The following is a 57,671-nucleotide window of genomic DNA, read 5'->3' as shown; positions in this document are numbered from 1 at the left end:
TACCACCCCAGAATTACGACAAAGTTACAGTGTCGAATTTTTACGTCAGTTAATGTTTGTGGCACTGATTATTTCAGGCAGTTTAGGACTGTTGAACTTTGTCCGTAATACCAATAAACGACTGGGGGCAACTGCTTGGGTATTAATAACGGTGGCGATTGCGTTTGGTGGTCCTAACGTTGAAGTGGGCGACTTTAGGGATAACACGCCGTATTTAGGGCTTGATTGGTTTATTCTTGATTTACTTGGCTCTACGCTTATTTTTATCCTTATTGAAAAATTATTACCGCATCGCAAAGAGCAAAAGATTTTACGTTCTGAGTGGCAAGGGGATTTAAATCATTTCTTTATTAATCATTTAATTATTGGCTTTGTACTGCTTGCAACGAACCAGTTTGTTCACCATGCATTTGGGTGGGCAGTGTCTGAGACTGTACAAGGCTTTATTGTGCAAATGCCGTTTGTTCTACAACTGTTTTTGATTATTTTAGTGGCTGATTTAATGCAGTATTTTGTTCATAAAGCTTATCATGAAGTGCCATTGCTTTGGCGTTTTCATGCTGTGCATCACAGTGCAAAAGAAATGGATTGGTTAGCGGGATCTCGTCAGCATATTTTAGAAATTTTAGTGACTCGCAGCTTAGTGCTTACGCCTATTTTCGTGCTTGGTTTTCCTTCTGATGTCATTAGTCTTTACGTGATCATTGTTGGTTTTCAGGCGGTATTTAATCACGCCAATGTGAGGGTTAAATTTGGGTGGTTGAGATATATCATTGTGACACCACAATTTCACCATTGGCATCATTCATCAGATAAAGCCGCTATTGATAGAAATTATGCCGCGCACTTCTCGTTTTTAGATTACGTACTTGGCACGGCGGTAAAAGGCCAAGCCGAGTGGCCTGATAAATACGGTGTGGTGGGTGATTACATGCCAGAAGGTATGCTCAAACAGCAGTTGTTTCCGTTTAAAAAGCAAAAATAAAGCCACAACGAGGCCTTATTTTTATAACCGGTTTAATACTTCGCTAAAGCTGGGTCGCTCTATAGCTTCTACGCGTAAGCAATCTGTAGCGATGGCGGCAAGTTGTTCGGTAATGGCGTTCTCGTTGCTGACGACTGTGAGTAAGTCTTCAATAAAATAACCAAGCGCACGTATTTCTATGCCGTGCATGCATTGCTGCTGATACGGCACTAACTTTGACAAGTCGGTTGCTGCGCCAAAGTCGCCAAAAAGTAAGTCAGCGTTGTCGTTTATCATGCTGTTATGCGCATAGATGTCACCATGGCTGACATGGTTTTTGTGCAAATGCGCCAGTGTGCTGCTCATTTGTTTCACAACCTTTAGCACAAACTCAGGGCTATATTGGCAGCCATTTTCAAAGGTATCGCGAGTACAAGTGTCAAATGACGGTGGTAAACCGAGATTCCTGAAGCCTTCACCAATCAGCTCCATAACTAAACCTAATTGTGATGGCTCATTTATATAGCCAAGTGCTTTGATGAGGTTAGGGTGCTCGTTTGCTTGTAAGCAACAATTTAACTCATCTAGCGGGTAGCCATCGCTGGTTATATTGCCTTTAAATAACTTAAGGGCAATAGGGCGCTGCTGCCATTGTGCTAAATGAATAAACCCCGAGGCACCTTGGCCAATTTGCTGTTTTACATCTAGTTCATCTAAGCCAATTTCAGAAAATTGCTCAGACTCTAGAGAATCTGAACGATTAAAATCATTGCCCGAAAATGCAAGCCACGCAAGTTTGGGCAGTTCAAGCAACCAATTATCAATGTGAGAAAGCCTATTGGCACTTAAGCGAACCAATTCAAGCTCGTGGCAAGCACTCATTGACTCTGGTAGGGCCGTTAACTGATTACCGGCTAACGCTAATTTTTTTAGTTTACTGTACTCACCAAATGATTCAGGCAACGCTTTGATTTGGTTATCGGTTAAAATTAGCCATTCGATATTGCGTGGTAAACTGTGCTCGGCAAACTCGCAAATCTGATTCCCTTTAAACGCCACCATGATTAAATTTGGGCATTGCTTTAGTACTTTCGGAATGTGCTTAAACTGATTAAATGATAAAAACAAACGCTTTAAGTTTTTTAGCGTGTGGAAATCATCAGGTAGGTTGCTTAATTGATTATTCGATAAATCGAGAATTTCTAATGTGTTGGCGAGGGTGTAAATTTCTTTTGGAAAATCAGTCAGTGCTTCTACGAGTTGCAGGCGAGTACAGCCTTGTAAAGCGCCTGATTTTAACTCTTCGAGGGTATTCAAAATTAAGTCCATGCGTTCAGGCCAACATAGTTGGCCTTGTTAATTAAAACTGTGCGTTGTGGTAAACGTTTTGTACGTCGTCGCACTCTTCTAGCATTGATAAAAAACGTTCCATTACTTCAACGTCTTCGCCTTCAATTGGTGCTTCAACTTGTGGTACGAAAGCGATGAGATCTTCATCGAAGTCGCTAATGCCCATTTCTTCAAGTGCTGTGCGCGTATTGTTGTATTCTGTGTGCGGTGCAAATACAGTGATTTTACCGTTTTCAAGTTCAACATCCGTCACATCGACATCGGCCATCATCAGTGCTTCTAATACGGCTTCATCATCGTCGCCATCGAATACAAAAATAGCGAGGTGGTCAAACATATGCGATACCGAGTTTTGTGCGCCAATTTTGGCGTTTGCTTTGGTAAAGCACACACGTACGTCGGCAAAAGTACGTTTGTTATTGTCTGTTAAACAGTCAACTATGATCATGCAGTTGCCTGGGCCATACCCTTCATAGCGGGTCGCAACATAATCTTCGCCACCACCCCCTTTGGCTTTATCGATTGCACGCTCGATTACATGACTTGGAACTTGGTCTTTCTTTGCGCGCTCGATTAAACGGCGCAGCGCTAAGTTGCCATCAGGGTCTACACCGCCATTCTTAGCGCAGATATAAATTTCTTTACCGTACTTAGAATAAACTTTGGTTTTAGCACCCGCAGTTTTAGCCATTGAATCTTTTTTATTTTGGTAAGCTCTTCCCATCTGCGTGTTGCCTTTTTGTTTTAGTGAAAATTAAAGCGGCTATTCTAATCATTTAGCGCGCTAGTTAACAGTTTTTATTCTTCACTCTGTTGTAATTGCCACATTCGGGCATACTCGCCATTCGCTGCGAGGAGCTGCTGATGTTGACCCTGCTCAACCACTTTACCATCTTGCATTACAATGATTTTATCGGCATCTGTAATGGTTGATAAGCGGTGCGCAATAACAAGACTGGTGTGTTTTTTAGCCACTTCACGCATGGCGCTCAGAATAGCTTGTTCTGAATGTGAATCGAGAGCCGAGGTTGCTTCATCAAACACTAAAATCGGTGAGCCTTTCAAAATTGCGCGAGCAATAGCTATGCGTTGTTTTTCGCCTCCCGATACTTTTAAACCACGCTCACCAACGAGTGTTTGATCGCCCTTATCAAGACTTGCAATAAAACTATCAAGGTGCGCAAGTGAGATCGCGTGATCAATCTCAGCCTCGCTTGTTTGGGGGTTACCGTAAGCTATGTTATCGCGAATTGTGGTGTTAAATAACACGGTGTCTTGCGGCACAATAGCAATTGCTTGTCGTAAACTTTCTAGAGTAACCGTATTAATTGCTTGGTCATCAATATAAATGTTTCCTGCATCGACATCATAAAACCGATAAAGCAGGCGGCTTAAGGTACTTTTACCAGCTCCACTGGCACCCACAATGGCGACTTTACTGCCAGCTGCTACCTCAAAGCTTAATTGCTTTAAGATAGGGCGTTGCTTGTCGTAACTAAATGACACATTGTCGAAGCGAATAGCTGCGTTGTGTAATTTCAGCGGTGTGGCATGTGTATCATCGCTTATTGCTGCTTTTCTATTTAAAAGCCCGAGCATGTTTTCGAGGTCGGTGAGTGCACGGCGGATTTCTCGGTACACAAAGCCTAAAAAGTTGAGCGGTAAAAATAACTGAATCATGTAGGCATTAATCATGACCAGCTCACCAATACTCAACTTTTTATTGACAACATCGCTGGCGCCCAGCCACATTAGTGCCGTTATGGCCGCAGCAATAATAAGTGCTTGTCCTGAATTAAGCGCAAGCAACGACATGCGGTTTTTAAGTCGCGCTTGTTCCCATTTAGCGAGAAAACTGTCGTAGGTGTTTGCTTCAAACTGTTCATTATTAAAATATTTTACTGTTTCGTAATTAAGTAAACTGTCGATTGCACGGGTATTCGAATTATTATCAGCAGCATTTGCTTCACGAATAAATCGGTTGCGCCACTGAGTGACAACAACAGTAAAGACAATATAAGTTGCAACGGCCACGAGGGTCACTAAAGCAAACCACGCAGAGAATAGGGTGGCAAAAATAATCGCCACAGTCATAATTTCAAATAAAGTGGGCACAATATTAAACATTAAAAAGCGCATTAAAAAGCTAAGTCCATTGGTGCCTCGCTCAATGTCGCGACTAATACCGCCGGTTTGTCTGTCTAAATGAAAAGCCAATTCGAGGTTATGTAAATGTTTAAACACTTTTAGACCGATATGACGCATTGCGTGTTCTGTTACGCGTCCAAAAAGGGCATCACGTATTTCGCCAAAAAACACACTCGCAAAACGAAGTAAACCATAGGCCACTAATAGGGCAACAGGCACACTTAAAATAGGGTGAATATTGGCATCAACGGCGTCGATAATTTCTTTTAGAGCCCAAGGCATCAATAATGTCGCGCCTTTAGCAGCAATCAGTGCTAATACTGCTAAAGTAACTCTTCCTTTAAACGTCATTAAATAGGGCCACAGTGTTTTAATGCTTTGTGACAAATTCATAGCATCAGGGGATTTTGTAACCTGTTCTCGACGGCTCATTCCACGCATGGGGGTCTCTTAGAATTAATTTAATAAAAATAGGCAAACATATCGGTATTTTAGGAAAGTGAAAATGCAGCTTTACCTCTATACTGGTGACAGTATACATGAGAGCATTAACATGTAGTTAAATACAAACGTAAACACGAAGAAAGTAAAGGAGTAATCATGAAAACCATTGGTTATGCAGCACATGCCTCAGAAAAACCTTTAGAGCCGTATCATTTTGAACGTCGTGCACTTCGTGACGAAGATGTCTCGATTGAAATCCTTTATTGTGGTGTGTGTCATTCAGATTTACACACTGCAGAAAATGATTGGGGATGGACTCAGTACCCCGTTGTGCCAGGTCATGAAATTGTAGGCCGTGTTCTTGAAGTAGGCAGCGGCGTTACTAAGTACAAAGTAGGCGATCATGTTGCGGTAGGTTGCATGGTTGATAGTTGCCTGAGTTGTGACCAATGTCATCAGGGTGAAGAGCAGTTTTGCCGTGAAGGCATGGTTGGCACTTATTCTGGTCAAGACCGAATTAGCGGTGAATTAACCCAAGGCGGCTATTCAAAACACATCGTGGTGCGTGAAGAGTTTGTATTACGTGTACCAAAAGGTTTAGATTTAGCTAAATGCGCACCTATTTTATGTGCAGGTATCACAACCTATTCACCACTTCGTACTTGGAATGTGGGTCCGGGCAGTCGTGTGGCTGTAATCGGCTTAGGTGGTTTAGGCCACATGGCAATTAAAATTGCAGCGGCAATGGGCGCACATGTGACGGCTATTAGCCGTAGCGATAAGAAAAAACAGCAGGTGCTATCGTATGGCGCAAAAGAGTTATTAGTCTCAAGTGACGAAGCGGTGATGCAAGCACATGCTAATCAATTTGATCTCATTATAAATACCATACCTGTAAAGCATGACTTTACACCTTACATGCCATTACTTGATATTGATGGTACGCAAGTCTTGGTTGGTCAAGTGGGTGAGCTTGCTGAGTCAAACTCAGTTCCAATGTTATTGGGGCGCCGTCGTGTTGCCGGTTCATTGATTGGAGGAATTGCGCAAACACAAGAGATCTTAGATTTCTGTGCCTTACATAATATTCTTCCGGAAGTTGAAATGATCAAAATGGACGAAATTAATGATGCCTTCGATAAATTAAAACAAGGTGATATGGCCTCACGTTTTGTCATTGATATGTCATCATTAGACGTGTGATAACAACGCAGTAAGTTAACACTAAAACGCGAGTCTCTTTAGGCTCGCTTTTATGTGTTTAATGACTTGTTTTTTATTTTTTAACCCTCATTATAGAGGGGTTATCCGCTTAATTTATTGGTTTCTCTTTGTTACGGTTTTTTTCAGTCATTATATTGCTATTTACTGTGCTCTTTAGTGCACAGAGCTTAGCTGCGCCTTCGACTGATTCGCCACTGGTTGCCACTAAATTTTATCAGCTTGAATTAACTAAACCCCCTATCATTGCCCATAAACAGGTTATTGTTCATCCAAAGCCTTTAGAAAAGTCGGGTTTTGATACTTTATTACCCCGACTTACAGCCAGTAATTCATCCTTATTTCTTTACCATAGTCAGGTAGATCCTGATTATGAGTTATTGATTGAGTTTTTCGCTGAAAACTGGGGTAAAGCACATTTCTTAGCACCACCTAAAAGAGCACAGACTGTTCCTTGGTTTGCTATTACGAGTGCGCGAAAATCACGTATTAGTGGCTGGAAAGACGCTAATCTTATTTATAAAGCCCGCGCTACATACCACAGCTAAACGACTTCCTTCGTCATTTTTTTATTTTAGGAATTAATTTTACCGGCTTAATAGAGTCGGAAGGAAGTCTTGTATGTCAAAGAAAAAAAAGCCGACGTTTTGGCGTCGACTAAAAATGAGCTATGCCGCTATGATAGCTGCCTGCATTTTATTAGCTATCAGTGCGCTACCTAATTTATACCCAAATAAATCGTGGTTACACATCGAGCAACCTGAACAGGTTGTATCACTGCAAATGGTGACTAATTCGCTAAATCAACAGGGTTTTAAGGTAGACAAAGCGAATGATTCAGCTAATCAGTTGGCTATTTTATTAAATGAGCCAACACAAAGTGCCAATGCTCTGAGCTTTATTAAAACAGCGTACCCCACCTTAAATAGCAAAATTGTTGAGCATGCCACAAGCCCTCAATGGTTACAGCAGTTAGGCTTATCGCCAATAAAGCTCGGGCTAGATTTAAACGGTGGCGTGCTATTCGTGCTTGATGTTGATTTAGATAAAGCGATGCAAGAGCACCTAAGTAGTGTCTATCAGCAAACTAAGTTAGTACTTCGCAAAGAGAAAGTACGCGGCATTCGTGCCAGTGAAGTGAAAGGCGGCATTGAACTGCACGTTTTACCCAGTGCTGAAAATAATCTTGCTGGCTTAGTCGCCACATTACAAGCGCAATTTAAAGGCCTCGTGCAAACTAAATCAACCAGTAATAATTTAACCACGGCGTTTTTGCATTTTGATGAGCAAAGCCGCAGTGAGTTTGATAAACAAGTGATGGCGCAGAGCTTAACAACATTGCGAGGACGTATTGAAGAGCTCGGCATTACTGAAGCGGTAACACAGAGACAAGGCAAGCAGCGTATCCGCATAGAGTTACCCGGTGTGCAAGACCCCGCAGAGGCAAAGCGGATCATTGGTGCGACAGCAACCCTTGATTTTTATCAGGTTGTTGAAGTAGGTGGCAAAGCCTTTAATGTACAAGGTGGCGGAGTTGTTAACCTTAACCCTGTCGCTATTTTTTCGGGGGACCATATTAATAACGCTAATGTGGGCAAAGATGAGTGGGGGAAACCGCTTGTTCAGTTGAGTTTAGATTCGCAAGGTGGCGATGCGATGTCTGCTTTTTCAAAACGCAACATTGGTAAACCCATGGCCACTGTTTACTCAGAGTATTCGCGAAACGCCAATGGCGAAGTGATTAAAAAAAGTGAAGTGATTAATATCGCCAATATTGCTCAACATTTAAGTTCACGCTTTAGTATCACCAATATGAAAAGCCCACAAGCGGCCTACGATTTAGCATTGTTATTGCGTGCAGGTTCGCTCACAGCACCCGTTACAATAGTTCAAGAGCAAACGATAGGGCCAAGCTTAGGTGCTGAGAATATTGAGCATGGCCTTGCTGCATTAATGCTGGGTATAGGCATTACTCTTGCTTTTATGGCGCTGTGGTATCGCCGCTTAGGGCTTATTGCCAATATTGCTTTATTACTTAATTTAACGGCACTAGTGGGGTTAATGTCATTATTACCGGGCGTTGTACTCACGCTACCTGGCATTGCGGGCTTAGTGTTGACCATAGGTATGGCCGTTGATACTAATGTGATTATTTTCGAGCGTATTAAAGAAGAAAAACGCAAAGGTAGACCCACCTATCAAGCCATTGAGCAGGGTTATAATCAAGCATTTTCCACCATTTTTGACGCAAACGTAACAACCATGATTACGGCGATTATTTTGTATGCAGTCGGGTATGGCCCCGTCAAAGGATTTGCCATTACGTTAGCACTTGGCTTACTCACCAGTGTGTTCACCGGTGTGTATATTTCAAAAGCACTTAGCCAAACACTGTATATTAAATTAACGAATTTAGCGGGGGCAAAAGCATGAGCTGGTCTACATTAACAGCAGCAAGTAAAGCGCGCGTTTTAGGATTACTTCTAAGCTGTGCGCTAGTGATAAGTAGCCTTGGGGTGTTATCGGTTAAAGGGTTAAACTTTGGACTTGATTTTACAGGGGGCTATATCACAGATATTAGCACCGAATCGGTTACCTCGATTGCAGACTTAACAGCAAAGCTAAGCCCTGAGGTCGTCGATAAACTAATAATAAGCAAAGCAGGCGATCATCACTTTGTTTTAAGACAAGCCCCAGACCTTAATACAACGGCTAATTGGCAGGCAGAGCTTAGCCAGCAAGGCATTGACTTTAAAGTGCTTTCAACTTCATTTTTAGGGTCTCAAGTGGGTGATGAGTTATTTGAGCAAGGTTGTTTAGCACTTTTTGCCGCACTTATCGCAATTATGGTGTATTTAGCCGTGCGTTTTGAATGGCGACTGGCTGTGGGCTCAGTGGTCGCACTATTACATGACTTAATTTTGGTGCTAGGTTTGTTTTCGTTATTAGGGCTTGAGTTTAATTTAACCGTGCTGGCGAGTTTATTAGCTATCATTGGTTACTCATTAAATGACTCAATCATTGTTGGCGACAGGGTCAGGGAGCTTTTACGTATTCAATCAGGTAGTCAGCGCATTGATACTCATGTGGTGATCAACGATGCAATAGGCTCCACACTCACTCGCACATTAATTACCTCAGGTACAACTCTTGCGACCATCGCATGTATATGGCTGTTAGCCGGTGCTGCATTAACCGGGTTCGCGATTGCCTTATTTGTCGGCATTGTGGTGGGAACATTTTCATCAATTTGTATTGCTGCCACGTTACCGCAGTTATTGGGTCTGAGTAGCGATAATTACACGCAAACTTTAGATGATAAAACCCAAGCTTACATTGATATGCCTTAACCACACTTGCGCAGGGTTAATCATGATTAACCCTGCGCTTTTTTAAACTTAGCACGCGCAATATAAAGCACCAATCAGATAAGCTAATGAGCTATTGCTAACATATTCAAACCATATCAGTTCAGTTACAAAAATCGTAAAACAGGGTAGAATGCGCATTTTACGTTTTAGCTGCTTTGATATGAATAAAACACACGTTATAGAACACCTTCGTTTCGCCTTAGAATCGCAATTATACCGTGCTAAAGAAGCGGCAAAAGCGGCTCATGATGCTGCCACCCATGAAGAAAGTGTGGCCGAAACTCAATACGACACCCTAGGATTAGAGGCGGCCTATTTAGCTCAAGGTCAAGCTGAACGAGTGAATGAATGTTACCGTGATATTCAAGCGTTTAATACGGTATTCAAAGAAACAGAATTTCCGAAAGTTCGCGAAGGGGCATTGGTCTCTCTTATTGATGATCAAGACCAGCAAAAATGGTTCTTTATTGGTCCAAGTTCTGGTGGCTTATCAGTCACAGTTAAAGAGCACACGATTTATGTTGTGACTCGCGAAGCACCTTTAGGTAAAAAATTGCTTGGTAAAAAAGTGGATGACGAAGTCGAACTTGTCATAGGCGACAAAAAGCAGTTTTATACCATTGATAAGTTAATTTAAACACACTGATTTTTAATTAGTAAATTTCATCTTTAAGTGAAAAATATCTCGTTGGTAACTCCTCGCAAAACACTCTATAAATCACATCAAGCTTAGCGCTTATACCCACACGCTTAATCAATCTACATGATTTTGCATTATTGCGGGTTGGTATCATAAGCACCCATCTAGTTGAGTGAATTTTAGCCTCATGCATTCACTTAATTGGTTGGGTGTTTTTTCATTATTAAAGACTTATTATAGGAAAAGTCGTGTTTAAAACCTTGATTGTGGTTGATAACAACGAGCAGCGTATTGCTCAAAACTTTGAAAATGTGATCACTTTTGATACTTACCTACGTGATTACCCAAAACATAACGAACCCAAAACACGTATTTTAAATCTGTGCGATACAGGACAGTATTTAAGTAAGGGTTACTATTGTTCTTTACTTGCAGAAGCAAGACAGCACCAAGTATTACCCAGCGTAAAAACCATTAATGCATTACGTTCAGATGAGCACAGCTCTCGCCACATGCAATTACAAGGTCGCACCGTATTTTTTGGGCAAACACATTGCGAAGACGATATTAAAGCAACTAAAGCATTGTTTTCACAATACCCTGCGCCAATACTGGTGTGTGACGAGCAAGGTGTAGTGAAACAAGGTGCTATTGCGGCGCTTGATGACGACGCGTTTGCCGAATTTGTAAAACAGTTAAGCAGCTTCACAGAATCTGTCTGGCGTATTCACGATAAAAAACGCCGTTACCGCTGGGATATGGCGATTTTGGTTGATCACCAAGAAAAAGTACCACCCAGTGATAAAGACGCCATTGCAAAATTTATTAAAGCGGCAGCTAAGCATGGCATTTATGCACAAGCACTGACTTTTGATGAAATTACCAGTATTGCGCAATACGACGCGCTATTTATTCGTCAAACAACGGCGATTGACCACCCAACTTATCGATTAGCAAGTAAAGCACAAAGCTTAGGGCTTGTGGTAATTGATGACGCAGAGTCAATTTTACGCTGCTGTAATAAAGTGTACTTACACGATGCCTTTAATTATCAAAAAGTGCCAAGCTTAAAAACACATGTGGTAGCTGATACATCAACAGACACCATTGAAAACTTAGAAACAAACTTTACGTACCCATTGGTGCTAAAGATGCCAGAGGGGTCATTCTCTAAAGGGGTGTTTAAAGTTCAGAACCGTGAAGAGCTGATTGCAAAACTCACGGAGCTTTTTGAGTTCAGTGCGCTAGTGCTAGCACAAGAGTATATGTACACAGAGTATGACTGGCGTGTAGGGGTGTTAAATGGTCGCGCGATTTATGCATGCCGTTATTTAATGGCGCGTAATCATTGGCAAATTTACAACCATGATGCAAAACGCTTTTTTTCAGGTGGATTTGAAACTCTCCCGACTTTTGAGTTACCGAAAGTGGTATTAGATGCGGCATTAAAAGCCTGTAAAACTGTGGGTAAAGGTTTGTATGGCGTTGATGTAAAAGAACATCAAGGGCGCGCGTACGTACTTGAAGTCAACGATAACCCAAGCATTGATCACAAAGTAGAAGATGCCTACCTTGGCGATGAGCTTTATATGATCATTATGGACGAATTTAAGCAACGCCTTGAAGCACGAGGCCGAGGTTAAATGAAGACATCACATTGCCAAATCCGGTTTGCGAAAGTATCGGATTTGGCGGCACTTGTTGCCATTGAAGAGCAAAGCTTTAGTCAAGATAGATTAAGCAGTCGCAGCTTAAAGCGCTGGCTTTCAGCAAGCCATGGTTTGTTAATGGTTGCTGAAGTTAACGGTGAATTGGTCGGTTATGGCCTTGTGTGGTGTCATAAAGGCACGCGGTTAGCGCGGTTGTACTCATTGGCCGTCCTTGCGAGCCAACAAGGTAAAGGGGTGGCTTCGCAGCTGCTAATTGCTCTTGAAAACGAGACTGTAAAACGAGGTCGTAGTTTTATGCGACTAGAGGTTGCAGTCAATAATCAGGCCGCAATTCGTTTATACGAAAAGCATGGTTATCATGTGTTTGGTCATTACAGTGATTATTATGATGATCACAGTGATGCGCTACGAATGCAAAAAACGATTCGTCGTAATACCGCCTTTAATGCTGATAAACACACACCGTGGTATCAACAAACCACTGAATTTACCTGTGGTCCCGCGGCATTACTAATGGCTATGTCGTCGCTTAATAATACGCCAATGAGCCAATTAAAAGAACTTGATATTTGGCGTGAGGCAACCACCATTTTTATGACCTCGGGTCACGGTGGCTGCCATCCGCTGGGTTTAGCACTTGCAGCGATGAAACGTGGATTTAAGGCTGATGTTGTTTTAAATACCCGTGAATCATTGTTTATCGATGGTGTGAGAAGTGAAAAGAAAAAAGCAATTTTACACACAGTGCATAACCAATTTGTTGCTGAAGCTATCGTTGCGAAAATGCCTGTACGCTATCAAGAACTAACCCTCAACGATATTGAAACATGGCTAGCGGCGGGTAAAGCGGTAGTTTTACTCATTAGTACATATCGCTTTGATGGTAAAAAATCACCACATTGGGTGTGCGTAACGCATGTGGATGAGCATTGCTTATATGTTCATGACCCATTTTGTGAAGACAAAAAGCAACTCGCCATTGATTGCCAACATGTGCCAATAGCAAAAGCCGATTTTAGTAAAATGGCCAGCTTTGGATCATTGCGGTTAAGCACCGCGATGGCGTTTTCTTTATAATTATTAATTCAAATATTTGGAAGTACAGTGACACTGAATAGTCTATTTGATATTGCCCCTTACTCTTGGTCTGCAATTGGTAGTGCTGCATTTTGTGGTGCGATCATTGGTATGGAGCGCCAATTGCGCGGAAAGCCAGTGGGTATTCGCACCTCGGCGCTTATTGTTCTAGGGACCTATTTATTCTTAGCCACCGCGTTTATGTTACATGGTGATGTAATTGACCACTCTCGTGTAGTTGGGCAAATAATTACAGGTATTGGCTTTTTGGGTGCCGGCGTCATGCTGGCAAAAGATGGCGCAGTGGTGGGTGTTACTTCAGCTGCAACCATTTGGGTATTAGCGTCTATCGGTGTCGTAATTGCCACTGATAACCTTATGGCCGCTATTAAGCTTTCGGTATTGGTTGTGGTTATTTTATACGGTGTTGATGTACTGGAAGCGAAGTTTAAAAGTTTAGGCCGGGGTGTTCACGCACAAGTAAAACGCTATTCAAAATTGTATTATCGCAAAGAAAAATAGTTTTAGAAATTAGAAATCAAACATTAGATATTTGATCTGACTCCGATAAAGTAGGATCCTTTTTGGAGTCAGATCAATTTGAATTTAGATTTTGAGTAGGAAAAATGTAATGACAACTTGTTACTCAATAAAATCAGCTAATTTACAAGATTTATTACTTGTAGATAGCCAAATTCCTGAGTTTGATGGCAGAAATACGCTAAGTAAATTACACGCAAAGTTGGCTGGTCGTGAGCATCTTGTTTTAGTCGCGTATATTGATAATGAGCCTGTCGCGTATAAGCTCGGTTATGGGTTAGATAATAATACCTTTTATAGTTGGCTTGGTGCCGTGTTGCCAAAGTGCCGAGGGATGGGAATTGCTCAAGCTTTATTAGCAGCACAAGAAATGTGGGTGAAAGAGCATAATTACGATGCAATTAATGTGAAATCAATGAATCGTTTTCCTGCGATGCTAAGTCTGTTGATAAAAAATGGTTATACCATAGCGGGTTATGAAGACAGGGGTAACCCGCACAAGAGCAAAATTATATTCAGCAAAGAGCTTGCACCCAATTAAGTTAGTTTGTCTCAATAATTTAAAAAGCGTCGCTTACACTAACTATTCCCATTTGCAATAATATTAAATCCTTTCGAGTGATTAAACTGGTCGTTACCTACGTTAAAAATGTCTGATTTACGACTGCGTGGATGCAGGAGGTGGATGCAGGAGGTAGAGCAATGCAGGAGCAATTGCCGAGAATAACTAAATAACTAAATTTTTGCCTTGTTATCAAACGAAGTTTTATTCGCTCAAAAATTATTCACTTAATTAAGCAAAATGGTATGAGTTGGCTTTTGAAGCGTTGTCTTATGGTATCGAATAGCGTTAACCAAATAGCTTACGTCTTACCACTGTTCTATATTCACTGGGTGTTTGCGACAGTACTTTCTTAAATACACGGGTTAAATGTCCTTGGTCATTATAGCCAACTTCAAGTGCCACTTCTTGGATTGATAAATTAGAAGAGGCGAGTAATTCTTTCGCGCTTTGTACACGTAACTGCTGCCAATATTCAATCGGAGTTTGGCTGGTGGCTTGGCGAAAACGTCGGGTAAACGTTCGATAGCTTAAACTAAATTGGGCTGCAATTTCCTGTAAGGTGAGCTCAGATGTTAGATTGTTTTTAAGCCAAAACTGGATCTGTGCAATTAATTCGTCTGGGTGTTTATCAACAGCACCTTCTAAATAACGCTGATCTTCGTAAGGTTTTCGAATTTCATGGGAGAAGTTACGCTCTACATGTTGTGCGGCTTCTCGGCCATAATACTGGCTAATTATATGCACAATGACATCGGCTAAGGCATTCAAACTGGCAACGGTATACATACGCTCAGACTGGGTAATAAAGAAGTCAGGCTTTAACTGTACATTAGGGTAATCTCGTTTAAATTGTTCAGCATAATGCCAATGCGTTGTGGCTGGGTGACCGTTTAATAAACCTGCTTCTGCTACTAAGCAATTACCTGTGCCTACGCCCACTATATGGCTCCCTTGCAGCCACGAATCAGCGAGCCAATTAACAAGGCGAGGATGTTTACTCACCACAGGTCGAGGGTTACGCCAAATACCTGGAACAATAATTAAATCGCTATATGGCGCTGTGTCGGGGTCGCTGTCGGGCATAATGGCAAGCCCCGTTCTGTTTGCAATCGGTTTTACTGTGCTGGCAACTAAATTGATATTAAGCGGGGTAAATTCATCGTACCGGTGATGACTTTTCGCAAAAGCTTCACCCGCCCTAAGCATTTCTATAGGTAGAGTAAGACTTGTAATGAGTAGGTGAGGGTACACTAAAATACTAATTTCGATGGCGTTTGCATGTTTACCGTGTGTCACTTTTATTGCTCCGACCAGTTGGTTTTGGCCTATTATGCATGTTATTTGGCTATTAAAGCACAAGGCTACCTAGTTAATCCATTTAAACTTAAGTAATTCTCGTAACACGTTTCTCAAGGTTATTTATGACAGCATTACCCGTTATTGTTGGTATGGGTGGTATTAATGCCGCTGGCCGCACTTCTTTTCATCAAGGTTATCGTCGTATCGTGTTAGACAGCTTAGATGCAACAGCCCGTCAGGAGACATTTTTAGGCTTAGCGACGTTAATGAATTTAGTAACACTGACCGACGGCGTTTTAAAAGATGCTGAAGGCAACGTTATTAACGAAGCTGATATTGAAGCACAATTCGGCGAACAAGTATTAGCAGGTACGCTAATCCGTAAAATTGAAAAAAATCACTTTGACGTTGATGCAACTCCGTGGCAACAAAAAATGACGCTGACAGCGTCTGACGAGCAGCAAATTGTGTTTGAAACTCGTCGTCGTGATTTACCAACGCCAGTACCTGCAAGTTGGCAGGTTGAAGATCTCAGCGATAAAAAAGTAAAAGTAACCATTAGTGCCGACCTTGCTATTAAGCACGACAGCACCCGTGACAACCCGATTAAAGCCGCGGGTCAATTACCTACAGGTTTTGATCCAGCGACCATGTATAACAGTCGTTACCAACCACGAGGCCTACAAGCGACCATTTTTGCGGCAACCGATGCCATTCGCTCTACAGGGCTTGCATGGCAGCATGTTATGAATAGTGTTGAGCCTGATCAAATTGGTACATATTCGGCCTCGGTAGCAGGGCAAGTGGATGACGAAGGGTTTGGTGGCTTAATTCGTGCGAGACAACAGGGCGACCGCGTAAGCACCAAACAATTAGCACTTGGCTTAAATACCATGTCGACTGATTTCATTAATGCGTATGTGACCGGTAATGTTGGAACAACGTTCACCACATCGGGCGCATGTGCCACCTTTTTATACAACCTACGCGCTGCTGTTAACGATATTCAAGCTGGTCGCACCCGCGTTGCGATTGTTGCATCTGTTGAATGCGCCATTACGCCTGAAATTGTCGAAGGCTTTGGTAATATGAGCGCACTTGCTAACGAAGAAGGCCTAAAACGTCTTGATAATACCGATGTGGTAGATCATCGACGTACCAGTCGTCCATTTGGTGAAAACTGCGGTTTTACTATTGGTGAAGGCGCACAGGTGGCAATTTTAATGGATGATGCGCTTGCACTCGAACTCGGTGCTGATATTCAAGGCTCTGTTGCCGATGTATTTGTAAATGCCGACGGTATTAAAAAGTCAATTACAGCACCGGGCCCAGGTAACTATATTACAATGGCTAAATCGGTCGCGCTTGCCAGCAGTATTGTTGGTCAAGAAGCCGTACAAAAACGCAGCTTTATTTTAGCGCATGGTTCTAGCACACCTCAAAATCGTGTAACAGAGTCTCTTATTTATCATAAAGTAGCTGAAACATTTGCGATTGATAGTTGGAAAGTGGCTGCGCCAAAAGCGTATGTTGGCCACACAATTGCACCGGCAAGTGGTGATCAACTTGCCATGGCGTTAGGCGTGTTTAGTCATAATATTATGCCGGGTATTACCACTATTGATAAAGTGGCCGATGATGTTTACAGCCAGCATTTAGATATTCGCACAGCGCACTATCAATGTGATGCAATGGATATCGCTTTTATAAACTCAAAAGGGTTTGGTGGTAATAATGCAACCGCCACAGTGCTGTCGCCAAACGTGACAATGCAAATGCTGACAAAGCGTCATGGCGATGCAAAAATGGCTCAGTACCAAGACCGCAATACCCATGTTGCACAAGCACAAAATGAATATAAGCAACAAGCCGACTTAGGCCATTATGAGCTTATTTATCGTTTTGGTGATGGTTTAATTGATGAAAACGACATTGTTATTAATGAAGAATCGATGACTATCCCAGGTTTTGACAAAGCGATAGCGTTCAACAAATCGAATCCTTATAAGGATATGTATTAAGATCAAGACATGTTTAAGCACATTCTTGACAGCAAGGCGCTTTTAAAGCGCCTTTTTTCGTTTTCCCCAAAAAATACACCTTATTTTTAGCTCCTAAATCGTGTAAGAAAATTTAGTTTAAAAGAGCGTATTTAACTCTATAACTCTACTTATAAATACATTTTAAGGGACATGTAGCCGCGTTGTAGTGATTCAGTATTGGTATAATTTACGCGTTAAAGGTAATAATTCACACTTTTGCCTGTTTGTATCAACGCCGTGCTGACAGTATTCTTAATGCGCTCACTTTTTAGGCTTAATCTTGAAACACTCTATCTCTTCACTTGAAAAAACGGCACTGGCTATTTGCTTGACTGTTGCACTGATCGCTGTTGTTTTACCTAATTTAATGACAGAACAAGTTCAGCCGATGATTTCTAAAGCATTGGCACACATAGGCAGCGGCTTCTTTTTGTTAATTAACTTTTTATTATTTGCAGTAATAATACTTGCGTTTAGTCCATTGGGAACTCGTAAAATAGGGGGTGAGAATGCACGCATTGAATATTCAAATTTTGGGTGGTTTGCCATGCTTTTTGCTGCGGGAATGGGCTCTGGATTGGTTTTTTGGGGAGTCGCTGAGCCTGCGCTGCATTCATTGAGCCCACCCTTAAAGCAAAGTTTATACCCCGATAGATTAGCAAGTAGTCTTGCATTAACGCTGGTCAATTGGGGCGCACATGCGTGGGCATTATATGCGGTGTTTGCCATCGTGTTAGGTGGTTTAACTCAATACAGCGGTAAATCCGGTGACATGTGCGCGCCTGTAATGAGTGCAATTGGCAATAAGGTAGATAAACAGGGGCAACTTACTCTCTGTTTTGTGGTTAAGTTGATTGCCGTATTTGCCATTTTTTTTGGTGTGGTTGGTACCATTGCTAATTCTACATTACTGATCAGCAAAGGAGTTGAGCTTGAGTTAAACATAACTTCGCCGGCTTTAATTGGCTCTCTAATAGTGGGGGTGCTCTTCATTATCTATACCGTATCGGCAAAGTTTGGTATTAGGCGCGGTGTGCAATCGTTAAGTATATTTAATGTAATTTTGGCGTTTACTCTATTAATTTGGCTTTTGTGTGTCGTGCCTATAGCGCCAATTATACAGATAGCCTTAGATGGTACAGGTTATTACATACAACTGCTTGTAACGGGTACTTGGCAGTTTGATAGCCAGTTAAATAACTCAGATTGGGCGAATCGATGGACCTACAATTACTACTTTTGGTGGTTAGCATGGGGGCCCTTCGTGGGTGTTTTTTTAGCGAGAATTAGCCAAGGACGAGCTGTTTGGCAGTTTGTTTTAGCTGTTGTCTGCATTCCCACGGTTGTAACAATTATTTGGTTTTCTGCATTTTCTGGTGCAGCAATTGAATGGGATAAACTGAATCAATCGGGTATTTTATTGGCTATAAAAGATGATTATAGCCAAGGGCTGTTTGTTTTTTTTCATCAATTAGGTTGGCAAGGTACGGTATTTATTTGGGCTAGTTTGCTGCTGTTACTTGTGTTTGTTGCGACATCAGCAGACTCTGCAATTTTAGTCATTAAGCAGCTAGTGGAGCGTGAAAACTCGCAGGGGATTACTTTATATGCTTGGTGCTTAGCTTTGTTTCTATGTAGTTATGTATTGTTGCTTCAACACGATGAGCTACTAAATAGAAGTGTAGCGATTCTTGGGGCACTGCCTTTTTTGATAATTTTTATTTTACAGCTTGTTGGGTTTTTAAAAGAATTTGTTCGTGACTTGTGTAAGTAAGCTATTCAACATTTTTTACAGTCGTCATTGATTGTTAGTTATTTGTAAGAGGTGGTTAAAGAAGAGTCGCAGTGAGTGTGCCGCAAAATTTTGTCACGGTGAAAGCGTGTGAGGAAATCCCGTCTTGCTGGCTGACTCTTTAAAGTAAATAGTGAGTGCCGGCTTCTAAGTGATCTAATAGGCTAGCTATCTACGCTGCAACCGCATTGATTCTTACACTCTGCATCCATGCCCTGTGCTGCGAAGGTAAAGTTACAGCACGCTTGTAATTTAGTTTTAAGTTGTTCGCGACCGCGTTTGATGCGTGATTTAACCGCTGGCAGGCTCAATTTATATTTGTCGGCAATTTGTTGTTGTTTGAGTTGCTGCAACTCGCTGTCGATAAGTATGTTGCTAACATGGGCGGGTAAATCTTGAATTAACGTGTTAATACAGCGGTTGAGTTGCTGCTCACTGTAAGCCGCTGCCCAGTCTACCTCAGGCGCATGCAGTTGCTCTAGTTCGTCGCTACTACTATTGGGACGTTTACTGCGGTAGTAATCAATTATGGCGTGACGGCAGATTTGATAAAGCCAGGGCTGTAGCTTGTCGGCGGCACTAAGGCTGTCGATATTGTTAAGCACTTTAATAAAGACATCTTGCAGTATGTCTTCAGCCATCGCTTGGTCGTTCACTTTGCTGGCGATAAATCCCAGCAGTTGCTGGTGGAATTGCTTCCAGATATTTTCAATCATAATTAGGCTTCGTCCATACTAAGGCATCAGCACCTAAGTGCTGTTGCCTTGATATTTATGACAGCTTAACAGCAGCTGTTTTTTGTATTTGGGTTACAGCTCTTACAATGGCAGGGCTGTAAGGTTTGGCACTCATTGTTAGCACAGTTGCAGTTACAATTACAGCTACTGTCACAGTCATTGTTACAGTTACTTTCATTGTTACAGACACAGGGCTCGTCGCAGTTACTGCTAGTATCGGGGTTACTGGTGTTGTTAGTTGTACTCATTATCTTGCTTCCTTATTTTGTGATTAAACATTCACTTCACTACTAGAGACGCAAGCGAGAGAAAAAGGATGCACGTATTTATCGCAGGGCGCTCACATTAGATTTTGCTTGCGCTTTAAATTAGGTGATTTCGTGAGGGGGTGAGGTGAAAATAGCTTTATTTACAATGGTTTGTTGTTGAATAAGTCTTAAAAATATAACTGCCATGTTGCAATAAAATCGACTTATAATTTTTGAGGATATACTGTAAAAGTTGTGGGTGAATATTATCAGCTACTTTATTCTCAGGTAAGTAAGATAGTAACAAAAAGCAAGGCTCCAACCGTTAGCGCCCATCTGTTTGCTTTGTTGAAAGCGTGTGAGGAAGTTATGTCCTCACACTAAGTACACTACAGGTGACGGTGATGAAACTCTAAATGTTCATCAATAAAGCTACTAATAAAATAGTAACTGTGATCATAGCCAGCATGCATATTTATTTCAGCGGGGTAATCTTTTTCATTGACGACCAAAAACAAGTTTTCTGTTTTTAGTTGTTCAACTAAAAAGTTGTCAGCTTCGCCTTGATCAATACGCAGCGGTAAATAATCTTCTGGGCTTGCTTGTTTCATGAGCTCGCAGCTATCGTAATTGCGCCACGCCGCTTTGTCAGTCCCTAAGTAATGACTAAATGCCTTTTCACCCCATGGGCAATTAATAGGGTTGACGATAGGGCTAAATGCGCTTGCGCTGACAAACTGTTTTGGATTTTTAAGCGCAATCATTAGGGCGCCGTGCCCTCCCATTGAGTGACCTGCAATCGCTTTTTTATCAGTAACAGGGAAGTGCGCTTCAATTAACGCTGGCAACTCAGTCACAACATAATCATACATATTGTAATGTACATTGTAGGGGGCTTGTGTTGCGTTAACATAAAAGCCTGCACCTTGACCAAAATCGTAGCTTTCGTCGTCAGGTACGGTGTCGCCACGCGGGCTTGTATCAGGTGCGACAATAGCAATACCCAGTTCGGCGGCTTTTTTAAAGGCACCAGCTTTTTGCATAAAGTTTTCATCAGTACAAGTAAGACCTGACAACCAATACATCACAGGTACTTTATTGGTTTCACTTGCACCCGGTGGTAAAAATATAGCAAAACGCATTGTGCAGTGTGTACTGCTCGCTTGATGCGTGTATTGCTTATGCCAACCACCGCTGACTTTTGTTGAGCTTATATTTTCGAGCATATCAGCATCCTTGAAAATGAAAGCGCCTTTTAAATCAAGGCGCTTATTAATGATTAGTAATGAATAACAGAGCGGATACTCTTACCTTCGTGCATTAAGTCAAAGGCTTCATTAATATCTTCAAGTTTCATTGTGTGTGTGATGAAGTCATTAAGTGCAAACTCACCTTTCATATATCGTTCTACGATTTCAGGTAATTCAGAACGGCCTTTTACTCCACCAAATGCGCTACCACGCCATACGCGGCCTGTTACAAGTTGGAATGGGCGTGTTGAAATTTCTTGGCCTGCGCCTGCAACACCAATAATAACTGATTCACCCCAGCCTTTATGACAACACTCAAGTGCAGAGCGCATTACGTTTACGTTACCAATACACTCAAATGAGAAATCGACACCGCCGTCGGTCATTTCAACAATCACTTCTTGAATTGGTTTATCGAAATCATTTGGGTTGATTAAATCTGTGGCGCCAAGCTTAGTAGCCAGTTCAAATTTGCTGGTATTAATATCAATACCGATAATACGACTAGCGCCTGCCATTTTTGCACCGATAATGGCAGATAAACCAATGCCGCCAAGACCAAATATAGCAACCGTGTCACCTTGTTGTACTTTAGCAGTTTTAGTAACTGCACCCATACCTGTTGTTACGCCACAACCAAGTAGGCAAATTTCTTCAAGCGGGGCTTCTTTACTTACTTTTGCGAGTGAAATTTCAGGAAGTACAGTGTATTCAGAAAACGTTGAGCAACCCATATAATGATAAATCGGTTGACCGTCTTTATAAAAACGAGTGGTGCCATCTGGCATTAAACCTTTACCTTGTGTTTCACGAACAGCTGAACACAGGTTTGTTTTACCCGATTTACACATTTTACACTCGCCACATTCAGCGGTGTAAAGAGGAATGACGTGGTCGCCGACTTCAACGTGAGTTACACCTTCACCTACAGCCTCTACAATACCGCCGCCTTCATGGCCGAGAATAGCAGGGAAAATACCTTCAGGATCTTCACCAGATAAAGTGAATGCGTCTGTGTGACAAACACCGGTTGCTACAATTTTTACAAGCACTTCGCCTTTTTTAGGCATCATCACATCGACTTCTTCAATCGATAGAGGTTGGTTTGGTCCCCAAGCAATTGCTGCTTTTGATTTAATAAAATCAGTCATAACGTTCCCTTATTTGTAGGTAGTAGATAATTAACATAGACTATTTTATTTATTTCTCAATGGATGATAATCTTCGATTTATTAAAACACTTTTACAGTATGGTAATAATGAATCGTTGGCATGGAATTGATGAGTTTTTAGCCGTCGCTGAAACAGGCAGCTTTACTAAAGCAAGTCGATTATTAGGGATGTCAGTGGCGCATGTCAGTCGCTATGTGAGCCAATTAGAAGAGCGTTTAAATACGCAATTGCTTACTCGGACAACACGCAAGGTGGTACTTACCCAAGAAGGTGAAGTGTTTGCTCATCAAACTAAACAATTGCAAAATGCGATGGACGACGCCACGGCACTTTTGGCTGAACAGCAACTGACGCCAAAAGGGACAATTAAATTAACTGCACCAGTGATGTATGGCGAAAGCTACATTATGCCTGCTGTCCATACATTTATGCAGAAACATCCTGATATTGAAGTCATTAGCTATTTGAGCAATGAACAAGTCAATTTATTAGATGAGGGATTTGATCTGGCGATTCGGTTAGGGCATTTAAAGGATTCATCATTAAAAGCCAGACGGATAAGTCAGCGACGTTTAGTGATTTGTTGTAGCCCAGACTATATCAATAACTATGGTCAGCCTCATAGTGTGAGTGAACTTCATCAGCACCACTGTTTAATTGGAAATAACAGTTACTGGCGTGTGAAAGATCAACTTCAAGATAAACATATTAAAGTGGCGGGTCGATTACAGTGTAATAGTGGCTGGGCTTTGGTTGATGCTGCTATTAAAGGTTTAGGCATTGTGCAGCTACCAGATTATTACGTGGATAAATATTTGCAGTCAGGTCAATTAGTCGCGGTGCTTTCCAATGTTGCCCCCGCACCTGAAGGCGTTTGGGGGGTATATCCGCCAAGGCAATTTATTGCAACGAATGTAAAAGCATTATTAGACCACTTAATAGAGACTGTTCAAGTATCAGATTTATAATTATTTTTTACAAATTCGATAATCCCATCATGGCTAAATATATGCTAACATGAGCGCATATTTAGCCCTTATAAAACCTATAATTACTTATGTTTCAACCTGTTAGCCTTTTTATAGGGCTGAGATATAGCCGCTCCTCAAAGGGCAACGCCTTTATCTCTTTTATTTCGTTTTTTTCTATTGCGGGCATTGCTATCGGTTTAATGGCTCTTTTTACCGTAAGCTCTGTAATGAATGGTTTTGAAAATAACCTCAAGACTAATATGTTAGGCTTGATCCCGCATATTGAAGTGGACGCTAAGTCACAGTCTAAAGAAGCCATGTCGCGTATTAAGTCACAGCTGTCGGAGTCTCCTGCTGTAAAACAAGTCAATTTGTATCGTCATGGAGAGGCTATTTTACAAACTAATCAAGACCTTCATGGTGTGCTCTTACAAGGCTTATATGACGATGGGAGCTCGTTATATAACATTAAAGAAAAAATAGTGGCAGGTAATTGGTCACTAGTCATGGATGAAAATTATCACATAGCAATAAGCCGTTATTTAAGTCGTAAACTGGGTATTTCGTTGGGTGATAAAGTACGAGTGATCATGCCAAATGCAAGCACCTATACTCCGCTTGGTCGAGTACCTAGCCAGCGTTTATTTACGGTTGCAGCGCTGTACGAAACACAATCTGAAATCGATATGTCACTTGCATTTACTAGCGGCTATTCATTGCAGCGTGTTTTAAAGCTCTCACAATCAGTTGCCCCGAATTTGAGTGTTTCTTTGCATGAACCATTTGCCGTTGAGCAGGTGCTTAAAAGTCATGCGTCTATATTTAAAGACGTTGAACACACAGACTGGCGCGATAGCCAAGGCACCTTATTCGCTGCGGTGGCCATGGAAAAGCGCATCATGTCTATGTTACTAGGATTAATAGTATTAGTTGCGGTGTTTAATATCGTCTCGGCTTTGACCATGATGGTGAGTGAAAAGCAAAGTGAGGTCGCTATTTTACAAACCTTAGGGCTAACACCAGCACAAGTACAAAATGTATTTATGATCCAAGGTCTGTATAACGGTTTAATTGGCACCAGCATTGGTGCATTACTGGGTGTGTTGTTTAGTCAGTACATTAATGAATTATTGAATATGTTTGGCATCAATTTACTCGCAGGCATGCGTTTACCTGTTAAATTTGATGTAGCCAGTTTAAGCCTAATTGCCGCCGGTAGTATTGCAATGAGCTTTTTAGCAACGTTGTATCCTGCCCGTAAAGCTGCAAAAGTGAACCCAGCAGAGGTATTACGTTATGAGTGAGTTAGTAATCAAGTGTCAGCAGCTTAATAAAGTGTATCAAGATGGCGAAAACCAAGTTGCAGTATTAAAAGGGGTCAACTTGAGCTTAGAGCAAGGTGAAATGCTCGCTGTTGTTGGCAGCTCGGGTTCAGGAAAAAGCACGTTACTACATATTTTAGGTACGCTTGATGGTGCCACAGACGGTAAAGTTGAAATTAAAGGTAAACAAGTCGGTAAACTAAATCGTAAGCAACAAGCTAATTTCCGTAATGAGAATTTAGGGTTTATTTATCAATTTCATCATTTATTAATGGAGTTTACGGCAGTTGAAAACGTTGCAATGCCGTTACTCATAAAGGGATTAAGTGCCAAGGACGCGACTGAAAAAGCACGGGTTATGCTTGATAAAGTAGGGTTGTCGCATCGTAGTGAACATAAACCATCGGCTTTGTCTGGTGGTGAGCGTCAGCGTGTCGCAATTGCGCGTGCATTGGTGACAGAGCCCGCTTTAGTGCTTGCCGATGAGCCTACCGGCAACTTAGATAAGCAAAATGCGATTAAAATATACGACCTCATTAAAGAGTTAAACAGCAGCTTAAAAACCAGCTTTGTGGTGGTAACACACGATTTAGAACTTGCTGATAAGCTTGGCAAGATTGCTTATCTTGACGATGGAAAATTAGCGATTAAAGAGTCTCAGCATGTTGCTTAGTGCGTTTATTTCGAAGCGTTTTAGAGCGCACTCAGGACACAAAGATGGGCAAAACGGTTTTGTTAGCTTTATAGCTAAAGCATCGACAATTGGTATTTTATTGGGCGTGGCGGTTTTAATCGTTGCCCTTTCGGTTATTAATGGTTTTGAGCAACAGCTTGTTCATCGTTTACTGTCTGTCGTGCCTCAGGTTGAATATGTTGCGCCGAATAAACCGATTAATAATTGGCAGTCAAAAGTAAGCCTACTTAACTCGCAATCTGGTGTAGTGGGAGCGGCGCCTTTTATTAGCGTGAATGGCATGGCGCAATTTAAAAGTGATTTAAAAGCTGTTGAGGTACGTGGAGTTGCTAGCGAATTTGAAAACCAAGTATCAGCGATTAATCAATTTACTCAAGGCCGACTGGTTAGCCAGCTGCAACAAGAAGATATTCTCTTAGGTCAGCAAGTTGTTAATAAACTAGGGCTGAAAATAGGGGATCCTGTTACTTTGTTAATCCCGCAAATTAACCAGCAAAGTAACACCTTGCTTGCGCCAAAACGGGTTAGTTTAAACTTGGCTGGCATTATTAACATGGGTGGACCTATTGATGAAACGGCTGCTTTTATTCGTTTAGATAAAGCACAATCAGTATTGGGTTTTAGTGAAGATCAGGTTACAGGTTTACGTTTAAAAGTGGATGATGTTTTTAATGCTCATCAAATCGCGATGCGTGTTGGCCAAGTTATCCCTGATTATGTGTATGTCTCGAGTTGGTTTAGAACGCAGGGCAGCTTGTATCAAGACATTCAAATGGTGCGCACCATTGTTTATATTGTGGTGTTTTTAATCATTGCTGTGGCGAGCTTTAATATCGTGTCATCTTTGGTGATGGAGGTACGCGAAAAACAAGCAAATATTGCCATTCTAAAAACCATGGGCGCACAAGACAGTACTATTTTAGCAACGTTTGTGATGCAGGGATTTACACAGGCGCTAATAGGGGTTGTACTTGGCACTATTATCGGTGTGATGGTGGCGTTAAATATCAGCGAATTATTTACTTGGCTGAGTAACCTTTTGGGCGACAACCCTTTACAAGGTGTTTATTTTATTGAGTTTTTACCCAGTAAATTAGTCTGGCAAGATATTGTGATCACCGTTATTGTGACCTTTGTGTTAGCGATACTGGCCACTTTATATCCTGCATGGCAAGCCACCCGTGTAGACCCAGCAAAAGTGCTAGGCAATTAAATGTAGGAGACGAGTGCATGGATAAGCAATCAGTTATTGATTTTTGGTTTAATGATTTAGGGCCTTCGGCTTGGTATCAGCAGTCCGATGAATTAGATAGGTTAATTACTGATAAATACGCACCGTTACTTTTGCAGGTAATAGCAGGAGAGTGCGCTAATTGGCGAGTCGATGCGATAGGCTCTTTAGCAGAAATCATTGTTTTAGATCAGTTCTCACGTAATATTTATCGCAATTCACCGCGTGCTTTTAGCCAAGATGCCCAAGCGCTAACTCTTGCTCAGCGTGCAATCGAATTAGGCTTTGACAAGGCACTACCGACTGAACAAGCAGCCTTTATTTATATGCCTTTTATGCACAGTGAATCAAAAGCGATTCATCAGCAGGCCTTACAATTATTTAGGGGCCTGCCTAATTATGAATTTGAACTAAAACACAAGTTGATCATTGATAGATTTGGTCGTTATCCCCACCGAAATGCCATTTTAGGGCGAGAATCAACGCAAGAAGAGCTGCAATTTTTAACGGAACCGGGCTCTTCCTTTTAACTTGGGTGAATAATATCCAAATGCACTTCGTTTACCCCTAAACACTTGCACAGCTCAATATTAAGCCTTAAAGTGTCTGAAATGTTGTAAAAGAGTAACCATCATGGAACAAAAACAAGCGAGACCATTAACACCTGAAGAACAAGCAGAAGCACAAAAGCAAAGTGTTATTTGGCAAAGAGAATGTTTCCAAAATGCACAAAAGCACTTAGCTGAAAAAGGTGTTATACCGCAAACTGTTGTTGAAAAAGAAAGCCGTTTTATTGCACCGCTAGTCGCAATTTGGAAGTTCAAAGCGCAAAATGGTAAAAGTTATTGGGTGATTACGGGTCGATTGCCTACCGATCATGCTGAAGCGGGCGCGGCTGCAAACCCACGCGAAGTCTTACGTTATTTCTCAATGCAGTGGCAATTAAAAGCAGATCAGTTGATGGAATCTGGTGCAACAGATAAAACGAAAGTTGATTTTGCTAACCTACTGATTAATCGCGCTCATGGTTTGTATGAGTTATTCGAAAAAGATGAAATGTGGCAGAATGAGCCCGCGTAATCGCATTTTAATTATAAAAAAAAGCTGAATAATTTTATTCAGCTTTTTTATGAAAATGACAAAAGTCACTAATGAACCATCGTGAATGGTCGCGTATCAAACTGTTTTATAGGGCAAAGCATTCGCTGTCTAGGAATACCCGCTTCCATAAATACTAAGCCATCAGCAGCAAAACCATTTCGTTTAAATCGTTCAACTTCATTTAAAATACAATTAATACTGACGCAATCACAGCCTTGCTTTTCAGCCATATTAACTAAGTAGGTTAGCAGTGATTTATAGACCGAACGGTTGCGATGCTCTGGTAAGACGGCAATGCGCCCAATCAAGCCATCATTACACAAACGCCCAGTGGCAACTGGGCATTTTCCATCGTCTGTAACGAGCACGTGATGGGCTGTTTTATCTAAATGATCAAATTCAACGTGTTTTGGTATATGAAGCTCATATACAAATACACGTTCTCTGATCCGTTGTAAGAGTTCCTTGTCGATACTCCATTCAACTTCGTCAATATGATACCCCATAAGCACACGCTCCTAACAAAACCAAATACCCTCATTTAAAAGTGTAGTAAATGTTTTTAAAAAGTCGTGGTTATTTTTTGAACTATTTATATCGTCTGCTGTCAGCCAGCTTTGGTCTGTAAGCCTTTTGATATCGGCAAGTGCACTCATTTCATGCAGGTAGTTTATACCGTTAACACTTAAAAGAACTTTATCATCAATAATTTGATAAATAGCGCGTGTACCACCTAAACGTTCAAAAACCAGCGTTTCATCAGTGAGCAGCTCACGTACTTGATCAACCGTGTAGGGCTCTTCTAAAGGCGCTAAGTCCATATCGTGTTTTGGTTGACTTAAACTGTTACCAAGCCAGGTTTTAAACACTGTATTATCATCGATGGCTGCGATCATGAGCTGTTTAATTTGCTCGGCTTCTAGGTTGTTTAGCTCACCTTTAGAATCGCGCAGTGTCAGCTTGCTATCGCCATAGCGTGTATTGCCAAGTTCAGTATCAATTAGGTGATCGGCAAATTGTGAGAGTAAGTCTCGTTGATTAGGTGCTCTAAAACCCACTGAGTAGTTAAGAGCATTTTCAACTGCATAGCCTTCATGTGGGCAACCTGGAGGAATATACAAAATATCGCCAGGCTCTAATACACAATCAATTACAGCAGGGAATTGTTCTACTTGAAGTAGACTTTTATTTTGAGCGAATTGTTTTAAGTTTGCATCAGGTAAACCAACACGCCAATGACGTTTGCCAAGACCTTGAATGATAAATACATCATATTGGTCTAGATGCGGACCCACGCCACCCCCTGGTGTTGAGTAACTTATCATCAGATCATCAATTCGCCAGTTTGGAATAAAACGAAATGGTTCAAGTAATTGAGCTGCATCTGCATGCCAATGATCAACGGCTTGTACTAGCAATGTGGCATTCTTTTCTGTTAGTAAGCTAAAGTCTTCGAATGGGCCGTGGTATGCCTGCCAGTCATCAGCATGATTGGTGATGATACGTGACTCAATGCTGTCTTCCATTGCAAGTCCAGCTAACTCCTCTGGCTCAATTGGATCTTGAAAATCACTAAAACCTTGTTTAATAAGTAGCGGTTTTTTCTGCCAATACTCGCTTAGGAATTGCTGCGGAGTAAGCGAATTAATAGTTAGTTGATACATATAGGTACCTAATACCAAGCTGTTGAGTTATACCAATGTGCAAAAATACTTAATCATCTTGAGTGATTAAACCAGTCGCTACCAGCGTTAAAATTTCTGATTTAGAACAACTAAATAACTAAATTTTTGCCTGTTATCAACGCGGTTTTATTGCCTCAAAATAAACCACTTAAGTAAGCAAGATGGTATTAATTGAGCAAGTTGGCATGATTAAAAGTAATAAAAAAGCGAAAGGAAGGCCTTTCGCTTTTTAAAGTCACATACGCAATTTATGCTAAGTTATCAATGAACTCAACAGCACGGCCAATATAGTTTGCCGGTGTCAATTTTTTCATTTCAACTTTTGCTTCTTCTGGTAAATCAAGACCATCAATGAAATCAGCCATGATTTCTTTGTTAACACGTTTACCACGTGTTAAGTCTTTAAGCTTTTCGTACGGCTTTTCGATACCGTATTTACGCATGACTGTTTGAATAGGCTCAGCAAGTAATTCCCAGTTTTGATCAAGTTCTTCTAAAAGGCGCGGTTCGTTAACTTCAAGTTTGCTAACACCTTTTAACGTTGCTTGATAAGCAATTAGGGTATAGCCCATGCCCACACCCAGGTTACGTAAAACGGTTGAATCAGTTAGGTCACGTTGCCAGCGAGATACAGGCAGTTTTTGCGCAAGGTGAGCAAAGATTGCATTTGCAATACCTAAGTTACCTTCAGAATTTTCAAAATCGATCGGGTTTACTTTATGTGGCATTGTTGATGAACCAATTTCACCCGCAATCGTTTTTTGTTTAAAGTGATTAAGAGCAATGTAACCCCAAACGTCACGGTCAAAATCAAGTAGCACAGTATTGAAACGTGCAATTGCATCAAAAAGCTCTGCAATATAATCGTGTGGCTCGATTTGTGTTGTGAATGGGTTAAATGTTAAACCAAGACTCGTAACGAATTGTTCAGCATGGTTGTGCCAATCGTAATCTGGGTATGCACTTAGGTGGGCATTGTAGTTACCTACTGCACCGTTGATTTTACCTAGCATTTCAACTTGAGCAATTTGGTCACGTTGACGCTTTAAGCGCATGTAGACGTTTGCAAACTCTTTACCCATTGTTGAAGGTGTTGCAGGCTGACCGTGTGTACGAGTCATCATAGCAACAGATTTATATTCAACTGCTTTTTCTTTTAAAGCATTTAGGAGTTGATCACAGTAAGGAAGTAACACTTTGTCACGCGCTTCAGTTAACATTAAACCGTGAGATAGGTTGTTAATGTCTTCTGATGTACATGCGAAATGAATAAACTCATTCACTGCGTTAAGCTCTGCGTTGTCAGCTACTTTTTCTTTCAGTAGATATTCAACGGCTTTAACGTCGTGGTTAGTTGTGCGCTCGATTTCTTTAACGCGTGCTGCGTCAGCTTCGCTAAAGTTATCAACAATGGCATTAAGTAAAGCATTAGCCTCGTCGCTAAATGCCGGTACTTCTGTGATTGCGCTTGCTGCAGACAAGGCTTGTAACCAACGAACCTCAACAGTTACACGGTATTTGATTAAACCAAATTCGCTGAAAATGCTGCGTAGTTCCGTGGTCTTGCTGCCATAGCGACCATCTACCGGAGAGATAGCGGTTAACGCTGAAAGCTCCATAATGACTCCTAAATTGTCTAGTTTGAACGATAATTAAATATACTGTTTAGCAATAGCGAGAATTTTTCTTTTCGCAAAGAAAAAGTGACGGCGTTTACCGCCCATTTGTCGCCATAACACGGCACTACGAATTCCGGCTAAAAGGAGAGCGCGGATTTTGTTTTGCGTGAGTTGCTGCTTTAATAACTCTGGCTTGCCGTACACTTGAATACGATGCCCAAGGGGGCTTAGCACCGATGAGTAAATATCGGCAAGCGCTGCGACCACGGTATCATCTGTGATTGCAAAATGGTCGAGGCGTCGTTTTACATCATCGATACGTCGACCTAATTCATTTAAACTGTTTTGTTTTGCACTTAATGCACGTTCTAACTGCATTAAGCCACCTACATACTTTACGATTTCAACGTCTTTGTCGGCGCCTGCTGAAAGCTGGGCAGTCAACACGCGATAACCCTCACGTAAATTATGTTTTCCCTGGTATACATCTTCAGGGGTATTCGGTGACGTTTCTACAATACAGTTGAGTAATTTTTCTAATTCGTGATCGCTACCACTGCCATATTGCGCTACTTTTTGAACCTGTTTAGCAACTTGACACATGGCGGCTAATGCCATGACTTGGTGCTCTGTCATTATTTGATCACCGAATCGATAATACCGCCACCGAGGCATACTTCGTCAGCATAAAAAACGGCTGATTGGCCTGGTGTCACTGCTTTTTGTGGCTCATCGAATAATACGCGTGCCATACCATCTTTACCAACCAGCAATGTACAGCTGATGTCTTCTTGGCGATAGCGTGTTTTCACTGTACAACGCGTCGTGCCTTTTGGCCCAACACGGTCAACCCAGTGAAGTTGGTTAGCATTTAAGCCATTACTGTATAAGCGAGGGTGATCTTTACCTTGACCAACCACTAAAACATTGCCTGTAATGTCTTTGTCTACAACATACCAAGGCTCGCCTGAACCTTCTTTCATACCGCCAATTAACAGGCCTTTTCGTTGGCCAAGGGTATGGTACATAAGACCTTCGTGCTCACCGACTTCGTTACCATCAGTGTCTTCAATTTTGCCCGGTTGTGCCGGTAAGAATTTTTGTAAAAAGTCTTTAAATTTACGCTCACCAATAAAGCAAATACCGGTGCTATCTTTTTTATCGTGCGTTATTAAATCTTGTTCTTCGGCAATGCGACGAACGTCTGGCTTGGCAATATCACCAACAGGGAAAAGTGTTTGTGCAATATGCTCATGACTTAGTGTGTATAAAAAGTAGCTTTGATCTTTGTTGTCATCAAGGCCACGGCACATAACATATTTGTCGTCTCGCTTTTCACGGCGCACATAATGACCCGTGGCGATATAATCGGCACCTAGCGCTTCAGCTGCAAATTCTAGAAAGGCTTTGAATTTAATTTCTTTGTTACACATGATGTCTGGATTAGGTGTGCGACCTGCTTTGTACTCTGCTAAAAAGTACTCAAACACGTTATCCCAGTATTCTGCTGCAAAGTTAACAGTATGTAGTTCAATACCTAGTTTATCGCACACGGCTTGTGCGTCTTTAAGATCTTCTGCAGCAGCGCAATATTCATCATTATCGTCTTCTTCCCAGTTTTTCATGAACAGGCCTTCTACTTGATAGCCTTGTTGCTTTAATAAATACGCTGATACAGAAGAATCAACACCGCCGGACATACCAACGATGACTTTAATGTGACTATTTTCGCTCATAATATTCGCTGTCATTTTTTAACTGCTGTGGAAAGGCCGATATTATATACCCAAACCACTTCAAGATGCGAGTTTCAGTTAGGATTAAACGTAATTTAGGAGCGCTATTGATTGCAAATAGTGGTTATTTGCTTGTTACTGTAATAAATCGCTTTTATTTAACAGTGTTAATCAAAACAATCGTCATTATTGGTAAATAACACGCGTCGTTATTGGTAAATCAGGCTCAGTGGATAGGCATGTCCTGCGAGATGATCTTCAATACACTTTAAAACCAGAGGGCTTCTGAGTGGCAGCTCTTTTATGGCGTCTAAGCTGAACCAGTGAGCGCTTATAATATCGCTATCAATAGGTGAAGGGGGGAGCTGCTCAGCGCAACTAAACGCAAAACTAAATCGCATGTAGTGTACACCATTTGTGGCATGCAGATTATAAATACCCACAAGATGTGAAGGGGAGAGCGTTAAACCCGTTTCTTCGTATAGTTCACGACTTGCTGCTTCGCTCACGGTCTCGTGTGCTTCTAAATGCCCTGCAGGTTGATTGTAACAAATTTCGCCTGTGTGTTTATCACGCTCTTTTACCAGTAAAAACTTGTTTTGACAGGTAACGATAGCGGCAACAGTGACATGAGGTTTATGCATCTGGGTTATCCACTACTTTATATTCGCCACTTGCTAATCCTGCAAGGGTATATTTGCCAATGCTGTAACGGATAAGTCTTAAGGTCGGGAAACCAACATGGGCTGTCATGCGCCTTACTTGACGATTTCGTCCTTCAGTTATTGAGATTTCAAGCCAACTAGTCGGAATGTTTTTACGCTCTCTTACCGGTGGTGTTCGAGGCCACAAGGTCGGTTCATCAATGCGTTTAACTTTGGCTGGTTTGGTCATGCCATCTTTAAGCTCTATACCTTTATTGAGCGCATAAATGGCTTCGTCGGTAACATCGCCTTCGACTTGCACCCAGTAAGTTTTAGCGGTCTTTTTATGTGGCTCAGTCAATGTGTGCTGTAATTTTCCACAATTGGTGAGTAGCAATAGGCCCTCGCTGTCTCTGTCGAGGCGACCTGCAGCATAAACGTCTTTGATGTTTATAAAATCAGCCAGAGTTTTACGATTTTGATCATCCGTAAACTGGCACAATACATCAAATGGCTTATTGAACAGCACAACTTTGCGTTGCTCTGGGCTTAAGGGTTCTTTTACTTCACGTTTTACTGTGGGTCTTGAATAACGTCGTCCATTACTGCGACGCGGTTTACTCGTAGGTTTGTGTGCCATTAAATACACCTTGCTGGCTTTGGTAAACCTGCAATTTTTGTAGCTTGCTTCGCAGGGCCTTTTGGAAACAGCTTATATAGATACATGCTGTTGCCTTTTTCTTCGCCGAGTTTTTGTGCCATTGCTTTTACTAGCATACGAATAGCTGGACTGGTGTTGTATTCTAAATAAAAGTCACGAACAAAATGCACGACTTCCCAATGCTGTGCAGTCAGGGTTATGTTTTCTTGCTCAGCAATTATAGGAGCCAGTGCTTCACTCCAATCTGCGCTGTTGAGTAAATAACCTTGTTTATCAGTGTCTATTTGTTTGTTATTAAATTCGAGCATGGTTTACCACGTGATAGTGTTTTGGCTAGTTAAAGTCAGTTCAACAAACTGGTTGTAGTCAATATCGACATCATATTCGCTAAGCGTAATGGCACGCGCAGTGGCATCTTCTTTTAATAAATGCAAAGCAGCAGAAAATTGTCTGTACTGTTTAATGTTGTAGCAAGCATCACCGACAAGCAGCACAGTGTCATCACTGCTGATTAAATTTTCAAGTGCATTGGTGCAGTAGTGCGACAAAGGTTTTGAAAAGATATGCAAGGTACTCATAGAGTCACCACCTGGTGCTGCTGACTTATTAAGAGGCGCTGCTGCTCAAAATTAGCGACTTTTACATCAATAATTAAATTATCTTTGGTTAAATTAAAATCCATCAGTGATTTTTCGCAAACGTAAATGTTTTCAACATCATATAACTCAAGCGTTTTAATGGTTTTAAAATAGTTTTTAATTCCCAATACTTCAGGTTTTTGGTGTTTTTTGAGTGCCAGTACAGCATCGCCACTGAGTAACCAACTAATATTTTGCTCAATGGCAGCAAATATCAGTGTGGTGTCGAGTGATTCACGCATATGCTGATCGTCAAACGGGCCATGTTGGCTAATTACTAAAATGTTCTTCATTTAAATTGCACCCATTTATCAGCATCCGCAGCGAGCATAGCAAACTCGGCCAGACCTGCGACGGTGAATACCCCTGTATTTTCGATGTCTAAACCACGCTTTTCTGCCGCGGTAACACACAGTAAAAGTGGGATACTTTTAGCGTTGAGTTCTTGCCATAAACGACTAACAGGTAGCTCGTCACTGGCGAGTTCTAAATGTTGACTGGCGTGATACACACCTGCTTGATACAAAAAAACAGCTGAAATTGTGTGCCCTGAATCAAGGCAAGCCTGTGTAAATTTAATCAGACGTTGCGTACAGTCATGATCCGTCGGTGCGGTGTGAAGTGAAAGTACAAATTGTGCCAAAACGCATCCAATAAAAAAGCCCCTAGAAAGGGGCTATTTTAACAGAACTATTTAATTAGTCATCACTTGCGCCAAGTAGATGTAGAAGCGAAGTGAATAGGTTATACACGTTTAAGTACAGTGCAACGGTGGCACGAATGTAGTTTGTTTCACCGCCGTTAATAATGCGGCTTGTGTCGAACAAGATTAAACCCGACATAATTAACACAACTGCTGCATTTATCACCATAAACGTGATTGAGCTGCCGATGAATAAATTGACTAAGCTTGCAATGATAACAACGATTAAGCCAACGGTTAAAAAGCCGCCCATAAATGAGAAATCTTTTTTGGTCGTTAGCGCATACGCCGATAAACCAAAGAAAATAAGTGCGGTTGAACCCAGTGCTTGCATAATAAGCATTGGACCATTTGGCATTGCTGCGTAGTAGTTAAGGATCGGACCTAAGCCTGCTCCCATCAACCCCGTAAAAACAAATACCCATGCAACACCCGATGCGCTATCTGCCTTTTTATGCACCACAAAAAGCACACCAAACGCAACTAAGCTAAATACTATACCCATAAAGTAAGGTAGGTTCATTGCCATTGAAATACCTGCAGTAATGGCACTGAAAGCCAGTGTCATAGCAAGTAAAAAATACGTGTTTTTTAGTACTTTATTTGTTTCAATGGTCGACATAACCGGTCTAGCGGTATTGTACGATTGATTAAACGCCATTGTTAGAGCTCCTTAAATGAACTGATATGTTCGTTAGTTCCAATAGTTAAACTGAACTAAGCCTATCAAGAGTTATATATTTGGGCAAACCTTTGTAGATCAATAGACACGATAAATAATAAAAAAGTTCAGATTGTTCACAATTTGGCTCGCATTGTGTTTTTGCTGAACGATTTAGTTGTTTTTTAATCACTTAAACAGTTTTTTGAAAAAAAAGCTTCACAAACTAAGCTGCCTTATCTATTATGCACGCCGTCGGAGAGATGGCAGAGTGGTCGAATGCACCGGTCTTGAAAACCGGCAGGGGTTTGTAGCCCCTCTAGGGTTCAAATCCCTATCTCTCCACCATTATTTTTACTACTGGCGAAAGCGAGTAGTTTTTCCGCACTCGGAGAGATGGCAGAGTGGTCGAATGCACCGGTCTTGAAAACCGGCAGGGGTTTATAGCCCCTCTAGGGTTCAAATCCCTATCTCTCCACCATTATAAAAGCCGCTGAATCTAATTCAGCGGCTTTTTTGTTTCTGCAGTTTTTAAATTACGACTATGGTCGATATTTCGTATTCTACCGAGTTAGTCCATGCTTAATACTTCTCGTATTATCTTTGTGAAATTAGGGAATTTATGAAACATCGTTTAGCAAAGAGTGTAGGACTTTCATTATTATCACCCGTCATTATTGGCTGTGTACTCGGTGTGTATTACGCATTGACGCTAGAAGGAAATGGCTGGCGTATCTTTTTCAATTTATTTATGAACGCGATTGCAAATGCACATATTGTTGGCCTTACAATGGCAGCATTTGTTGTGCCTGGTTATCTGCTTATGTACAAGTACGCAAAAGTAAACTATTCAGGCGTTCTTACTTTGGGTTTACTCGGGGGGGCTATTTTTAGTTACTTGCTAAGTGCGACATCAGGTATGGCGTTTATTGTAAATGTAATTATGTCTGCATTGGCCGCAGGATTATTTTTATTTGGCTTGCGACAGGGTCTACCATCTCAAACATCTCATCAATAGCAGAATATTTAATCAAGCTGACTGAAATTAAGGGCAAAATGTTTTTTTTTGCCCTTAAAAGGTTTCATTTATCGCCTACAAAGAGTACCTTTAGCTACTGTATGTTTAATAAGAAGTAGTTTGGTATGCAAAAGCAAGATTTTTACCAGTCATTAGTTAAACAAACTGAATCGCTGATCGCTGGTGAACCCAATGTCATAGCTAATATGGCGAATATTAGTGCGTTGTTATTTACCTCATTAGAGGATATAAATTGGGCGGGCTTTTATTTACTGGATTCGCCAGAAGAATTAGTGCTAGGGCCGTTTCAAGGTAATCCTGCGTGTATCCGTATTCCAGTTGGAAAAGGGGTATGTGGGACTGCGGCACAAACACAAGAAACACAATTAGTTGAAGATGTTCACGCTTTTGCAGGTCATATTGCTTGTGATGCAGCATCAAACTCTGAAATTGTTGTACCAATCTTCAAAGATGGTCACGTGTTTGCCGTGCTTGATATCGATAGTCCGAGCATCGGTCGATTCGATACTGATGATCAAGCTGGTTTAGAAGCATTGGTAAAATGCTTTGAGGCAAATCTGAAATGAAAGATCTGCTAAATGTGCAAGATTACCTTTTTGCCATTCACGATGTCGGTGATTGGGAAGGGGAAGAAGAAGTTGCAGCTGAAAGGCTCAACGACTTGATTCATATGGCTTGGGATCGTCTTCCAGATGACTTAGACTGTGAATCAATTGATGAAATTATAAATGGTATTTGGGAACACCTTCGCGGTGATTTAGCGCTTATTGAAGCGGACTTCGAAGAGTTAACCGACTGGGTAACACACTATGTCGATTCATCGCTCGATGAAAAGATGTAATAAAAGGTTCTAACATGGAAACCACAAACAAGCTAAAAGATATTAATGAAGTATTGGATTTCTTATACCAAGAATTTCCACAATGTTTTAAACAAAAAGACGGCATTCAGCCGCTTAAAGTGGGTATCTTTAAAGATATCGCTGAGCGCATTGAAGGTTCTGAGAAAGTCAGTAAAACTCAGGTTCGTCAAGCGTTAAGAAAGTACACCTCAAACTGGCGCTATTTAGAAGCCGTGACAAAGTCTGAGTTCCGTATTGACCTTGATGGTAATCAAGATGAAAAAGTGGAACAAGAGCACATTGAGCACGCTCAAAAAGCGTTAGAAGAAAGCCGCGCAAAAATGGCTAAACGCAAAAAAGCCCAGCGTCCACCACGTAAAGATGCAGACACAAAATCTTACAAAAAGAATGCGGGTTCGCACGCCAAAACAGGCGATAAAGGCGCTAGAGTTAACACTAAACCAGCTAAAGCTGCTCCTGCAAAACGTTCAGGAAAAGTTGAACCATTACCTGCCTCAGAGGTCAAGGTTAATAGCAAGGTTAAAGTTAAACTTGGCCAAGCACTTGTAAACGCAGTTATTACTGAAGTGAATAAAGATGAAGTTCACGTTGAGTTAGTAACAGGAATGCAAGTTAAGACCAAAGCAGACAGCCTGTATATCATTTAATAGCTGTAAAAAATAAAGGAGTTGTGTATGAGTAAAAAGTTTACGCTCATTCCGTTAGTCGCTGCCCTGTTTTCAGGTTCATTATTGGCTTCTACAGATAATTTAACTGCAGAAGATTTACCAGTACTCAAGCAAGAAAGCCAACATAGTACAGCAAGCAAACGGGTGACAAACTTATTTACTCGTGCACACTACAAACCCATTCGCTTTAACGATGAATTATCTGAACAGATATTTGATCGTTATATCGAATCCCTCGATTTTAATAAAAGTGTGTTTTTAGCGTCTGATATTGCTTCTTTCGAACAATATAAAGACCAGTTCGATAATGCGCTCTCTTCAGGGAAACTTGGGTTTGCCTTTGATATTTTTAATCTGAGCTTAAAGCGTCGTTTTGAGCGTTATGATTATTCTTTATCGTTACTTGAAAATGAAATGAAGTTCGATAAAGCAGATGAATATATGTTTGACCGTGAAGACGCTAAGTGGGCAACGACTCAAGCTGAGCTTGATGAATTGTGGCGTCAGCGCGTTAAATACGATGCGTTGCGTTTAAAAATGACCGGTAAAGATTGGCAAGGCATAAAAGAGGTCTTAACCAAGCGATACCACAATGCGCAAAAACGCTTAGTGCAGACAAACAGTGAAGATGCATTTCAAATTGTAATGAATTCGTTTGCACGTAGTATTGAAGCACACACATCTTACTTATCACCCCGTCGTGCTGAACAGTTCAAAATGGACATGGACCTTGAACTTGAAGGTATTGGCGCAGTATTAAGTTATGATGAAGATTATACCGTGATCCGAAGCCTAGTTCCGGGTGGTCCCGCTGACAAATCTGAACAAATTAAAGCCGATGACCGCATTATAGGTGTTGCTCAAGAGGGCGAAGACTTTGTTGATGTTATTGGCTGGCGTCTTGATGACGTGGTTGACTTAATCAAAGGCCCTAAAGGTACTAAAGTTCGCTTACAGTATCTAAAAGGGGCGGATGCTCATGGTACTCCGAAAGTTGTTGAGATAACCCGTGATAAAATTCGTTTAGAAGACCGTGCTGCTAAATCAGAAGTATTTGAAGCGAAATACTCAGATTTAACAAGTAAAATCGGTGTGATAGAAATCCCAGGTTTCTACAATAATTTATCGCAAGACGTAAAAGTTGAAATTGCGAAATTAAAAGAAGCGAAAGTAGATGGCATCATAATCGATTTACGCCAAAACGGCGGCGGTTCATTGTATGAAGCGACGCAATTGTCAGGCCTGTTTATTGATCAAGGTCCAGTCGTACAAATTCATACGTTAAACAACCGTATCGAAGAGCAAAAAGACCGCGATGGTGTCACTTTTTATGATGGCCCATTAACCGTTTTAGTTGACCGTTACAGTGCATCAGCCTCTGAAATATTTGCAGCAGCGATGCAAGACTATGGTCGTGCTATTGTGATTGGTGAGCAAACGTTTGGTAAAGGTACAGTACAACAGCACAAACCGCTGGGCCGTGCGTATGATTTATATGATCACCCACTTGGCAGCGTACAATACACAATTGCAAAATTTTATCGTATTAATGGCGGAAGCACGCAGCATAAAGGGGTGATCCCCGATGTGTCATTCCCCTCAGCGATTGACCCAGCAGACTGGGGCGAAAGTCAGCAAGACAATGCATTACCTTGGGACAGCATCATTCGCGCTAAATATAATTCAGTTGACGATTTGAAGCCTGCGATTGCTTATGTCAATAAATTACATGATGCGCGCATTGCCAATGAGCCTGAATTTGGTTATGTGTTCGATGACATTAAACGTTATCAAGAAGAGAAAGATCGAAAAACAATTTCACTTGTTGAAGCAACACGTATCAAAGAGAAAGACGAAGGCGAAGAGCGTGCGCTTGAGCGTGCTAATGAACGATTAGTTCGATTAGGTCACAAACCAGTGGAAAGCTTAGATGATTTACCTGATACGCTTGATGATCTCGACCCTTTCTTAGAAGAAGCCGCGTTAATTACGCAAGACTATATTAAGTATGGTCGGCTCGCGAAAAAATAAATACCTATAATTGGTTAATAAAAAGGCGCTTAGGCGCCTTTTTTACTGCCCAAAACGGGGCATCTTGTTATAATTGATTAATCTGGCTGTCTAAAATGTTCGTGGTCTAATTAATAAACATTAATCCAAGGCGTTCTTTAGGCAATCAAACAATAATAATTAAACACGCCACATAAGACGTGTAGGAGACTATCTTTTGAATTCAATTGAAGAGAAGCCGATCAAACAGGCCAGTTTTTTAGATGCCTTGATCCCCATTACTGTTCTCGTGTGCCTATTGGGTGCAGCTGTTTATTTATTCGGTGATAACTCATCATCGGGGCCAAATCAAATAGCCTTACTCTTTGCTACTTTTACTGCTGCCTTAATCGGTCTAAAAAACGGCTATACCTGGAAAAAGCTTGAACAAGCGATGATTGAAGGGATCACCTTATCATTAGGTGCCATTATTATACTGTTAATGGTAGGCGCATTGATTGGCACATGGCTGCTATCTGGAACAGTACCCACCTTAATTTACTATGGTTTACAAATTATCAATCCAAGTTGGTTCTATGCGGCTAGTTGTTTAATTTGTGGCATTGTTGCGATGAGTATTGGTAGCTCATGGACGACAGCTGCTACCATCGGTGTGGCATTATTAGGTGTTGCAACGGGGTTAGGACTTGAGCAGGTGGTGACTGCCGGTGCTGTTATTTCAGGCGCGTACTTTGGTGATAAGTTAAGCCCACTGTCGGAAACAACAAATTTAGCCCCTGCGGTTGCCGGAGCCGATCTGTTTGAGCATATTCATCATATGCTTTGGACCACGGTGCCTAGCTTTATCATTGCCTTAATTATTTTTATTTTTATGGGCTTTAATGCAGGTGGTTCAGCAGAAGCAGGCCGAATTGATGAAATCATTAACCTGTTAGAAAGCAACTTTAATATCGGGCTTGAAATGCTCGTGCCATTAGTCGTGTTGCTTATTCTTGCAATAAGAAAAATGCCGGCATTTCCAGCTATTTCAATTGGTGCAGTACTGGGTGCTATTTGGGCTATGTTGTTTCAATCAGATTTAATTAATAGTCAAATCGATACGTCACAAGGGCAGTTAATTGGCTATTTCAAGCTAGTATGGACAACATTTTTTGATGGCTTTAGCATCGATACGGGCGACGAAAAAATGGATTCATTGCTCAGTGGCGGCGGTATGGCCGGAATGTTAAACACAACTTGGCTAATTATGACCGCATTGATGTTTGGCGCCATTATGGAGAAAACTGGCTTGCTAGATATGTTTGTAAAAAGCATATTGAAAATAGCGAAAAGCACCGGCTCACTTATAACAGCGACAATTGCGACTTGTATCGGTACCAATGCAGTGGCGGCAGATCAATACATTGCTATTGTTGTACCAGGACGTATGTTTAAAGATGAATATGAAAAACGCGGTTTAAAACCGGTGAATTTATCACGTACTTTAGAAGACGGTGGCACCATTACAAGCCCGCTGATCCCATGGAATACGTGTGGTGCATACATGCAAAGCGTTTTATTAATTAACCCATTTGATTATGCACTTTACGCTTTCTTTAATTTAATTAATCCCGTACTCGCTGTTGTTTACGCATATTTAGGTATTAAAATTTTACGTATCGAACCAAAGCACGTTAAACAAACCAGCGCTGAATAATTCATGTTAGGCCCTGTTAAACAGGGCCATTTGGAGTCAATGATGTCTGCAACGAGTAAACCTCAAGCTCAATATTTAAAAGATTACCAAGCCCCTCATTTTTCAATACAACATATCGATTTACGCTTTGAATTAGCGCCCTTAAAAACCGTCGTTCACTCAACAATGACGATTAACCGTGTGGACGAAACGGGGGCTGATTTAGTGCTTGATGGTGTTGATTTAACACTTATCTCACTGCATGTAGATGAGCAAGAGTACAGTGACTATACGCTTGAGGATGAGGCACTCATCATCCACAATTTACCTGCTAATTTTATTTTAAAAATTGTCAACCATATCGATCCTCAAACAAACACTTCCCTCGAAGGCCTGTATTTATCGGGGGGCGCGTATTGCACGCAATGTGAAGCTGAAGGTTTTAGAAAAATCACTTATTACTTGGATCGCCCAGATGTATTGGCAAGTTTTGATGTTACGATCATTGCTGAGCAAAAATACACGCATTTATTGTCTAACGGTAATCAGATTGATGCAGGCACACTCGATGATGGTCGCCACTTTGTCAAATGGCAGGATCCATTTAAAAAACCAAGTTATTTGTTTGCATTAGTTGCAGGTGATTTTGATGTGTTACGCGACCAGTACACAACGAAATCAGGCCGTAATGTCGAGTTGGCCTTATTTGTTGATAAAGGTAATTTACCAAAAACCCCGCATGCAATGACATCGTTAAAAAAATCAATGCAGTGGGATGAAGAACGTTTCAATCTTGAATACGACTTAGATATATACATGATTGTTGCCGTCGATTTCTTCAACATGGGGGCGATGGAAAATAAAGGATTAAACATCTTCAACTCTAAATGTGTGTTAGCGAATCAAGAAACCGCCACCGATAAAGATTACCACACGATTGAGTCTATTGTTGGGCATGAATATTTTCATAACTGGACGGGCAATCGCGTTACTTGTCGAGACTGGTTTCAGTTGTCTTTGAAAGAAGGTTTAACCGTATTTAGAGACCAAGAGTTTAGTAGTGATTTGGGATCTCGTGCCCTAAACCGTATTGATGCTGTAAAAGTAATGCGAACTCATCAGTTTAGCGAAGATGCAGGGCCTATGGCGCACCCAATTCGCCCAGAAAAAGTTATTGAAATGAATAACTTTTACACTGTGACAGTGTATGACAAGGGCGCAGAAGTTATTCGTATGATGCACACGATATTAGGCGAAGAAAAGTTTCAGCAAGGTATGGCGCTTTACTTCCAACGCCACGATGGTCAAGCCGTTACCTGTGATGACTTTGTTGCAGCCATGAGTGATGCTTCTGAAATTGACTTGCAGCAGTTTAAGCGTTGGTACAATCAAGCGGGTACTCCAAGATTAAAAGTAGATCAATATTTTGACCATGTTAATCAAACCTTTACACTGACTATTGAGCAATTTGCGCCAGATAATCAACCTAATAATGCGTTGTTACATATTCCGTTTGCGATTGAACTACTTGACCCTGCTGGTCAATCAGTGCCGTTAACGATTAATAATCAGATGCAAGATTCTGTGCTTAATATAACTGAAAAACAACACACCTTTGTGTTTGAAAATGTTATAGAGCCGCCTGTTGCAGTGCTTCTGGAAGATTTTTCTGCTCCTTGTATTGTTAACCAAACTAGCAGCACCGCTGATTTGCTCCATATTATGCGTTTTGCACGAAGTGATTTTTCGCGATGGGATGCACAGCAACGATTATTTACCAACGAAATTAAAGCCGCAATATCATCGGGTAATGCATGCTTATCTCCTGACATCATTTCTGCTCTTAACGTATTAATTACAGAACGAGCAGGGGATTTGGCACTGATTGCAGAGCTATTAAAATTACCAAGCTATGACACGATTGCGGCTGAATATGCAGTGATCCCCGTTGATGACATTGTTTCAGTAATGAATGCATTTGAACTACACATTGCGACTGACTTATCGGACTCATTGATTGCGTGTTATAAGGCATTACACGATGATGGCACAACATCTGCCGAGGCTGTTGCCGTTAGGGCACTTAAACAGGTCTGTTTGCACTATTTAGCAAAAACTGAACAGCAAGACGTGAATAACTTTATTGACGAAGCCGTAGCCAGCTCTAACATGACAAATGTGTTAGCTGCGCTAAGTGCGGTTGTAAAAGCGAATCACCCTCGCTGTGATAATTTGCTCAATGAATTTGATGCTAAATGGCGACATGATGTACTTGTAATGGACAAATGGTTTGCATTGCAGGCAATGAAAGAGTCAGCAACCTGCATTGAAGACATTAAGCAGTTGTATGATCACCCAAGTTTTGATTTTGGTAATCCAAACCGTGTCAGAGCATTGGTCGGCAGCTTTAGTCATTTTAATACTACACAATTTCATCGTGCAGACGGCAAAGGGTATCAATTATTGGGTGATTTGCTTATTAAGCTCAATGATATTAACCCGCAAAATGCATCACGTATGTTAACACCATTTATGGCATGGAAACGTTATGATCACGACCGTTCGCAGGCAATCAAAGCACAATTGCAACGTTTGGCATCATTAGAGAACCTAAGTGATGATTTATTTGAAAAAGTTGAGAAAGCGTTAGTAGGTTAATGACTGAATACTTTTTTTCTTTGTATTTAAGTTATGCAGAATGCCTTGATTACTATCATGGTAAATATACTTCAGTACAGGTAACAGAAGATGGTGGCAAAACAATTCGTTTTGCTGCCAAGCATTTACGTCCTTTTATTTCATCATTAGGGATAAGAGGGCGTTTTAGGCTCACGCTGGGCGCTGATAATCAGTTTTTAAAGCTTGAAAAAGTGAGTTAAAACGCCAAATAACCTTAAAGCTGTCATACGACAAAGTGTGCTAATTTACCCAAAAATTAGCCACATTTTTCTCCCTCCTATAAAATAATCTTATTATATTTTTGTTAATTCAATTTGTTCTATTGTTAATTTACGTGTATAAATTATCTGGTATGACGTCTTACCAATACGTAAACGTCACATTTTTAAATAAATATTAACCGATTGAACGCGTTCTATATTGTATTTTTACTATTTCGCTTCTATCGTTAGAAAGATTCTAAAAACAACAATTTGATCACAAAACAACCCGTTACAGGGGGATGAACACAATGATAAAAAGATCGCTTTTTGTTAAAAACAAAATAGCTTTGGGATTCGCGGCGGCGACTCTGGGACTCTCAAGCACAGCTTTGCACGCGGCCACTTTTCAATTAGGTGATTTTGACGTACGTTTTGACTCTAGCTTTTCATATGGGCAGAGTATTCGAGTCGAAGACCGTGACTTTGCAATTATAGGTAAAAGTAATAACCCATCATTTGATTGGTCGGGCTATCATCCTGCTTTAAATCCTATTTACTCTTCTTCTGATGTATGGAACCAGCCAGGCGCTTATTCAAATAATGGCGATGCTGGTAACCTTAACTTCGACAGTGGTGATTCTTTTTCAAAGCTGTTAAAAGGCAACCATGAGTTATCGATTAGTAAAGATAATTACGGTCTTTTTACCCGTTTCATGTACTTTTATGATTTCGCGTTGATGGATGGTGACTTTGCATATAGTAACCCAACATCAGGTAAGAAAGTTGACCCCTGTGATGATGACGACACCAAAGAGCAAGTATGTGCCGATTTACGCTTACTTGACGCGTACGTCTGGGCGAACTTTGACCTTAACGAAGGTCGAAACCCGCTATCTATTCGCTTAGGTCAGCAGGTCGTTAACTGGGGTGAAAGTACCTTAATTTCTCACGGTATCAACGTAAACCCGGTTGATATTGACCGTTTGAAAGCGCCAGGTGCGGAGTTAAAAGAAGCATTCATACCCGTTGGTATGCTATGGGCTTCATTAGGTATTACCGATAATATTACCCTTGAAGGTTTTTATCAGTATGAATGGCACGAAACGCGCCTTCCTGCTGCAGGTACTTATTTTTCAACGAATGATTTCGCGTCTGAAAATGGTTACCAACAAAATATCCAGCTTGGTTTCACATCAAACCCTGATATCGATTTAGCTTTCTTAACAGACAGCTTAAATAGTTTAGATGATATTGTGCGCTCACAAGGTATCGATCCTACATCGCCGCAAGGGCAAGCAATGATGGCGCAAATGTACCTGGCATTTCCGACCAAAGTTGCTTTAAAAGGCAAGGGGGATGCGGGTAAAAATGAACCTGATGATGGTGGACAATACGGTTTACGTTTAGGTATGTACTTACCTGAACTAAACGATACAGAAGTCGCCCTTTACCACATTAACTATCACAGCCGCCGACCTGTTATTTCTGGTCAAGTATCTAATTTTACATCGCAAGCATTGGCTGCTGATATTGGTATGCTATTAACTTCTGAAATAACAGAAGATAATGTTACAAGTCTTCAAGCATTCACTAAAGGGCAATTAGAGTACCCTGAAGATATTAAGCTGTACGGTTTAAGCTTTAATACAACCGTGGGTGAGACCGCACTTGCGGGCGAATTTGCCTTCCGTCAAGATGAGCCACTGCAAATAGATGATGTTGAATTATTATACGCTGGTATGCCTGAGCAATTAGCTGTTGCGGGTATTCGTCCTGATTTTGCAGGTATTTCGCAAATGAGCTTAGGCGATGCGACCAGTGTCGTTGGTCCTGGTGAAGTTGCACAAGGCTATATTCTTCGTAATACAGCTCAGCTTCAGTTTACTGCTACCCATTTATTTGGCCCATCTCTTGGTGCTGATAGTTGGGCTGTTGTGGGTGAAATTGGTGGTGTTCGTATTAATGATATGCCGGAATACGATGAGTTACGCTTGAATGTTGCGGGTACGGGTCGAAGCGGTATCATGCAAGGCCCATTAGGTGATGATTATTCGACACTCCACCTCGGTATTTCAAACGGCCCTGAGACAAACCCATTTCCAACTGCGTCTGCGTGGGGTTACCGCTTAATCGCTAAAGGTGATTACTTTAATGTCTTTAACGGGGTGAATTTCTCACCACGTTTCGTATTTTCACACGACGTGAATGGTATTACACCTGACCCGATGTTCCTGTTTGTTGAAGATCGTAAGTCACTGGGCGTGACGATGAACTTTAACTATCAAAATGCGTGGTCATTCGACTTTAGCTACAACTCTTTCTGGGGTGGTGGTGCGACGAATACTTTCTCTGACCGCGATTATGTTTCTTTCAATATTAAATATTCAATTTAAGGGTAAATTATGATTATTAGAAAACCTACCCTCATTGCTGCAGCGTTTTGTAGCGTTTTTGCAAGCAGCAGTGTGCTTGCAAAAATTACCGCTGATGAAGCGGCACGTTTAGGTAAAGATTTAACACCCATTGGTGCAGAAAAATCGGCAAACAAAGATGGCTCTATCCCTGAATGGACAGGCGGTATTACAACGCCTCCTGCAGATTACAAACCGGGTATGCATCACCCTGATCCGTTTGCAGATGACAAGGTATTATTCACCATCGATAAGTCGAACGTCGATAAATACAAAGATCTCTTGAGTCCTGGTCAAATTGAGTTATTCAATACATACCCTGACACATTTAAAATGAACATTTATCCAACCCGTCGCAGTGCTTCGTATCCTCAGTTTGTATACGATGCTACTAAAAAATACGCGACTACGGCTGAATTAGTTGAAGGCGGTAATGGTATTAAGAACACGGCAGTAGGCGTGCCATTCCCAATTCCTAAAGACGGCTTAGAAGCCATTTGGAATCACCTATTACGTTTTCGTGGTTTAGCCGTAGAGCGTTATGCTGGACAAGCAGCACCGACGGCATCAGGCTCGTATAATTATGTAGGTTTTGATGAACAGTTGTTAGTTGAATACTCAAATCCACAGTCGACACCTGAACAACTTCAAGAATCAAATATTCTATTTAAGTTTAAACAAAAGGTAACTGAACCTGCTCGTCTTGCTGGTACCGCATTGCTTGTTCATGAAACAATGGACCAAATCTTAACGCCACGTCAAGCATGGACCTACAACTCAGGTCAACGTCGTGTTCGTCGTGCGCCAAACGTAGCCTATGATGCACCGGGTACTGCAGCAGATAGCTTACGTACAACCGACGACTTTGATATGTTTAATGGTTCACCAAATCGCTATAACTGGACATTAAAAGGCAAGCAAGAGCTTTATATTCCTTACAATAGTTATAAGCTTCATAGCGACAAGTTAACCTACGATGATATTTTACAAGCGGGTCATATTAACCCTGAACATGTGCGCTATGAAAAGCACAGAGTATGGGTTGTAGAAGCGAACCTTAAAGAAGGCACGCGTCATATTTATAAAAAGCGTGTGTTTTATATTGACGAGGATAGCTGGCAAGTTCATGTAGCCGATATTTATGATAATCGCGATCAAATGTATCGTGTTGCAATGTCGCATGGCTTGAACTACTACGAAGTACCTACGCATTGGAGTACGCTAGATGTATACCACGACTTAAATTCACGTCGTTATTTAGCGATTGGTTTAGATAACCAAGAAAAAATGTATGACTTCTCAAAAACATTAAACGACAATGAGTTTACCTCTAGCGCATTACGCCGCGAAGGTCGTTAATCTACACACTAGGCACCTGGAAACAGGTGCCTCTTGCAATGTAGGCAAGTCAACGTATGAAAGGTGTAATCACGATTATGTTGTTGGCTTGCTTTTTTATTCTATCGAAGGCGATTTATCTTTATGAAGTATTTGCTTTATGCTTGTCTTGCTTATAGTGCTTCATGTTTTGCTCAAGACATGCCACAGCCTCAGCAGGCAATTTCTGCTGTTAACGCAGACAAAACCCTTCTTACTGATATTGAGATATCAGGCAATCAACTCATCGCAGTTGGTAAACATGGTGTTGTCATCACGAGCTCAGATGCACAGCAATGGCAACAGGCGAGTGTACCTACACAAGTGTTATTAACGGCAGTGAACTTTTATGACACGGATTTAGGATGGGCCTGTGGCCATGATGCAACCATTATTAATACGACGGATGCTGGTAAAACATGGCAATTGCAACAGGCATTGCCCCATATGGATAAGCCGTGCTTAGACATTTTATTTACCTCAGCGCAGCATGGCTACGCAGTGGGTGCTTATGGGATGTTTTTTGAAACGAATGATGGCGGAAAAAACTGGAATAAACGGTTTTTAGACAGCTTATTATTTGAGGATGATCGTGTTTATTTAAACGATCTTAAAAACAATGATCCTGAAGGATACGAAGCTGAAACAGCATCAATCCTGCCACATTTTAACCGTATTGTTAACGTTGCAGACCGTTTAATGCTCGTAGGTGAAATGGGTTTAATGGCGCAAAGCCTAGACAATGGTCAAACATGGCAGCGTTTAGAAGAAATATATATGGGTTCTTTCTTTACGTTTGCGTCAACTGCACAAAGCGGTGGCGAAGATCTTGTTGCAGGTCTACGAGGAAATATTTTTACACGCCAAGCGCAATCTCAAGAGTGGCTACAAGTTGACTCTGATAATCACGCTACCGTTAATAGCGCAATTAATTACAAAAATGAATGGCTATTATTCGCAAACAGTGGGGTTATTTTTCATATCAAAGATGGTGAGCTAACAGAAGAGCAGATGGCTGATGGTAAATCATTACTCGATGGCGTTGTATTTCAGAATAAACTGGTTATGGCTTCTGAAGATGGCATTAAAGTGAAGGAGTTGAATCAGTAATGCGTGGCTTTTTAGATTTTTTAGAAAAGGCGGTGTTTCGTCATCGTCTATTTGCGATTATTTCGTTTGCAGTAATCACCTGTTTTTTATTGTTTAAAGCAACACAAATTCAACTCGATGCGTCGTTTAATAAGAATATTCCACTAAACCACGAATACATGAAAGTGTATACCAAACATGAAAAGCAGTTTGGTGGTGCAAACAGTATTTTAATTTCAGTGTGTGATGCTGAGGGCGATATATTTAATGAGGAGTTTTTTACGCAGTTAAAAGCTGTTCATGACCAACTTTACTTTATTCCAGGGGTAAATCGTCCGCTAGTAAACTCAATTTTTGCTCCCAGTGCACGTTTTGTAGAAGTTGTCGAAGACGGCTTTGCCGGTGGCCCAATCATTCCAGCCAACTTTACTGCTGATAAACAAGGTTTAGCAGTTGTAAAAGAGAATATTGAAAAAGCAAAAGTTGTGGGGCGCATGATTGCGAGTGATTATTCATGTGCGATGGTGACAGCACAGCTACTTGAATTTGATCCCCAAACGCAAGAAAAACTCGATACCCTCGCATTTGCTGAAAAATTAGAAACACAAGTGCGCGAACCGCTCAGTACAGACAAAGTCAGTATTCATATTATTGGCTTTGCGAAAATGGCGGGTGATGTTGCAGAAGGTGCGAAAGGGGTGGTGCTGTTTTTCGCTATTGCTATCGCATTTACATTTATCATGGTGTGGTTATTCTGCCACAGTTTAAAACTAACAATTTTGCCGATTGCTTGCTCAATTATAGCGGTCATCTGGCAGCTTGGTTTACTGTCAAGTCTTGGCTTTGGACTTGATCCAATGTCAATCTTAGTGCCGTTTTTAGTGTTTGCTATTGGTGTAAGCCATGGCGTGCAAATGATCAACGACATTGGTAAAAAAGTGTGCACCGGCAGCAATACACGCGTGTGTTGTCAGGCAAGTTTTAGAGCCTTGTTAATCCCCGGTGGTATAGCGTTGTTATCTGATACGATTGGCTTCCTAACATTATTAACCATTGATATCGGTATTATCCGAGAGTTAGCGATTACAGCGAGTTTGGGTGTGGCGGTGATTATATTCACTAACTTGATCCTTCTGCCTGTTTGGGCGTCTTACATGAACTTTGAAGGCTCGGTGCGTATCCAATCTGGTAACCACACAGACAAACCAAACATGCTGGATACCTTGCGTGAAATTTTGGTTAAGACAACTGAACGAAAGACCGCAGCAGTCATCATTGTTTTAACGGCACTCCTCTTTGCAGTCGGTTACTGGCAGGCAGATAAAATGCGTATTGGTGACTTGCACGCCGGCGCACCTTCACTGCATCAAGATGCGCGATATAATCAAGACACCTTCTTGATTTCAGATAAGTACACGATTTCATCTGATATTTTAAAAGTGATTGTTGAAGCATATCCTGCAGCGTGTACAGAGCATGATGTAATGGAGCGAATCGGTCGTTTCCAATGGCAAATGGAAAATGTAGCTGGCGTACAATCAGCAGTGAGTTTAAGTAGCGTTGCTCAGTCGGTTAATGCTGGTTTTAATGAAGGTAATTTAAAATGGCAAAGTTTACCGCGTAATACCGCAAGCTTAGTGCAATCGACATCGCGTGTTGAGACCAGCTCTGGTTTGTTAGATGGTAACTGTTCAGTGATGCCTGTAATCATTTTCTTAAATGACCATAAAGCAGAGACAATTGATCATGTTGTCGCAAAGGTAAAAGAGTTTGCAGCTCAAGAGCAAACCGATAAAGTGCAATTTAAGCTAGCTTCAGGCCCTGTTGGGGTAATGGCTGCAACAAATGAATCTGTGTCGGCTGCACAATTACCGATGATGCTCTATGTTTATGGCGCAGTTATTTTACTTTGCTTAGTGAGTTTTAGGAGCGTAAAAGCCACAGTAGCCGTGGTACTGCCGTTGTATATCGTATCAACACTTGCGCAAGCATTAATGGTGCAATTAGAAATAGGCTTAACGGTATCAACCTTACCTGTTATCGCATTAGGGGTGGGGATTGGCGTTGATTACGGAATTTACATTCTGTCATCGATGATGTCACAGTTAAAACGTGGCGTCGCATTAGAAGTCGCTTACCGTAACGCCCTTGTTGAACGAGGCAGTGCAGTACTCTTCACAGGTATCACCTTGGCGATAGGGGTGAGCACGTGGATTTTCTCTGATCTGAAGTTCCAGGTGGATATGGGTATTCTGCTTACCTTTATGTTCTTAGTGAATATGTTAGGTGCAGTGCTGCTTTTACCCGCGATTGGTAGCTTCCTCTGGACTGACCAGAAAAAATAATGTAAATAATTGTGCTCCGATATGGCCAGGAATGGCCATATATATCTATATTTTGTGAATAGATGACCAAATAGCTGAAAAGCTTAAAATGATTTCATCGAAAAGGCTGTTTATTAGCTGTAAAAGAGTTAGAATTTACCTGACTCCACGCTAATAAATGGCTGTACAAATATTCTACTAATCAATAAGTAGTATAGATTAAGGAACATACAATGACACGAAATGAAGGGCAAGCCTCGGTTATCTTAGATAATGTCTGTAAGCTGATCCAGAAAAAAGTTCACGCTGATAATGTGTTACTCGTTGAGAAATTCGCCAAAGCCTTGTACAGCAATATGTCTAAAGAGGATTTGGCACATCGCAACGATAGTGACTTATATGGCGCTGCACTAAGCCTATGGAACTCGCTAGAAAAAAATAATTCTGATGACGCGGTTGTCCGTGTCTTCAATCCTGAAGTAGCAAAAGATGGCTGGCAGTCATCGCACACAATTGTAGAAATTATCGCTAAAGATATGCCTTTCTTAGTTGATTCTGTGCGTATGGCCATGACCCGCGAAAACATCGCTTCTCACTTGCTACTTCACTCTCCGCTTAAAATTCAACGTGATAAAAACGCAAAAATCACGGGTATTTCTAGCTTAAAAGCAGAGCAAGAATCAACGTCTACAAAAACGGTATTCTTTATCGAAATTGATCGTCAAACAGACGCAAAAGTGATTGAATCGTTTAAGAAAGAGCTTGAATCTGTGCTTGTTGATGTTTCTGTTGCTGTAGAAGATTGGCAGCCAATTCGTGAAAAACTAATTGCTGTAACGAAAGACTTACCGAAGCGTCACCATAATAATAAAGAAAGTGAAGTTTCTGAAACGGTTGAGTTTTTAGACTGGTTAGCGAAAGATAATTTCACTCTAATGGGATACCGTGAATACGAGCTTTCGCCAGTTCAAGGCGACTATCAGTTAAAAGGTAAAAAAGGCACTAGCTTAGGTTTGATGAAAAACTCAGACGAAGAGCACAGCCGTCTTTTATCTGAGTTACCTGAAGTGGCGCGTCAAGAAGCGCGTAGCAATAACTTACTCATCTTAACAAAGACGAACTCAGTGTCTCGCGTTCATCGTCCTGCGTACATCGATTATGTAGGCATTAAACGTTTCGATGACAAAGGTAACGTGGTTGGTGAAGACCGTTTCATCGGTTTATTCTCATCAAGTTTTTATAACAACAGCGCCGCTGATGTGCCAGTACTAAAAAGTAAAATCAACCGCATTATGGAAATGTGTGATTTTGCAAAAGGTACGCATGCATACAAAGCCGTGTTAAATATTTTAGAAACGTACCCGCGTGATGAGCTTGTACAAGCACGTGAAACCGAGCTGCTAGAAGTTGCAATGGGCGTGTTACAAGTACAAGAGCGTGATATGTGTCGCATTTTTGTTCGTAAAGACGCATATGGTCGTTTCTTCTCGTGTATGGTTTATGTACCACGCGAGCGTTACAACACCGCACTTCGCCGTGAAACACAAAGTATTTTAGCGAATGCATTTAATTCTGACGAAAAAGTCGAATTTACTACTTTCTTCTCTGAGTCGACATTAGCCCGTACACACTACACGGTGCGTGTGACTGACAATAATATTGAATATAACGTGAAAGACATCGAAAATAACCTAATTGAAGCGGCCCGTACTTGGGAAGATAGATTACAATCTGCATTACTTGAAAGTGCAGGTGAAGCACGCGGTAAAGAATTAAACCGTAAATATGCGCAAGCTTTTGCAAGTGCGTATAAAGATCAAGTTCTTCCAAGCGCTGCAGTTGTTGATATTGAAAAGCTTGAGCTTCTTAACGACGAAAACAAATTAGAAATGTTGTTCTATCGTCCGCAAGAAGAAGCGAATACCAATGTTGTACGCTTAAGCTTGTTCCATAAGGATGAGCCTATTCATTTATCTGACGTCATGCCAATGTTAGAAAACTTTGGACTTCGCGTTGTAGGTGAAACGCCTTACTCAGTAAAAACAACTGATGGTAACGTTAATTGGATCATGGACTTCACCATGCTAATTGACAACAAGGGTATCGCTGACTTTGATAAAGTGTCAGCTCGATTCCGTGCTGCATTAACAAATGTTTGGAACAATCGTTTAGAAAACGACGGCTTCAACCGTTTAGTATTAATGGGTGGCTTAACAGGCCGTGAAGCATCAATTTTACGTGCTTACGCGAAATATATGCGTCAAATTGGTGTAACGTTCTCGCAAACTTACATTGAAAGTACTTTTGCTAATTACCCGCATATTGCATCGCAAATCGTTAATTTATTTACTAAGAAGTTCTCTGTGAAGAACCCTGGTAGCGAAAAGACGCTTGAGAAACTGATTAGTCAAATTTACCTTGAGCTTGAAAACGTTGCTAACCTAGATGATGACCGTATCATTCGTTTATACGTTGATATGATTAACGCGACACTGAGAACTAACTTCTTCCAAAAAGAAGCTGATGGCCAATTTAAGTCATATGTATCGTTCAAAGTACAGCCTTCTATGATCCCTGAAATGCCACTACCGCTTCCAGCGTTCGAGATTTTCGTTTACTCGCCGCGTGTTGAAGGTGTGCATTTACGCGGTGGCAAAGTTGCGCGTGGTGGTCTGCGTTGGTCAGACCGTCGTGAAGATTTCCGTACTGAAGTATTGGGTCTTGTTAAAGCACAACAAGTTAAGAATACAGTTATTGTTCCAGTAGGCTCGAAAGGTGGTTTCGTTTGTAAGCAACTTCCAACAGACCGTGAAGCATTCTTTAAAGAAGGCCAAGAGTGCTACAAAATCTTTATCCGTGGTTTATTAGACATTACAGATAACATTGAGCGTGGCGAGATTGTTCCGCCTGTTGATGTTGTCCGTCATGATGAAGACGACCCATATCTTGTTGTTGCTGCCGATAAAGGTACTGCTACATTCTCTGATATCGCAAATGGCATTGCTAACGAGTATAACTTCTGGCTAGGTGATGCTTTCGCATCAGGTGGTTCAGTGGGTTATGACCATAAGAAAATGGGTATCACTGCAAAAGGTGCGTGGGAATCTGTTAAACGTCATTTCCGCGAAATGGATATCGACTGTCAAACAACAGATTTCACTGTGGTGGCCATAGGTGACATGGCGGGTGACGTATTTGGTAATGGTATGTTGCTTTCTAAGCACATTCGACTGCAAGTGGCGTTTAACCACATGCACATCTTTGTTGATCCTAACCCTGATGCAGCGACGTCATATCCAGAACGTGAGCGTTTATTCAATCTACCACGTTCTTCGTGGGAAGATTACAATAAAGATCTTATTTCACAAGGGGGTGGCGTTTTCTCTCGTGCCGCTAAATCAATTAGCTTAAGCCCTGAAATGAAGAAAATGCTTGGCACCAAGAAAGCGAGCATGACACCTAATGAGTTAATCAAAGCAGCCTTAATGATGGAGTTTGATTTACTGTGGAATGGTGGTATCGGTACTTACATTAAGAACTCTAAAGAAACAGATGCAGATGTGGGCGACCGCGCGAATGATGCATTACGTATTAATGGTGCTGAACTTGGTGCGAAAATCTTAGGTGAGGGTGGTAACTTAGGTGCGACGCAACTGGGTCGTATCGAATTTGCTGCCAAAGGTGGTCGTGTAAATACTGACTTTATTGATAACGTGGGCGGTGTTGCCTGTTCGGATAACGAAGTTAACATCAAAATCTTATTAAATGGTTTAGTGGCTGAAGGTGACTTAACACGTAAACAACGTGATGAGTTACTGTATTCAATGACCGATGAAGTGTCACAACTAGTCATTAAAGATTGTTACCGTCAAACGCATACACTGTCTATTACTCAGTCTAAAGGTACGTCAACACTTAAAGAAAAAGTACGCTTTATTCATGCACTTGAAAAAGATGGCAAGTTAAATCGTGCGATTGAGTTCATCCCAACAGATGAAGAATTAGCTGAGCGCGCAGCCGCAGGTAAAGACTTAACTCGTCCTGAGCTGTCTGTGCTTGTTTCATACGCGAAAATGGTTCTTAAAGAGTCTCTTGTTGTTGAAGAGATCACAGAAAACCCTTATTACCGTCAGTTGTTAGTTAATTCATTCCCAGTGCCACTTCGCGAGAAGTTTAACGACGCAATGGATAACCACCCACTTCGTAAAGAGATTATTGCAACTAAACTTGCCAATAATATCGTAAACGATATGGGCCTTAACTTCATGGTTCGTATGAATGAAGAAACCGGTGCAAACGAAGCTGAAATAGCACTGTGTTATTCAATCGCTAAAGAAGTGTTCCAGATGACAGATACGTGGTCATCAATTGTGGCGCTTGATAATAAGATACCAGCGGCAGTTCAGACAGAAATGCTGTATCAATTACGCCGTACTGTACGTCGTGCAACACGTTGGTTCTTACGTCACCGTAATAAAGCACAAACGATTGAACAAGCAATTGAGTTCTTCTCACCCACATTCGCCGATTTAAGCGAAAACTTAAACAGCTACATGGTTGAGAAAGAAAGCGAACGCTTAGTTAAAGCAGCAGATAAATTGATTGATAACAATGTGCCAAAAGCACTGGCTACGCGCATTGTCTCACTTTCAAGCTTATTCTCTGTAATGGACTTAGCTGAAATTGCTAATAACTCAAATTGCAGTATCGACATGGTGTCTAACACTTACTTCAAGCTGGGTGCGCGTATGGGATTACATTGGTTCTTAGACCAAATTACGAATCAACCTGTTGCAAACCATTGGCAAGCACTTGCTCGTGCATCATACCGAGAAGAGCTTGACTGGCAACAACGCACATTGTCAGCGGTTGTGTTAAATAGCTTTGTTGGTGACAACAAAGATGTAGACGCACAAATTGACGAGTGGATGGATAATCAAGAGTTGTTATTACAACGTTGGAAACAGATGTTATCTGAGTTTAAGACATCGCAAAGCCATGATTTTGCGAAGTTCTCAGTGGCACTTCGTGAACTAATGTTGTTAAGCCACAACTGTGACACTTCCAAATAAATGAAAAGTCGTTAAAATACATACCCCAGCTCGCTGGGGTATTTTTTTGCCCTTAATTTGCAATG

Annotated in this window: 50 protein-coding genes and 2 tRNA genes (1 of these 52 cut by a window edge); 33 read left to right on the top strand and 19 right to left on the bottom strand. The window is 41.3% G+C overall.

Annotated elements, in window-relative coordinates:
• Positions 1-985 carry the 3' portion of a sterol desaturase family protein gene (locus BM378_RS01000; RefSeq protein ID WP_074988280.1) on the top strand. 140 nt of this gene lie to the left of the window's left edge, so the window shows 985 of its 1,125 coding nt (coding positions 141-1,125); its start codon lies off the left edge, out of view; it ends in the stop codon at positions 983-985.
• 21 nt (positions 986-1,006) lie between these two features.
• On the opposite strand, the gene BM378_RS00995 is transcribed toward BM378_RS01000, so the two are convergent.
• From BM378_RS00995 to BM378_RS00985, 3 genes are all read right to left on the bottom strand, one after another.
• Positions 1,007-2,293: a leucine-rich repeat-containing protein kinase family protein gene (locus tag BM378_RS00995; protein ID WP_143104553.1), complete on the bottom strand. Its 1,287-nt coding sequence runs from the start codon at positions 2,291-2,293 to the stop codon at positions 1,007-1,009.
• Positions 2,294-2,324: 31 nt separating this feature from the next.
• Entirely contained in the window at positions 2,325-3,038 is a 714-nt protein-coding gene (locus BM378_RS00990; protein WP_065979846.1) for a YebC/PmpR family DNA-binding transcriptional regulator, read from the bottom strand.
• A gap of 74 nt (positions 3,039-3,112) precedes the next feature.
• Positions 3,113-4,855, bottom strand: a complete 1,743-nt coding sequence (locus BM378_RS00985) for an ABCB family ABC transporter ATP-binding protein/permease (RefSeq protein ID WP_074988378.1) — start codon at positions 4,853-4,855, stop codon at positions 3,113-3,115.
• A 207-nt stretch (positions 4,856-5,062) separates the two neighbouring features.
• Between BM378_RS00985 and BM378_RS00980 the strand changes: the two genes are divergently transcribed.
• From BM378_RS00980 to BM378_RS00940, 9 genes are all read left to right on the top strand, one after another.
• Positions 5,063-6,109 (top strand): NAD(P)-dependent alcohol dehydrogenase, encoded by a 1,047-nt coding sequence (locus tag BM378_RS00980; protein ID WP_074988277.1) that lies wholly within the window; start codon positions 5,063-5,065, stop codon positions 6,107-6,109.
• A gap of 128 nt (positions 6,110-6,237) precedes the next feature.
• Positions 6,238-6,675: a hypothetical protein gene (locus BM378_RS00975; RefSeq protein WP_036968795.1), complete on the top strand. Its 438-nt coding sequence runs from the start codon at positions 6,238-6,240 to the stop codon at positions 6,673-6,675.
• Between the two features lie 73 nt (positions 6,676-6,748).
• A complete protein-coding gene (secD, locus tag BM378_RS00970; RefSeq protein ID WP_074988275.1) occupies positions 6,749-8,560 on the top strand; it encodes a protein translocase subunit SecD in 1,812 nt (603 codons plus the stop codon).
• Positions 8,557-9,477: a protein translocase subunit SecF gene (gene secF / locus BM378_RS00965; protein WP_036968789.1), complete on the top strand. Its 921-nt coding sequence runs from the start codon at positions 8,557-8,559 to the stop codon at positions 9,475-9,477. The genes secD and secF overlap by 4 nt, the downstream gene beginning before the upstream one ends.
• Before the next feature lie 181 nt (positions 9,478-9,658).
• On the top strand, positions 9,659-10,135 hold the full coding sequence (locus BM378_RS00960) for a GreA/GreB family elongation factor (RefSeq protein ID WP_074988376.1): 477 nt from the start codon (positions 9,659-9,661) through the stop codon (positions 10,133-10,135).
• A gap of 251 nt (positions 10,136-10,386) precedes the next feature.
• Entirely contained in the window at positions 10,387-11,781 is a 1,395-nt protein-coding gene (locus BM378_RS00955; RefSeq protein WP_036968785.1) for a RimK family ATP-grasp domain-containing protein, read from the top strand.
• Positions 11,782-12,885, top strand: a complete 1,104-nt coding sequence (locus BM378_RS00950; RefSeq protein WP_074988274.1) for a GNAT family N-acetyltransferase/peptidase C39 family protein — start codon at positions 11,782-11,784, stop codon at positions 12,883-12,885.
• A gap of 27 nt (positions 12,886-12,912) precedes the next feature.
• A complete protein-coding gene (locus BM378_RS00945; RefSeq protein ID WP_036968779.1) occupies positions 12,913-13,407 on the top strand; it encodes an MgtC/SapB family protein in 495 nt (164 codons plus the stop codon).
• A gap of 109 nt (positions 13,408-13,516) precedes the next feature.
• Positions 13,517-13,966, top strand: a complete 450-nt coding sequence (locus BM378_RS00940; protein WP_074988273.1) for a GNAT family N-acetyltransferase — start codon at positions 13,517-13,519, stop codon at positions 13,964-13,966.
• Positions 13,967-14,275: 309 nt separating this feature from the next.
• Here the strand turns inward: BM378_RS00940 and BM378_RS00935 are convergent, their stop codons facing one another.
• A complete protein-coding gene (locus BM378_RS00935) occupies positions 14,276-15,286 on the bottom strand; it encodes a GlxA family transcriptional regulator (protein WP_036968773.1) in 1,011 nt (336 codons plus the stop codon).
• A 125-nt stretch (positions 15,287-15,411) separates the two neighbouring features.
• Here BM378_RS00935 and BM378_RS00930 point away from each other — a divergent pair, with 125 nt between their 5' ends.
• Both BM378_RS00930 and BM378_RS00925 read left to right on the top strand, forming a co-directional pair.
• Positions 15,412-17,310, top strand: coding sequence for a beta-ketoacyl synthase (locus BM378_RS00930; RefSeq protein WP_036968770.1), 1,899 nt, complete (start codon positions 15,412-15,414; stop codon positions 17,308-17,310).
• A gap of 301 nt (positions 17,311-17,611) precedes the next feature.
• A complete protein-coding gene (locus tag BM378_RS00925) occupies positions 17,612-19,105 on the top strand; it encodes a BCCT family transporter (protein WP_227006820.1) in 1,494 nt (497 codons plus the stop codon).
• Between the two features lie 182 nt (positions 19,106-19,287).
• Here the strand turns inward: BM378_RS00925 and BM378_RS00920 are convergent, their stop codons facing one another.
• The 3 genes from BM378_RS00920 to BM378_RS00910 all read right to left on the bottom strand — a co-directional run bounded on the left by BM378_RS00920 (position 19,288) and on the right by BM378_RS00910 (position 22,509).
• Positions 19,288-19,839 (bottom strand): sigma-70 family RNA polymerase sigma factor, encoded by a 552-nt coding sequence (locus tag BM378_RS00920; protein WP_074988272.1) that lies wholly within the window; start codon positions 19,837-19,839, stop codon positions 19,288-19,290.
• 658 nt (positions 19,840-20,497) lie between these two features.
• Positions 20,498-21,334 carry an S-formylglutathione hydrolase gene (fghA, locus tag BM378_RS00915; protein WP_074988271.1) on the bottom strand — a complete coding sequence of 279 codons (837 nt, stop codon included), beginning with the start codon at positions 21,332-21,334 and terminating at the stop codon, positions 20,498-20,500.
• A 53-nt stretch (positions 21,335-21,387) separates the two neighbouring features.
• Positions 21,388-22,509 (bottom strand): S-(hydroxymethyl)glutathione dehydrogenase/class III alcohol dehydrogenase, encoded by a 1,122-nt coding sequence (locus tag BM378_RS00910; RefSeq protein WP_036968764.1) that lies wholly within the window; start codon positions 22,507-22,509, stop codon positions 21,388-21,390.
• 108 nt (positions 22,510-22,617) lie between these two features.
• Here BM378_RS00910 and BM378_RS00905 point away from each other — a divergent pair, with 108 nt between their 5' ends.
• The 6 genes from BM378_RS00905 (at position 22,618) to BM378_RS00880 (ending at position 27,829) form a co-directional block, all read left to right on the top strand.
• Positions 22,618-23,499 carry a LysR family transcriptional regulator gene (locus BM378_RS00905; protein WP_083422847.1) on the top strand — a complete coding sequence of 294 codons (882 nt, stop codon included), beginning with the start codon at positions 22,618-22,620 and terminating at the stop codon, positions 23,497-23,499.
• 89 nt (positions 23,500-23,588) lie between these two features.
• Complete coding sequence (locus BM378_RS00900; protein WP_074988269.1) at positions 23,589-24,806, top strand: lipoprotein-releasing ABC transporter permease subunit; 1,218 nt, start codon at positions 23,589-23,591, stop codon at positions 24,804-24,806.
• Entirely contained in the window at positions 24,799-25,497 is a 699-nt protein-coding gene (gene lolD / locus BM378_RS00895) for a lipoprotein-releasing ABC transporter ATP-binding protein LolD (RefSeq protein WP_036968755.1), read from the top strand. Before BM378_RS00900 ends, lolD begins: the two co-directional genes overlap by 8 nt.
• Positions 25,487-26,731 carry a lipoprotein-releasing ABC transporter permease subunit gene (locus tag BM378_RS00890; protein ID WP_074988268.1) on the top strand — a complete coding sequence of 415 codons (1,245 nt, stop codon included), beginning with the start codon at positions 25,487-25,489 and terminating at the stop codon, positions 26,729-26,731. The genes lolD and BM378_RS00890 overlap by 11 nt, the downstream gene beginning before the upstream one ends.
• A 17-nt stretch (positions 26,732-26,748) precedes the next feature.
• Positions 26,749-27,279, top strand: a complete 531-nt coding sequence (locus tag BM378_RS00885) for a DUF924 family protein (RefSeq protein WP_074988267.1) — start codon at positions 26,749-26,751, stop codon at positions 27,277-27,279.
• A 103-nt stretch (positions 27,280-27,382) separates the two neighbouring features.
• Positions 27,383-27,829, top strand: a complete 447-nt coding sequence (locus BM378_RS00880; RefSeq protein ID WP_065979860.1) for a DUF4826 family protein — start codon at positions 27,383-27,385, stop codon at positions 27,827-27,829.
• A gap of 68 nt (positions 27,830-27,897) precedes the next feature.
• On the opposite strand, the gene BM378_RS00875 is transcribed toward BM378_RS00880, so the two are convergent.
• The 12 genes from BM378_RS00875 to BM378_RS00820 form a co-directional block, all read right to left on the bottom strand.
• Complete coding sequence (locus tag BM378_RS00875; RefSeq protein WP_036968745.1) at positions 27,898-28,356, bottom strand: GNAT family N-acetyltransferase; 459 nt, start codon at positions 28,354-28,356, stop codon at positions 27,898-27,900.
• A 12-nt stretch (positions 28,357-28,368) separates the two neighbouring features.
• Positions 28,369-29,514 (bottom strand): cupin domain-containing protein, encoded by a 1,146-nt coding sequence (locus tag BM378_RS00870; RefSeq protein WP_074988266.1) that lies wholly within the window; start codon positions 29,512-29,514, stop codon positions 28,369-28,371.
• Between the two features lie 269 nt (positions 29,515-29,783).
• Positions 29,784-31,154 (bottom strand): adenylosuccinate lyase, encoded by a 1,371-nt coding sequence (purB, locus tag BM378_RS00865; protein ID WP_036968740.1) that lies wholly within the window; start codon positions 31,152-31,154, stop codon positions 29,784-29,786.
• 33 nt (positions 31,155-31,187) lie between these two features.
• Positions 31,188-31,790: a high frequency lysogenization protein HflD gene (hflD, locus tag BM378_RS00860; RefSeq protein WP_036968737.1), complete on the bottom strand. Its 603-nt coding sequence runs from the start codon at positions 31,788-31,790 to the stop codon at positions 31,188-31,190.
• A complete protein-coding gene (gene mnmA, locus BM378_RS00855) occupies positions 31,790-32,890 on the bottom strand; it encodes a tRNA 2-thiouridine(34) synthase MnmA (RefSeq protein ID WP_074988372.1) in 1,101 nt (366 codons plus the stop codon). The genes hflD and mnmA overlap by 1 nt, the downstream gene beginning before the upstream one ends.
• Positions 32,891-33,099: 209 nt before the next feature.
• The gene (locus BM378_RS00850; protein WP_036968734.1) at positions 33,100-33,534 is read right to left on the bottom strand and encodes an NUDIX hydrolase; all 435 of its coding nucleotides are present in this window, start codon (positions 33,532-33,534) and stop codon (positions 33,100-33,102) included.
• A complete protein-coding gene (locus BM378_RS00845) occupies positions 33,527-34,174 on the bottom strand; it encodes an rRNA large subunit pseudouridine synthase E (protein ID WP_074988265.1) in 648 nt (215 codons plus the stop codon). The genes BM378_RS00850 and BM378_RS00845 overlap by 8 nt, the downstream gene beginning before the upstream one ends.
• The gene (tusE, locus tag BM378_RS00840; RefSeq protein WP_036968729.1) at positions 34,174-34,503 is read right to left on the bottom strand and encodes a sulfurtransferase TusE; all 330 of its coding nucleotides are present in this window, start codon (positions 34,501-34,503) and stop codon (positions 34,174-34,176) included. Before tusE ends, BM378_RS00845 begins: the two co-directional genes overlap by 1 nt.
• Positions 34,504-34,506: 3 nt before the next feature.
• Complete coding sequence (gene tusB, locus BM378_RS00835; protein WP_065979864.1) at positions 34,507-34,773, bottom strand: sulfurtransferase complex subunit TusB; 267 nt, start codon at positions 34,771-34,773, stop codon at positions 34,507-34,509.
• On the bottom strand, positions 34,770-35,126 hold the full coding sequence (tusC, locus tag BM378_RS00830; RefSeq protein WP_074988264.1) for a sulfurtransferase complex subunit TusC: 357 nt from the start codon (positions 35,124-35,126) through the stop codon (positions 34,770-34,772). Before tusC ends, tusB begins: the two co-directional genes overlap by 4 nt.
• Positions 35,123-35,476 (bottom strand): sulfurtransferase complex subunit TusD, encoded by a 354-nt coding sequence (gene tusD, locus BM378_RS00825; RefSeq protein WP_065979866.1) that lies wholly within the window; start codon positions 35,474-35,476, stop codon positions 35,123-35,125. Before tusD ends, tusC begins: the two co-directional genes overlap by 4 nt.
• A 55-nt stretch (positions 35,477-35,531) precedes the next feature.
• On the bottom strand, positions 35,532-36,197 hold the full coding sequence (locus BM378_RS00820) for a Bax inhibitor-1/YccA family protein (protein ID WP_036968718.1): 666 nt from the start codon (positions 36,195-36,197) through the stop codon (positions 35,532-35,534).
• A 257-nt stretch (positions 36,198-36,454) separates the two neighbouring features.
• Between BM378_RS00820 and BM378_RS00815 the strand changes: the two genes are divergently transcribed.
• From BM378_RS00815 to BM378_RS00745, 15 genes are all read left to right on the top strand, one after another.
• Positions 36,455-36,545, top strand: a tRNA-Ser gene (locus BM378_RS00815).
• A 42-nt stretch (positions 36,546-36,587) separates the two neighbouring features.
• A tRNA-Ser gene (locus BM378_RS00810) sits at positions 36,588-36,678 on the top strand.
• Between the two features lie 141 nt (positions 36,679-36,819).
• A complete protein-coding gene (locus tag BM378_RS00805; protein WP_074988263.1) occupies positions 36,820-37,215 on the top strand; it encodes a hypothetical protein in 396 nt (131 codons plus the stop codon).
• Positions 37,216-37,340: 125 nt separating this feature from the next.
• Positions 37,341-37,802 carry a free L-methionine (R)-S-oxide reductase MsrC gene (gene msrC, locus BM378_RS00800; RefSeq protein WP_036968713.1) on the top strand — a complete coding sequence of 154 codons (462 nt, stop codon included), beginning with the start codon at positions 37,341-37,343 and terminating at the stop codon, positions 37,800-37,802.
• Positions 37,799-38,077: a hypothetical protein gene (locus BM378_RS00795; RefSeq protein ID WP_036968711.1), complete on the top strand. Its 279-nt coding sequence runs from the start codon at positions 37,799-37,801 to the stop codon at positions 38,075-38,077. The genes msrC and BM378_RS00795 overlap by 4 nt, the downstream gene beginning before the upstream one ends.
• Before the next feature lie 14 nt (positions 38,078-38,091).
• Positions 38,092-38,745: an RNA chaperone ProQ gene (gene proQ / locus BM378_RS00790; RefSeq protein WP_036968708.1), complete on the top strand. Its 654-nt coding sequence runs from the start codon at positions 38,092-38,094 to the stop codon at positions 38,743-38,745.
• Between the two features lie 27 nt (positions 38,746-38,772).
• Complete coding sequence (gene prc / locus BM378_RS00785; RefSeq protein WP_036968705.1) at positions 38,773-40,797, top strand: carboxy terminal-processing peptidase; 2,025 nt, start codon at positions 38,773-38,775, stop codon at positions 40,795-40,797.
• Positions 40,798-40,993: 196 nt separating this feature from the next.
• The gene (gene nhaC, locus BM378_RS00780) at positions 40,994-42,472 is read left to right on the top strand and encodes a Na+/H+ antiporter NhaC (RefSeq protein ID WP_065979868.1); all 1,479 of its coding nucleotides are present in this window, start codon (positions 40,994-40,996) and stop codon (positions 42,470-42,472) included.
• Positions 42,473-42,514: 42 nt separating this feature from the next.
• Positions 42,515-45,109 (top strand): aminopeptidase N, encoded by a 2,595-nt coding sequence (pepN, locus tag BM378_RS00775; RefSeq protein WP_074988370.1) that lies wholly within the window; start codon positions 42,515-42,517, stop codon positions 45,107-45,109.
• Positions 45,109-45,330: a DUF2835 family protein gene (locus BM378_RS00770; RefSeq protein WP_036968698.1), complete on the top strand. Its 222-nt coding sequence runs from the start codon at positions 45,109-45,111 to the stop codon at positions 45,328-45,330. Before pepN ends, BM378_RS00770 begins: the two co-directional genes overlap by 1 nt.
• Positions 45,331-45,641: 311 nt before the next feature.
• Positions 45,642-47,726 (top strand): DUF1302 domain-containing protein, encoded by a 2,085-nt coding sequence (locus BM378_RS00765; protein WP_036968695.1) that lies wholly within the window; start codon positions 45,642-45,644, stop codon positions 47,724-47,726.
• 12 nt (positions 47,727-47,738) lie between these two features.
• A complete protein-coding gene (locus BM378_RS00760) occupies positions 47,739-49,103 on the top strand; it encodes a DUF1329 domain-containing protein (RefSeq protein ID WP_074988369.1) in 1,365 nt (454 codons plus the stop codon).
• A gap of 123 nt (positions 49,104-49,226) precedes the next feature.
• The gene (locus tag BM378_RS00755; protein WP_036968692.1) at positions 49,227-50,231 is read left to right on the top strand and encodes a WD40/YVTN/BNR-like repeat-containing protein; all 1,005 of its coding nucleotides are present in this window, start codon (positions 49,227-49,229) and stop codon (positions 50,229-50,231) included.
• Positions 50,231-52,555 (top strand): efflux RND transporter permease subunit, encoded by a 2,325-nt coding sequence (locus BM378_RS00750; RefSeq protein WP_036968689.1) that lies wholly within the window; start codon positions 50,231-50,233, stop codon positions 52,553-52,555. The genes BM378_RS00755 and BM378_RS00750 overlap by 1 nt, the downstream gene beginning before the upstream one ends.
• A 212-nt stretch (positions 52,556-52,767) precedes the next feature.
• The gene (locus BM378_RS00745) at positions 52,768-57,606 is read left to right on the top strand and encodes an NAD-glutamate dehydrogenase (RefSeq protein ID WP_074988262.1); all 4,839 of its coding nucleotides are present in this window, start codon (positions 52,768-52,770) and stop codon (positions 57,604-57,606) included.
• The last annotated feature ends 65 nt before the right edge of the window (positions 57,607-57,671 follow it).

The organism is Pseudoalteromonas lipolytica, assembly GCF_900116435.1.
GTDB classification, from domain to species: Bacteria; Pseudomonadota; Gammaproteobacteria; order Enterobacterales; family Alteromonadaceae; genus Pseudoalteromonas; species Pseudoalteromonas lipolytica.
This window is presented reverse-complemented; position numbering and strand designations above follow the sequence as displayed.

What these genes read in the sequence shown, in the direction of transcription:
- BM378_RS00995 (WP_143104553.1), bottom strand. Translation starts at nt 2,293, where the DNA reads ATGGACTTAATTTTGAATACCCTCGAAGAGTTAAAATCAGGCGCTTTA.
- BM378_RS00990 (WP_065979846.1), bottom strand. Translation starts at nt 3,038, where the DNA reads ATGGGAAGAGCTTACCAAAATAAAAAAGATTCAATGGCTAAAACTGCG.
- BM378_RS00985 (WP_074988378.1), bottom strand. Translation starts at nt 4,855, where the DNA reads ATGAATTTGTCACAAAGCATTAAAACACTGTGGCCCTATTTAATGACG.
- BM378_RS00980 (WP_074988277.1), top strand. Translation starts at nt 5,063, where the DNA reads ATGAAAACCATTGGTTATGCAGCACATGCCTCAGAAAAACCTTTAGAG.
- secD (WP_074988275.1), top strand. Translation starts at nt 6,749, where the DNA reads ATGTCAAAGAAAAAAAAGCCGACGTTTTGGCGTCGACTAAAAATGAGC.
- secF (WP_036968789.1), top strand. Translation starts at nt 8,557, where the DNA reads ATGAGCTGGTCTACATTAACAGCAGCAAGTAAAGCGCGCGTTTTAGGA.
- BM378_RS00960 (WP_074988376.1), top strand. Translation starts at nt 9,659, where the DNA reads ATGAATAAAACACACGTTATAGAACACCTTCGTTTCGCCTTAGAATCG.
- BM378_RS00950 (WP_074988274.1), top strand. Translation starts at nt 11,782, where the DNA reads ATGAAGACATCACATTGCCAAATCCGGTTTGCGAAAGTATCGGATTTG.
- BM378_RS00940 (WP_074988273.1), top strand. Translation starts at nt 13,517, where the DNA reads ATGACAACTTGTTACTCAATAAAATCAGCTAATTTACAAGATTTATTA.
- BM378_RS00930 (WP_036968770.1), top strand. Translation starts at nt 15,412, where the DNA reads ATGACAGCATTACCCGTTATTGTTGGTATGGGTGGTATTAATGCCGCT.
- BM378_RS00920 (WP_074988272.1), bottom strand. Translation starts at nt 19,839, where the DNA reads ATGATTGAAAATATCTGGAAGCAATTCCACCAGCAACTGCTGGGATTT.
- fghA (WP_074988271.1), bottom strand. Translation starts at nt 21,334, where the DNA reads ATGCTCGAAAATATAAGCTCAACAAAAGTCAGCGGTGGTTGGCATAAG.
- BM378_RS00910 (WP_036968764.1), bottom strand. Translation starts at nt 22,509, where the DNA reads ATGACTGATTTTATTAAATCAAAAGCAGCAATTGCTTGGGGACCAAAC.
- BM378_RS00905 (WP_083422847.1), top strand. Translation starts at nt 22,618, where the DNA reads ATGAATCGTTGGCATGGAATTGATGAGTTTTTAGCCGTCGCTGAAACA.
- BM378_RS00900 (WP_074988269.1), top strand. Translation starts at nt 23,589, where the DNA reads ATGTTTCAACCTGTTAGCCTTTTTATAGGGCTGAGATATAGCCGCTCC.
- lolD (WP_036968755.1), top strand. Translation starts at nt 24,799, where the DNA reads ATGAGTGAGTTAGTAATCAAGTGTCAGCAGCTTAATAAAGTGTATCAA.
- BM378_RS00890 (WP_074988268.1), top strand. Translation starts at nt 25,487, where the DNA reads ATGTTGCTTAGTGCGTTTATTTCGAAGCGTTTTAGAGCGCACTCAGGA.
- BM378_RS00885 (WP_074988267.1), top strand. Translation starts at nt 26,749, where the DNA reads ATGGATAAGCAATCAGTTATTGATTTTTGGTTTAATGATTTAGGGCCT.
- BM378_RS00880 (WP_065979860.1), top strand. Translation starts at nt 27,383, where the DNA reads ATGGAACAAAAACAAGCGAGACCATTAACACCTGAAGAACAAGCAGAA.
- BM378_RS00875 (WP_036968745.1), bottom strand. Translation starts at nt 28,356, where the DNA reads ATGGGGTATCATATTGACGAAGTTGAATGGAGTATCGACAAGGAACTC.
- BM378_RS00870 (WP_074988266.1), bottom strand. Translation starts at nt 29,514, where the DNA reads ATGTATCAACTAACTATTAATTCGCTTACTCCGCAGCAATTCCTAAGC.
- purB (WP_036968740.1), bottom strand. Translation starts at nt 31,154, where the DNA reads ATGGAGCTTTCAGCGTTAACCGCTATCTCTCCGGTAGATGGTCGCTAT.
- hflD (WP_036968737.1), bottom strand. Translation starts at nt 31,790, where the DNA reads ATGACAGAGCACCAAGTCATGGCATTAGCCGCCATGTGTCAAGTTGCT.
- mnmA (WP_074988372.1), bottom strand. Translation starts at nt 32,890, where the DNA reads ATGAGCGAAAATAGTCACATTAAAGTCATCGTTGGTATGTCCGGCGGT.
- BM378_RS00850 (WP_036968734.1), bottom strand. Translation starts at nt 33,534, where the DNA reads ATGCATAAACCTCATGTCACTGTTGCCGCTATCGTTACCTGTCAAAAC.
- BM378_RS00845 (WP_074988265.1), bottom strand. Translation starts at nt 34,174, where the DNA reads ATGGCACACAAACCTACGAGTAAACCGCGTCGCAGTAATGGACGACGT.
- tusE (WP_036968729.1), bottom strand. Translation starts at nt 34,503, where the DNA reads ATGCTCGAATTTAATAACAAACAAATAGACACTGATAAACAAGGTTAT.
- tusB (WP_065979864.1), bottom strand. Translation starts at nt 34,773, where the DNA reads ATGAGTACCTTGCATATCTTTTCAAAACCTTTGTCGCACTACTGCACC.
- tusC (WP_074988264.1), bottom strand. Translation starts at nt 35,126, where the DNA reads ATGAAGAACATTTTAGTAATTAGCCAACATGGCCCGTTTGACGATCAG.
- BM378_RS00820 (WP_036968718.1), bottom strand. Translation starts at nt 36,197, where the DNA reads ATGGCGTTTAATCAATCGTACAATACCGCTAGACCGGTTATGTCGACC.
- BM378_RS00805 (WP_074988263.1), top strand. Translation starts at nt 36,820, where the DNA reads ATGAAACATCGTTTAGCAAAGAGTGTAGGACTTTCATTATTATCACCC.
- msrC (WP_036968713.1), top strand. Translation starts at nt 37,341, where the DNA reads ATGCAAAAGCAAGATTTTTACCAGTCATTAGTTAAACAAACTGAATCG.
- BM378_RS00795 (WP_036968711.1), top strand. Translation starts at nt 37,799, where the DNA reads ATGAAAGATCTGCTAAATGTGCAAGATTACCTTTTTGCCATTCACGAT.
- proQ (WP_036968708.1), top strand. Translation starts at nt 38,092, where the DNA reads ATGGAAACCACAAACAAGCTAAAAGATATTAATGAAGTATTGGATTTC.
- prc (WP_036968705.1), top strand. Translation starts at nt 38,773, where the DNA reads ATGAGTAAAAAGTTTACGCTCATTCCGTTAGTCGCTGCCCTGTTTTCA.
- pepN (WP_074988370.1), top strand. Translation starts at nt 42,515, where the DNA reads ATGTCTGCAACGAGTAAACCTCAAGCTCAATATTTAAAAGATTACCAA.
- BM378_RS00770 (WP_036968698.1), top strand. Translation starts at nt 45,109, where the DNA reads ATGACTGAATACTTTTTTTCTTTGTATTTAAGTTATGCAGAATGCCTT.
- BM378_RS00765 (WP_036968695.1), top strand. Translation starts at nt 45,642, where the DNA reads ATGATAAAAAGATCGCTTTTTGTTAAAAACAAAATAGCTTTGGGATTC.
- BM378_RS00755 (WP_036968692.1), top strand. Translation starts at nt 49,227, where the DNA reads ATGAAGTATTTGCTTTATGCTTGTCTTGCTTATAGTGCTTCATGTTTT.
- BM378_RS00750 (WP_036968689.1), top strand. Translation starts at nt 50,231, where the DNA reads ATGCGTGGCTTTTTAGATTTTTTAGAAAAGGCGGTGTTTCGTCATCGT.
- BM378_RS00745 (WP_074988262.1), top strand. Translation starts at nt 52,768, where the DNA reads ATGACACGAAATGAAGGGCAAGCCTCGGTTATCTTAGATAATGTCTGT.